The sequence below is a fragment of the Acidovorax sp. SRI_002 genome, assembly GCF_057586455.1.
Genome location: NZ_JBYCZW010000011.1, coordinates 1 through 56,805, shown reverse-complemented (window position 1 = coordinate 56,805; position 56,805 = coordinate 1). Strand labels below are relative to the sequence as shown.

The 56,805-nt window shown below is 66.0% G+C and carries 49 protein-coding genes; 24 read left to right on the top strand and 25 right to left on the bottom strand.

Annotation, left to right across the window (positions count from 1 at the left end; translation table 11 throughout):
- The first annotated feature begins 19 nt into the window (after positions 1-19).
- Complete coding sequence (locus AC2YJX_RS24985) at positions 20-841, top strand: TOBE domain-containing protein (RefSeq protein ID WP_487257600.1); 822 nt, start codon at positions 20-22, stop codon at positions 839-841.
- Positions 842-966: 125 nt separating this feature from the next.
- Here AC2YJX_RS24985 and AC2YJX_RS24980 read toward each other — a convergent pair whose 3' ends face one another.
- Positions 967-2,115 carry a helix-turn-helix domain-containing protein gene (locus AC2YJX_RS24980; RefSeq protein WP_487257599.1) on the bottom strand — a complete coding sequence of 383 codons (1,149 nt, stop codon included), beginning with the start codon at positions 2,113-2,115 and terminating at the stop codon, positions 967-969.
- Positions 2,116-2,559: 444 nt separating this feature from the next.
- Here AC2YJX_RS24980 and AC2YJX_RS24975 point away from each other — a divergent pair, with 444 nt between their 5' ends.
- The 7 genes from AC2YJX_RS24975 to AC2YJX_RS24945 all read left to right on the top strand — a co-directional run bounded on the left by AC2YJX_RS24975 (position 2,560) and on the right by AC2YJX_RS24945 (position 10,442).
- Entirely contained in the window at positions 2,560-3,030 is a 471-nt protein-coding gene (locus tag AC2YJX_RS24975) for a (2Fe-2S)-binding protein (protein WP_055396291.1), read from the top strand.
- A gap of 18 nt (positions 3,031-3,048) precedes the next feature.
- On the top strand, positions 3,049-5,436 hold the full coding sequence (locus AC2YJX_RS24970) for a xanthine dehydrogenase family protein molybdopterin-binding subunit (RefSeq protein ID WP_121419341.1): 2,388 nt from the start codon (positions 3,049-3,051) through the stop codon (positions 5,434-5,436).
- Positions 5,437-5,447: 11 nt separating this feature from the next.
- Positions 5,448-6,239, top strand: coding sequence for an FAD binding domain-containing protein (locus tag AC2YJX_RS24965; protein WP_121419342.1), 792 nt, complete (start codon positions 5,448-5,450; stop codon positions 6,237-6,239).
- 133 nt (positions 6,240-6,372) lie between these two features.
- Positions 6,373-7,287, top strand: a complete 915-nt coding sequence (locus tag AC2YJX_RS24960; RefSeq protein WP_487257664.1) for an AAA family ATPase — start codon at positions 6,373-6,375, stop codon at positions 7,285-7,287.
- On the top strand, positions 7,280-8,512 hold the full coding sequence (locus AC2YJX_RS24955) for a vWA domain-containing protein (protein ID WP_487257598.1): 1,233 nt from the start codon (positions 7,280-7,282) through the stop codon (positions 8,510-8,512). The genes AC2YJX_RS24960 and AC2YJX_RS24955 overlap by 8 nt, the downstream gene beginning before the upstream one ends.
- 49 nt (positions 8,513-8,561) lie before the next feature.
- Positions 8,562-9,188, top strand: a complete 627-nt coding sequence (locus AC2YJX_RS24950) for an SRPBCC family protein (protein ID WP_218299136.1) — start codon at positions 8,562-8,564, stop codon at positions 9,186-9,188.
- A 165-nt stretch (positions 9,189-9,353) separates the two neighbouring features.
- A complete protein-coding gene (locus tag AC2YJX_RS24945) occupies positions 9,354-10,442 on the top strand; it encodes an XdhC family protein (RefSeq protein WP_121507167.1) in 1,089 nt (362 codons plus the stop codon).
- Between the two features lie 2 nt (positions 10,443-10,444).
- Here AC2YJX_RS24945 and AC2YJX_RS24940 read toward each other — a convergent pair whose 3' ends face one another.
- From AC2YJX_RS24940 to AC2YJX_RS24905, 8 genes are all read right to left on the bottom strand, one after another.
- Positions 10,445-10,954 carry a low molecular weight protein-tyrosine-phosphatase gene (locus AC2YJX_RS24940; protein WP_121507166.1) on the bottom strand — a complete coding sequence of 170 codons (510 nt, stop codon included), beginning with the start codon at positions 10,952-10,954 and terminating at the stop codon, positions 10,445-10,447.
- A gap of 20 nt (positions 10,955-10,974) precedes the next feature.
- Positions 10,975-11,664, bottom strand: coding sequence for a glutathione S-transferase family protein (locus AC2YJX_RS24935; RefSeq protein ID WP_121507165.1), 690 nt, complete (start codon positions 11,662-11,664; stop codon positions 10,975-10,977).
- Positions 11,665-11,800: 136 nt separating this feature from the next.
- Positions 11,801-11,971 carry a hypothetical protein gene (locus AC2YJX_RS24930; protein ID WP_162995995.1) on the bottom strand — a complete coding sequence of 57 codons (171 nt, stop codon included), beginning with the start codon at positions 11,969-11,971 and terminating at the stop codon, positions 11,801-11,803.
- Between the two features lie 94 nt (positions 11,972-12,065).
- Positions 12,066-12,965: a transglutaminase-like domain-containing protein gene (locus AC2YJX_RS24925; RefSeq protein WP_228900084.1), complete on the bottom strand. Its 900-nt coding sequence runs from the start codon at positions 12,963-12,965 to the stop codon at positions 12,066-12,068.
- A 274-nt stretch (positions 12,966-13,239) separates the two neighbouring features.
- Positions 13,240-13,842 carry a histidine phosphatase family protein gene (locus AC2YJX_RS24920; RefSeq protein ID WP_487257597.1) on the bottom strand — a complete coding sequence of 201 codons (603 nt, stop codon included), beginning with the start codon at positions 13,840-13,842 and terminating at the stop codon, positions 13,240-13,242.
- A complete protein-coding gene (locus tag AC2YJX_RS24915) occupies positions 13,820-14,788 on the bottom strand; it encodes an MBL fold metallo-hydrolase (RefSeq protein ID WP_121507162.1) in 969 nt (322 codons plus the stop codon). The genes AC2YJX_RS24920 and AC2YJX_RS24915 overlap by 23 nt, the downstream gene beginning before the upstream one ends.
- 126 nt (positions 14,789-14,914) lie before the next feature.
- Complete coding sequence (locus tag AC2YJX_RS24910) at positions 14,915-15,283, bottom strand: hypothetical protein (RefSeq protein WP_487257596.1); 369 nt, start codon at positions 15,281-15,283, stop codon at positions 14,915-14,917.
- A gap of 19 nt (positions 15,284-15,302) precedes the next feature.
- Positions 15,303-16,055, bottom strand: coding sequence for an IclR family transcriptional regulator (locus tag AC2YJX_RS24905; RefSeq protein WP_055396268.1), 753 nt, complete (start codon positions 16,053-16,055; stop codon positions 15,303-15,305).
- 90 nt (positions 16,056-16,145) lie between these two features.
- Between AC2YJX_RS24905 and AC2YJX_RS24900 the strand changes: the two genes are divergently transcribed.
- The 7 genes from AC2YJX_RS24900 to AC2YJX_RS24870 all read left to right on the top strand — a co-directional run bounded on the left by AC2YJX_RS24900 (position 16,146) and on the right by AC2YJX_RS24870 (position 22,798).
- Positions 16,146-16,994, top strand: a complete 849-nt coding sequence (locus AC2YJX_RS24900) for an SDR family oxidoreductase (RefSeq protein WP_487257595.1) — start codon at positions 16,146-16,148, stop codon at positions 16,992-16,994.
- Positions 16,991-18,325: a flavin-containing monooxygenase gene (locus tag AC2YJX_RS24895; RefSeq protein ID WP_055396272.1), complete on the top strand. Its 1,335-nt coding sequence runs from the start codon at positions 16,991-16,993 to the stop codon at positions 18,323-18,325. Before AC2YJX_RS24900 ends, AC2YJX_RS24895 begins: the two co-directional genes overlap by 4 nt.
- A gap of 181 nt (positions 18,326-18,506) precedes the next feature.
- Positions 18,507-19,442 (top strand): bile acid:sodium symporter family protein, encoded by a 936-nt coding sequence (locus AC2YJX_RS24890; protein WP_082437355.1) that lies wholly within the window; start codon positions 18,507-18,509, stop codon positions 19,440-19,442.
- Positions 19,439-20,440: an NAD-dependent epimerase/dehydratase family protein gene (locus tag AC2YJX_RS24885; RefSeq protein WP_487257594.1), complete on the top strand. Its 1,002-nt coding sequence runs from the start codon at positions 19,439-19,441 to the stop codon at positions 20,438-20,440. The genes AC2YJX_RS24890 and AC2YJX_RS24885 overlap by 4 nt, the downstream gene beginning before the upstream one ends.
- The gene (locus AC2YJX_RS24880; protein WP_426306919.1) at positions 20,437-21,372 is read left to right on the top strand and encodes an EamA family transporter; all 936 of its coding nucleotides are present in this window, start codon (positions 20,437-20,439) and stop codon (positions 21,370-21,372) included. Before AC2YJX_RS24885 ends, AC2YJX_RS24880 begins: the two co-directional genes overlap by 4 nt.
- A 60-nt stretch (positions 21,373-21,432) precedes the next feature.
- A complete protein-coding gene (locus AC2YJX_RS24875; RefSeq protein WP_487257593.1) occupies positions 21,433-22,059 on the top strand; it encodes an ABC transporter ATP-binding protein in 627 nt (208 codons plus the stop codon).
- Positions 22,060-22,156: 97 nt separating this feature from the next.
- Positions 22,157-22,798 (top strand): LysE family translocator, encoded by a 642-nt coding sequence (locus AC2YJX_RS24870; RefSeq protein WP_055396280.1) that lies wholly within the window; start codon positions 22,157-22,159, stop codon positions 22,796-22,798.
- 8 nt (positions 22,799-22,806) lie between these two features.
- Here the strand turns inward: AC2YJX_RS24870 and AC2YJX_RS24865 are convergent, their stop codons facing one another.
- Genes AC2YJX_RS24865 through AC2YJX_RS24830 form a run of 8 tightly spaced genes read right to left on the bottom strand, consistent with a single transcriptional unit; the run spans position 22,807 to position 28,646 of the window.
- Complete coding sequence (locus tag AC2YJX_RS24865) at positions 22,807-23,634, bottom strand: LytR/AlgR family response regulator transcription factor (RefSeq protein ID WP_487257592.1); 828 nt, start codon at positions 23,632-23,634, stop codon at positions 22,807-22,809.
- Positions 23,631-24,719 (bottom strand): sensor histidine kinase, encoded by a 1,089-nt coding sequence (locus tag AC2YJX_RS24860; protein WP_487257591.1) that lies wholly within the window; start codon positions 24,717-24,719, stop codon positions 23,631-23,633. Before AC2YJX_RS24860 ends, AC2YJX_RS24865 begins: the two co-directional genes overlap by 4 nt.
- Entirely contained in the window at positions 24,716-25,033 is a 318-nt protein-coding gene (locus AC2YJX_RS24855) for a 2TM domain-containing protein (RefSeq protein WP_487257590.1), read from the bottom strand. Before AC2YJX_RS24855 ends, AC2YJX_RS24860 begins: the two co-directional genes overlap by 4 nt.
- A 55-nt stretch (positions 25,034-25,088) precedes the next feature.
- Positions 25,089-26,132, bottom strand: a complete 1,044-nt coding sequence (locus AC2YJX_RS24850) for an alpha/beta hydrolase (protein WP_487257589.1) — start codon at positions 26,130-26,132, stop codon at positions 25,089-25,091.
- Positions 26,133-26,159: 27 nt separating this feature from the next.
- Entirely contained in the window at positions 26,160-27,224 is a 1,065-nt protein-coding gene (locus AC2YJX_RS24845; RefSeq protein WP_487257663.1) for an alpha/beta hydrolase family protein, read from the bottom strand.
- Between the two features lie 43 nt (positions 27,225-27,267).
- A complete protein-coding gene (locus AC2YJX_RS24840) occupies positions 27,268-27,558 on the bottom strand; it encodes a 2TM domain-containing protein (RefSeq protein ID WP_436130608.1) in 291 nt (96 codons plus the stop codon).
- Between the two features lie 58 nt (positions 27,559-27,616).
- Entirely contained in the window at positions 27,617-28,189 is a 573-nt protein-coding gene (locus tag AC2YJX_RS24835; RefSeq protein WP_142144400.1) for a DUF6622 family protein, read from the bottom strand.
- A 46-nt stretch (positions 28,190-28,235) separates the two neighbouring features.
- Entirely contained in the window at positions 28,236-28,646 is a 411-nt protein-coding gene (locus AC2YJX_RS24830) for a DUF2306 domain-containing protein (protein ID WP_121419366.1), read from the bottom strand.
- 308 nt (positions 28,647-28,954) lie between these two features.
- Between AC2YJX_RS24830 and AC2YJX_RS24825 the strand changes: the two genes are divergently transcribed.
- The 7 genes from AC2YJX_RS24825 to AC2YJX_RS24795 all read left to right on the top strand — a co-directional run bounded on the left by AC2YJX_RS24825 (position 28,955) and on the right by AC2YJX_RS24795 (position 41,612).
- Complete coding sequence (locus AC2YJX_RS24825) at positions 28,955-30,256, top strand: efflux RND transporter periplasmic adaptor subunit (RefSeq protein ID WP_174240365.1); 1,302 nt, start codon at positions 28,955-28,957, stop codon at positions 30,254-30,256.
- Between the two features lie 15 nt (positions 30,257-30,271).
- A complete protein-coding gene (locus tag AC2YJX_RS24820; protein WP_487257588.1) occupies positions 30,272-33,475 on the top strand; it encodes an efflux RND transporter permease subunit in 3,204 nt (1,067 codons plus the stop codon).
- Positions 33,472-36,654: an efflux RND transporter permease subunit gene (locus AC2YJX_RS24815; RefSeq protein ID WP_487257587.1), complete on the top strand. Its 3,183-nt coding sequence runs from the start codon at positions 33,472-33,474 to the stop codon at positions 36,652-36,654. Before AC2YJX_RS24820 ends, AC2YJX_RS24815 begins: the two co-directional genes overlap by 4 nt.
- A gap of 9 nt (positions 36,655-36,663) precedes the next feature.
- A complete protein-coding gene (locus AC2YJX_RS24810; protein WP_487257586.1) occupies positions 36,664-38,100 on the top strand; it encodes an efflux transporter outer membrane subunit in 1,437 nt (478 codons plus the stop codon).
- A 106-nt stretch (positions 38,101-38,206) separates the two neighbouring features.
- A complete protein-coding gene (locus AC2YJX_RS24805; RefSeq protein ID WP_121422620.1) occupies positions 38,207-39,031 on the top strand; it encodes an undecaprenyl-diphosphate phosphatase in 825 nt (274 codons plus the stop codon).
- Positions 39,032-39,041: 10 nt separating this feature from the next.
- A complete protein-coding gene (locus AC2YJX_RS24800) occupies positions 39,042-39,887 on the top strand; it encodes a MipA/OmpV family protein (RefSeq protein ID WP_233573352.1) in 846 nt (281 codons plus the stop codon).
- 393 nt (positions 39,888-40,280) lie between these two features.
- A complete protein-coding gene (locus tag AC2YJX_RS24795; RefSeq protein WP_487257585.1) occupies positions 40,281-41,612 on the top strand; it encodes a diguanylate cyclase domain-containing protein in 1,332 nt (443 codons plus the stop codon).
- A gap of 47 nt (positions 41,613-41,659) precedes the next feature.
- Here the strand turns inward: AC2YJX_RS24795 and AC2YJX_RS24790 are convergent, their stop codons facing one another.
- The 7 genes from AC2YJX_RS24790 to AC2YJX_RS24760 all read right to left on the bottom strand — a co-directional run bounded on the left by AC2YJX_RS24790 (position 41,660) and on the right by AC2YJX_RS24760 (position 51,057).
- A complete protein-coding gene (locus tag AC2YJX_RS24790; RefSeq protein ID WP_487257584.1) occupies positions 41,660-43,144 on the bottom strand; it encodes an FAD-binding oxidoreductase in 1,485 nt (494 codons plus the stop codon).
- Between the two features lie 118 nt (positions 43,145-43,262).
- Positions 43,263-45,041: a diguanylate cyclase domain-containing protein gene (locus AC2YJX_RS24785; RefSeq protein WP_487257583.1), complete on the bottom strand. Its 1,779-nt coding sequence runs from the start codon at positions 45,039-45,041 to the stop codon at positions 43,263-43,265.
- 50 nt (positions 45,042-45,091) lie between these two features.
- Complete coding sequence (locus tag AC2YJX_RS24780) at positions 45,092-46,873, bottom strand: diguanylate cyclase domain-containing protein (RefSeq protein ID WP_487257582.1); 1,782 nt, start codon at positions 46,871-46,873, stop codon at positions 45,092-45,094.
- A gap of 17 nt (positions 46,874-46,890) precedes the next feature.
- Positions 46,891-48,363 carry an oxygenase MpaB family protein gene (locus AC2YJX_RS24775; RefSeq protein WP_487257581.1) on the bottom strand — a complete coding sequence of 491 codons (1,473 nt, stop codon included), beginning with the start codon at positions 48,361-48,363 and terminating at the stop codon, positions 46,891-46,893.
- A complete protein-coding gene (locus AC2YJX_RS24770; RefSeq protein WP_055397363.1) occupies positions 48,360-49,181 on the bottom strand; it encodes a carotenoid biosynthesis protein in 822 nt (273 codons plus the stop codon). Before AC2YJX_RS24770 ends, AC2YJX_RS24775 begins: the two co-directional genes overlap by 4 nt.
- A gap of 184 nt (positions 49,182-49,365) precedes the next feature.
- Positions 49,366-50,187, bottom strand: a complete 822-nt coding sequence (locus AC2YJX_RS24765; protein ID WP_176888823.1) for an alpha/beta fold hydrolase — start codon at positions 50,185-50,187, stop codon at positions 49,366-49,368.
- A 42-nt stretch (positions 50,188-50,229) separates the two neighbouring features.
- Positions 50,230-51,057: a proteasome-type protease gene (locus tag AC2YJX_RS24760; RefSeq protein WP_010459683.1), complete on the bottom strand. Its 828-nt coding sequence runs from the start codon at positions 51,055-51,057 to the stop codon at positions 50,230-50,232.
- Positions 51,058-51,376: 319 nt separating this feature from the next.
- On the opposite strand from AC2YJX_RS24760, the gene AC2YJX_RS24755 reads away from it, so the two are divergent.
- Positions 51,377-52,585, top strand: coding sequence for an alpha/beta hydrolase family protein (locus AC2YJX_RS24755; protein ID WP_487257580.1), 1,209 nt, complete (start codon positions 51,377-51,379; stop codon positions 52,583-52,585).
- A 62-nt stretch (positions 52,586-52,647) separates the two neighbouring features.
- On the opposite strand, the gene mutS is transcribed toward AC2YJX_RS24755, so the two are convergent.
- The gene (mutS, locus tag AC2YJX_RS24750; protein WP_487257662.1) at positions 52,648-55,266 is read right to left on the bottom strand and encodes a DNA mismatch repair protein MutS; all 2,619 of its coding nucleotides are present in this window, start codon (positions 55,264-55,266) and stop codon (positions 52,648-52,650) included.
- A 282-nt stretch (positions 55,267-55,548) separates the two neighbouring features.
- Between mutS and AC2YJX_RS24745 the strand changes: the two genes are divergently transcribed.
- A partial coding sequence (locus AC2YJX_RS24745) for a PAS domain-containing protein (protein ID WP_487257579.1) occupies positions 55,549-56,805 on the top strand: 1,257 nt, incomplete at its 3' end.

The window sequence follows — 56,805 nt, the reverse complement described above, 5'->3', positions numbered from 1 at the left end:
GCTCAGGCATCATCCGCGCATGCCTGTTTCTCTTTCTCTCACGGATGCGCTGGGCCATGCCCTGGCCGACAAACGCATCGACATCCTGCGCCAGATTGGCACCTGCGGCTCCATCTCGCAGGCCGCGCGTGCCGTGGGCGTGAGCTACAAGGCCGCGTGGCAGGCGGTGGACACGCTGACCAATCTGGCGGGCACGCCGCTGGTGGCACGCGCGGTGGGTGGGGCAGGGGGCGGCGGTGCGCAGCTGACCGAGGCGGGGCACCAGCTGCTGGCTGCGGCCGACGCGATGGCGCAGGCGCGGGGCGCTGTGCTGTCGCGCTGGCAGGCCACGCCCCATGCGGGCCCTGCGCTGGCGCGGCTGGCGGTGCGCACCAGCATGCGCAACCAGTTGCCATGTGTGGTGGAGCGGCTGGTGGTGCAGGGGCAGATCGTGGCGGTGCACCTGCGGTTGGGTAATGCGGGCGATGGCGACGGTGCCGCAATGGGCGTGCCTGCAGCACTGGCCGCGCGCATCACCCGCGAGAGTGCGGAGCTGCTGGGCCTGCAGCCAGGGCTTGCCGTGCAGACGCTGTGCAAGGCCACGGCCGTGCGCGTGGAGCGGGGTGGTCGTTTGGCATCAGCGTCCGGGTCTGCGGTGGCCGATGCACCCGGCATCCACCGCCTGCCCGCAAAAGCCACGCGCGTGGTGCGGGGCGAGTCGGGCGATGAGGTGTCTGCCGAGCTGTCGGGTGGCTTGCAGATGGTGGGTTTTGCGGCGCCCGGCAGTGGCCTGCGCGCGGGCAGCCCGGTCGTGCTGGTGGTGGAAGACAACGCCGTGGTCCTGGCCTTGGCCGAGGTCTGAGACTGGGCCCGTTGTGGGAATTGGGCTATACATTTTATAGCTATTGGCGCTTGCTGGGTAAGCGCTAGCGGCCAATTTAATGCAAATATCTGCTACGCCTTGTTGGCAGGTGCCGCAGCCGCCGATCACAGCCCCTTGGGATGGCCCAGTTTGCGGTACACCGTGGCGCGGCTGATGCCGAGCACCCGGGCCGCTTCTGCCACATTGCCACGGGCGTCTTGCACGGCTTGGCGAATCAGGGCGGTTTCAGCCTCGCGCAGCGGTGCGGCCGTGGGCGGGGCGCCCGCCAGCGCCTGGGACAGGGTGGCAACAGGCTGGCTGGCGCCACGGGTGTTTTCTGGCCGTTGCGCTAGCGCCTGCAGGCGCAGGCCCGACCACAGGGGCAAATCGATCGGCTGCGCCGGGTGCCGCCGCGCAGCATCGAACAACATGGCCCACGGCATGGCCAGCAGGTCGCTGGCGTGGGTGGGCGCACCCGGGGTGCGCAGTGGCTGGGGCACCAGTTGGCGGGCCATGCTGTTGCAGCCCACCACAAATCCATCGCCGTCCAGTGCCAGCAGGCCGTCGCCCTCGCTGCCCAGCGGGCCGCCGGGCCAGTTCACGCGCAGCAGCAGGGCATGGGGCAATTGCAGCAGCAAGGCGTCTTCCATGGCGCGGGCCGATCGGGCCACCAGGTGGCGCAGCTCGGGCCGCTCGGGCACATCCACGCCGGTCAGGTCCAGCATGCCCACACACTGGCCCTGCGGGTCGAACAGCGGTGCGCCTGCACAGCTGTAGCTGGCGTTGTCATCAAAGAAGTGTTCGCCCCGGTGCAGCCACACCGGCTGTAGTTCGGCCAGCGCAGCGCCGATGGCTGTGGTGCCCACTGCCGCTTCCGACAGGTCGATGCCCACGCGGCCAATGGCGCTGGCGCGCGGGTCGCCCGGGTCGCAATGGCCTTGCACGTCCACCACGATGCCGCGTGCGTCCGTCAGCATGGCGAAGTAGTGCATGCCCGCAATCGCGCGGGTGAGCTGTTGCAGCACGGGCCGTGCCGCGCGCAGCAGGTGGTGGTTTTGCTCCTGGCTACGGCGCAACGCCGTGGCGCTGACGGCGTCAAATGCCACACGGTGGGTGGGGTTGAGCCCCTGGGCCAGGCAGCGTTGCCACGACCGTGCAATCCATGGCTCCACCTCGGCCCGCAGGGGCGCTGCGCCATCCGCCAGCAAGCTTTGGCGCGCCTGTGCAATCAGTGCGTGGCGGTGGGCGGGGGAGGTGGGCGCGGAGGACAGCATGGTGAACCGAATCCTTGAGCTGCGCATGATGCGCTGGTGTGCGCTGCAACATGTTTCATTTTGAGAATATCCGGCCGGGGCTGCCGGAAATCTAGGGTTGTCCCTAGGGATGGGTGGTGGGGCGCGGCAGAAGATGCGCGAAGAACGTGTTGACGATCTCCCAGGGGTCGCGCAGCGGTCTTGGCGGGATGGGATGCTAGGCGCGGTGCGCAGTGGATAGCTCGGCTATCCACAAGCGCCGCAACGCAGCAGACCGCCCGCCAAGACCAATGCCCGAAGGGTTGGAGCGAAATCGGGCGATTGGACGCTCCGGCTGCTTGGATGGGCATGAGCCCATGCGGCGCACCCGAAGCATCCACTCATCCCGATTGCGCTCCAACGCGATCCCCTGCGAGATCGTCAACACGTTCTTGTCCAGCCAAAACCTATTCAGGAGACAGCCAGATGCAAGTCCAGTTCACGGTCAACGGGCGCGCTGCCAGTGTTGACGTCCCCCCCAATACCCTGCTTGTCCATGCGTTGCGAGAGCACCTGTTGCTCACCGGCACCCATGTGGGTTGTGACACCAGCCAGTGCGGGGCGTGTACGGTGCATGTGAATGGCAGGGCCGTCAAATCCTGCGCCATGCTGGCGGTGCAGGCCCAGGGGGCCGAGGTGACCACCATCGAAGGCATGGCCACCCCCGACGGCACCATGCACCCCATGCAGGCCGCGTTCAAGGAATGCCACGGCCTGCAATGCGGCTTCTGCACCCCGGGCATGGTGATGAGTGCGGTGGACCTGTGCAAGAACCACCCCAACGCCAGCGAAGGCGAGATCCGCGAGCTGCTCGAAGGGAACATCTGCCGCTGCACGGGCTACCAGAACATCGTGCGCGCAGTGCAGGTTGGCCAAAAGGCCATGGCTTCAGCGTAAACACAAAGGAGAAGAACCATGGGTGCATCCGACTTTTCCAAGCTGCCGCACATCGGCGAATCGCTCAAGCGCAAGGAAGACTACCGCTTCCTGACCGGCGCGGGCCAGTACACCGACGACGTGGTGCTGGCGGCGCAAAGCCATGCGGTGTTTGTGCGCTCGCCGCACGCACACGCCAAGATCAACAGCATCAATGTGGAAGCGGCCAAGGCCGCGCCGGGCGTGCTGGGCGTGTTCACCGGTGCCGATGTGGCGGCCGACAACATCAACGGCCTGCCTTGCGGCTGGCTCATCACCAGCACCGACGGTCAGCCCATGAAGGAGCCGCCGCACCCCATCCTGGCGCAGGGCAAGGTGCGCTATGTGGGCGACCACGTGGCCATCGTCGTGGCGCTGACGCAGCAGCAGGCGCGTGATGCGGCCGAGCTGGTGGAGGTGGATTACGACGTGTTGCCCGCTGTGGTCAGTGTGGCCGATGCCGCAGCAGGCACCGTGGCGGGCGCAGGGCTGCATGACGCCGCGCCGGACAACCATTGCTACAAATGGGCCATTGGTGACAAGGGCGCGGTGGACGCCGCATTTGCCAACGCCGCGCACGTGACGAAGCTGGATCTGGTCAACAACCGCCTCATCCCCAACGCGATGGAGCCCCGCGCCGCCATTGGCTCGTACAGCCGCGCCAACGACGAATACACGCTGTACGTCAGCAACCAGAACCCGCACGTCGAGCGGCTGCTGATGACCGCCTTTGTGATGGGCCTGCCCGAGCACAAGGTGCGCGTGATTGCGCCCGATGTGGGGGGCGGCTTTGGCTCCAAGATCTTCTTGTATGCCGAGGACGTGTGCCTGACCTGGGCGGCCAAGAAGCTCAACCGCAACATCAAGTGGGTGGCCGATCGCAGTGAGTCTTTTGTGTCGGACGCGCATGGCCGCGACCATGTGAGCCATGCCGAAATGGCGATGGACAAAGACGGCAAGTTCCTGGCCATGCGCGTGCACACCGACGCCAACATGGGCGCCTACCTCAGCACCTTTGCCAGCGCAGTGCCCACCATCCTGTATGCCACCTTGCTGGCAGGCCAGTACACAACGCCGCAGATCTATGTGGAGGTGGATGCCTGGTTCACCAACACCGCGCCGGTCGATGCCTACCGGGGCGCGGGCCGGCCCGAGGCCACCTACCTGCTGGAACGGCTGGTGTCGCGCTGTGGCTGGGAGATGGGCCTGGGCCAGGACGAAATCCGCAAACGTAACTTCATCACCAGCTGGCCCTACCAGACGCCCGTGGCACTGCAGTACGACGTGGGCGATTACCACGCGTGCATGACGCAGGCGCAGGAGCTGGCCGACGTGGCGGGCTTTGCGGCGCGCAAGGCGGCCAGCGAGGCCAAGGGCTTGAAGCGTGGCATCGGCTACAGCAGCTACATCGAAGCGTGTGGGATTGCGCCGTCCAACATCGCGGGCGCCCTGGGCGCGCGCGCAGGTCTGTTTGAATGCGGCGAAGTGCGTGTACATCCCACGGGCAGCGTGACGGTGTTCACCGGCTCGCACAGCCACGGCCAGGGGCACGAGACCACCTTTGCGCAGGTGGTGGCCGCGCGCCTGGGCATCCCGGTGGAAAACGTGGACATCGTGCACGGCGACACGGGGCGCGTGCCCTTTGGCATGGGCACCTATGGTTCGCGCTCCATCAGCGTGGGCGGCGCGGCCATCATGAAGGCGCTGGACAAGATCGAGGCCAAGGCCAAGAAGATTGCGGCGCATTTGATGGAGGCCAGCGACGCCGACATCGACTTCAGCGGCGGCGAGTTCACCGTGCGCGGCACGGACAAGAAGATCCCGTTCGGCCAGGTGGCACTCACGGCCTATGTGCCGCACAACTACCCGCTCGACAAGCTCGAACCGGGGCTCAACGAAACCGCGTTCTACGACCCGACCAACTTCACCTTCCCTGCAGGAACCTACATCTGCGAAGTGGAGGTGGACCCGGCAACAGGCAGCACCCGCGTAGACAAGTTCACGGCCGTGGACGACTTCGGCACCATCATCAACCCCATGATCGTGGAGGGCCAGGTGCACGGAGGCCTGGTGCAGGGCATCGGCCAGGCGCTGATGGAAAACTGCGTGTACGACCGCGAGACGGGCCAGCTGCTGACCGGCAGCTTCATGGACTACGCCATGCCGCGCGCCGACGACTTCCCCGAGTTCAAGCTGGGCCATGTGTGCACCCCCTGCACGCACAACCCGCTGGGGACCAAAGGCTGCGGCGAGGCGGGGGCGATTGGCTCGCCACCGGCGGTGATCAATGCGGTGCTGGATGCACTGCGCCCGCTGGGGGTTAAAGAGTTCGACATGCCCGCATCGCCACACCGTGTGTGGGAAGCGATTCAGAGTGCCAAAGCCTGAGGAGAACCAGCATGTACGCATTCACCTTTGAAAATCCCTCCTCCACCGCCGCCGCTGCACAGCTCATCGCCCAGGGCGGCAAGCTGCTGGCCGGTGGCCAAAGCCTGCTGCCATCGATGCGGCTGCGCCTGGCCAACCCCGAGAAGATCGTTGACCTCAACAACATCCCCGAGCTGGCGGGCATCCGCCGCGAGGGCAACGCGCTGGTCATCGGCGCCATGACGCGCCACATGGACGTGGCCAACAGCGCCGATGTCAAGGCCGCCATCCCCGCGCTGGCCGACTTGGCCGCGCACATCGGCGACCGGCAGGTGCGCGCACGCGGCACGCTGGGTGGTTCGGTGGCCAACAACGACCCAGCGGCGTGCTACCCCAGCGCCGTGCTGGGCCTGGGCGCCACAGTCATCACCAACCAGCGCGAGATTGCGGCCGACGACTTTTTTGTGGGCATGTACACCACGGCGCTGGAAGAGGGCGAGATCATCACCGCCATCCGCTTTCCGATTCCGAAGCGCGCTGCGTACCTCAAGTTCAAGCAGGCGGCCTCGCGCTTCTCGCTGGTGGGCGTGTTTGTGGCGCAGACCGATGCCGGCGTGCGCGTGGCCATCACCGGCGCGGCCAGCAGTGTGTTCCGCCACGCGGGGCTGGAAGCAGCGCTGAACCAGAGTTTTACGCCAGCATCGGCGGCGGCGGTGAAGATCGATGCAAGCGATCTCAACGCTGACATCCACGCCAGTGCGGCCTATCGCGCCAACCTCATCAGCGTGCAGACCCAAAGAGCAGTAGCGCAAATCCTGGGCTGATGGGGGATAGCACCCGCGCCCTGCATACTGCATCCAGGGGCGGGTGTTTGAATGAAATTGGCCTCTAGCGCTTTTCTATCAAGCACTATTAGCTATAGAAACTATAGTAATGAACGTTTCCCCTCCCGTGCCCATGACCGCGCCTGCGCTGTCCTCCATCGACGCCCTGGTGTCGGCCTTGCAGGGCGTGGGCTATTTTGCCGACCGGCGGCTGGCCACGGCCGTGTTCCTGGCGCTCAAGCTGCAGCGCCCGCTGCTGCTGGAGGGCGAGCCCGGCGTGGGAAAGACGGCGCTGGCCCAGGCGCTTGCCAAGGTGCTGGAACGCAGCCTGATCCGCCTGCAGTGCTACGACGGGCTGGAGCAGCGCGAGGCGCTGTATGAATGGAACTACGCGGCCCAGCTCTTGCACATGCGCGCAGCGGAAGGCAAAGGCAGCGCCGACATGGCGCAGGTGGAGCGCGAGGTCTACCAGGACCGCTACCTCATCCGACGCCCTTTGCTGCAGGCGCTGCAGGCGCCAGAACCCGGCGCCGTGCTACTGATCGACGAGGTGGACCGTGCCGACGAGCCCTTTGAGGCGTTTTTGCTCGAATACCTGGGCGAGTACCAGGTCAGCATCCCCGAGATCGGCACCGTGCGCGCCACGGCCACGCCGGTCACCATCCTCACCAGCAACCGCACGCGGGATCTGCACGACGCCGTCAAACGCCGCTGCCTGTACCACTGGCTGGACTACCCCGAGCGCGAGCGCGAACTGGCCATCGTGCGTGCGCAGGTGCCGGATGCCAGCGCCGCCTTGGCCATCCAGGTGGCGGATTTTGTGGGCCGCCTGCGCAGCCAGCCATTTGCCAATGCCTTCCAGCGCGCGCCGGGCATCGCAGAGAGCGTGGAGTGGGCAAAGGCGCTGGTCGCGCTCGACACCATCGTAGTGGACCCCGAAGTGGTGTCCGACACCGCAGGCATCTTGTTCAAGCAGCGCGAGGACGTGGCGGCGCTCACGCGCGACATGGCGGTGCAGCTGCTGCAACCCGCTGAGGCCGATGCCTGAGGGCTCAACCGTGGCAGAGGTCAAAACGATCTCCCAGCTGGGCGATGCCCGCACGGGCAAGCTCGCCGACAACCTGAGCGGTTTTGGCCGCACCCTGCGCCGCGCCGGCGTGCGCGTGGACGCCTCCCGCATGGCGCTGGCCCAGCAGGCGGTGATGCTGGTGGGCCTGCGGCGTGAGGATTTCAGTGCCGCACTGGAGGCCGTGCTGGTCAGTCGCGAGCAGGACCGTTTGGTCTTCCGCGAGTTGTTCGACGCGTACTTTCGCAATCCGAACGTGGCGCAGAAGCTGCTGGCGCAGATGCTGCCCAGCGCTGAGTCCAAGGCCGAGCCCGCCAAACGCCGCCCGCGCGTGAGCGAGGCGCTCGCCCCCGTGCGCGCCGCCCGCAATACCCCCCCGCCGCGCGAGGACGAGAAAATCGATTTCGACGCCGCCATGACGGCCAGTGACCTGCAGCGCCTGCGGCAGGCCGACTTCAACCAGCTCTCGGCCAGCGAATACCTGCTGGTGGAGCGCATGGCGCGCGAGGTGCCCTTGTCCCTGCCGCGCTACGCCGCCCGCCGCACCCGCCCCGGTGTGCGCGGCAGCCGCCCGCACTGGCCCGGCGCCATGCACCACGCGGCCCGCAACGGGGGCGAGGTGCTGCGCATCCCGCTGCTGCAGCGGCGCCAGCAACCGCTGCCGCTGCTGGTGCTGGTGGATGTGTCGGGCTCCATGGAGCGTTACGCGCGGCTGCTGCTGGCGTTTTTGCATGCCGCCACGGCACCGCGCCACACCGGCGATGCGGTGCGCCGCGATGTGTTTGCGTTTGGCACCGGGCTGACCGACCTCACGCCCGCCTTTCGCTTGGCCGATACCGACGCGATGCTGCAGGTGGCCAGCCATTCCATCAATGATTTTGCGGGGGGCACCCGCATGGGCGACAGCCTGGCCCAGCTGCGTTTGCAGCATGCCCGGAGGCTGGTGGGGCGGCGCACCCTGGTGCTGCTGATCAGCGACGGGCTGGACACCGGCACGCCCGAGGTGCTGGCGCAGGAACTGGGCTGGCTGCGCCGCCATTGCGGACGCCTGCTGTGGCTCAACCCCTTGCTGCGTTTTGAAGGCTATGCACCCACGGCACGCGGCGCCTCCGAACTGCACCGCCAGGCCCACGGCATGGTGGCCGTGCACAACCTGAGCCGCTTGCAGGATCTGGCGGCCAGCCTGGCGGCCGTGCTGCGGCAGTGACCGATTTCAGAGATAACCAGACAACACCAGACAACACAAGGAACCCACCATGGAAATGCAAGCCAGCCGCACCCTCGCCGTGAGCCAGCAGCAGGCTTGGGAAGCGCTCAACGATCCTGAGGTGCTCAAGCTGTGCATCCCCGGCTGCGACAAGGTCGAGGCGACCGGTGACAACCAATACGCGGTCGCCATGGCGCTCAAGATCGGCCCCGTGTCGGCCAAGTTTGCGGGCAAGATCACGCTGTCGGACATCGTGCCGCCGGAGAGCTACACCATAGCCTTCGACGGATCGGGTGGTGTGGCGGGTTTTGGCAAGGGCAATGCGCAGGTCAAACTGGTGCCTTTGCCCGCGGATGCCGCTGGGCAGGAAAGCTGCGAGCTGCACTACACCGTGCATGCCACGGTGGGCGGCAAGATCGCTCAGCTGGGACAGCGGCTCATCGACGGCGCGGCCAAGAGCATGGCAGAGGATTTTTTCAAGCGCTTTGACAACGAAATGCAAAGCCGCCATCCGCGCGCGCCGGCAGACGATGGTGCGGCATCCTCCGAAGCGCCCACCGAGCCTGGGGCACTGGCGGCGTCGGCGGGGGAGGATATTCCCCCCAGCGGCATTCCGGTTTGGGTGTGGGTGGTGGGCGCGGCGGCGCTGGTGCTGATAGCCTGGGCAATCAATTGACTCCCCCTGAGCCGCTTCGCGTCTTCCCCCTGAGGGGGACGCCTCCGGTGGACCGGCAAAGCCGGATCCACAGTGGCGCTGGCCTGGGCGCCGCGCGGTTTCAGACGCAGCGGGCGTAGATGGGAATATCTGAATAAGCGGTAGAAATGAATTGGTGACGGAACGATGGAAAACCTGGATGTGATGGTGTTGCGCACGCTGCAGGGCTGGCGGGCCGCCGGGCGGCGGGCGTTGCTGGCGACGGTGGTGCGCACGTGGGGCTCTTCACCCCGGCCGGTGGGCTCCATCATGGCGCTGTGCGAAGACGGTTCGGTGGTGGGGTCTGTGTCGGGCGGGTGCATTGAGGACGATCTGATTGACCGCCACACCCGGGCCTATGCGCAGGGCGCGCCCACGGCGAATGCGGTCGGAGACAAGGATCACCGTATTCCCAGCGGCCCGCCGACGTTTGTGAAATACGGCGTCACCGCAGACGAGGCGCACCGCTTCGGCTTGCCCTGTGGCGGAACGCTGGAGCTGCTGCTGGAGTACGACCCGGCCCCGGACAGCCTGGCAACACTGATCACCGCGCTGGAGGCTGGGCGCCTGATGCAGCGCAGCGTGCGCTTGGTCGACGGCGCGGTCACGCTAACGCCTGCGGCAGCGCCCACCGAGCTGGTGGTGGATGCTGAGCGGCTTACCAACACCTTTGGCCCCGAGTACCGCATGCTGCTGATCGGCGCGGGCCAGCTGGCGGAATACCTGGCCACCATGGCGCTGTTCAACGGGTTTGCGGTCACGGTGTGCGACCCGCGCGAGGAATATCGGGGCAGCTGGAACGTGCCTGCCGCCACGGTGGTGAGTGACATGCCCGACGACGTGGTGCTGGCCTTCAAGCCCGACCGGCGCAGTTGCGTGGTGGCCCTCACGCACGACCCCAAGCTCGACGACCTGGCGCTGCTGGAGGCGCTGAATACCGACGCGTTTTATGTGGGCGGCATCGGCTCGCGCCGCAACAACGAGGCGCGCCGCGCCCGCATGATCGAACACTTCGACCAGACCGAGGAGAGCCTGGCCCGCCTGCGCGGACCGATCGGCATCTACATCGGCAGCAAGACACCACCCGAGATTGCGGTGAGCGTGATGGCCGAAATTTTGGCCGTCAAAAACGGTGTCACCCTGCCGCGCGACATGGAAGTGGCCCAGGCCAAGAATGACCGGGAGCTGGCGCACAACGACCCCGGCGCGCTGGTGTGTGGGGTGCGCGCCGCGTAGTGCTAAAGCGGCCTGGACCGCCGCTGCAACTGCTGCCGCACATGGTGCAGCAGGCCATCACAGGCGTCTTCCACCAGGTCCAGCACCTCCTCAAAACCAGCGGCCCCGCCGTAGTACGGATCGGGCACCACGGGGCTGTCGAACCGTTGGCAGAACTCTGTCATACGGCGCAACTTGCGGGCGTGTTCGGGTGGGCAAAGGTCTTGCGCAAGGGCCAGGTTGTCCCAGTCCATCGCCAGAACCAGATCGTGGCGTTCAAAGTCGTTGGCCAGCATCTGCCGAGCGCGCAGATCCGACAGGTCGTAGCCCCGTTGCGCTGCGTGGCGTTGCGTCCGCTCGTCCGGTGCCTTGCCGGGGTGGTAGTTGTGGGTGCCTGCCGAGTCCACACGCACCTGGCTGGCCAAACCACTGTGAACCACCTTGTGCCGGAACACGCCGTGGGCCGTGGGGCTGCGGCAGATGTTGCCCATGCACACAAAAAGCACCGAGTAGGTAGCGACGCGGTCAGGCATCTCTGTGATCCCGACGATGTTCAGGCGGACATCACCACCGGGCCACCCTTGGCAATGCCGCGCTGGTACGCGGGGCGGGCCTCCATGCGCTGCTTGTAGGCCAGAAGGTTGGGGCACGCACCGGCCTTGCTGGCACGTGAGAGGGCTGCCTCCACCGCAAAGCTCATCTGAAAATCGGCCATGGTGAGGTGCTCGCCCGCAAACCAGCGGTGCGTGCCCAGGTGCTGCTCCATGAAGTCGAGCGCGGTGTTCACATTGGGGTCGATCAATTTCTCCTGCACCGTGCCGCACAGTGCCTTGGCGATGGGCTTGACGAAGAAGGGCATCGGCTGCGTGGGGATTGTCATGAACACCAGCTTCATCACCAGCCAGTTCATCAGCGAGCCTTCGGCGTAGTGCATCCAGAAGCGGCACTGGCGGTACTCTGGCGTGCGCGGCGCCGGTTGCAGGTGGGCCAGGTCGCCGCCCGCCTGGGCACCGTAGGTTTCCACCAGGTATTCGATGATCGCGCCCGACTCGGCGATGACCTCTTTGCCGTCTGTGATCACCGGTGATTTGCCCAGCGGGTGGATCTTCTTGAGTTCGGGCGGGGCCAGCTTGGTGGCCTTGTCGCGCTGGTAGATTTTCAGCTCGTAGGGAACACCCAGTTCTTCGAGCAGCCAGAGAACGCGCTGCGAGCGCGAGGTTTCGAGGTGGTGGACGGTGATCATGGGTGAATATTGGCACAGGTTGCCGGAGCAAGGCGCCACCAGCTGGGGGTGTGAAAGCCCCAGAAAGCAAGAAAGCCCTCTGGCGAGGGCTTTCTTGCAAGGAACCAACCGCAGTCGGCCCGTGGCGATCTGGCGATCAGCCGCCCTTCTTGGAGCGCTTGCCAGGGTTCTTCTTGCTGCGGGTTGCCACACCGCGTTCCAGGCTCACGCGCTGGCCACGGCCGGGAGTGGCCAGGGTGTAGCCGGGCACGGGCGTAGGGCGGGGGGTGCGCTTGCGGTCTGCTTCGGTGACGATCTTGTTGCCCATGGTAGGTCTCTGAGTTGGTGGAAAAAGGAGAGATTTTAGGCCACAGCCGGGTTGCCGGGCTTTCAAAGGTGTTTGGCAGGTGTTTTGTGGGTGCTCAGGCCGCCACAAAACCTGCGGCCACACCCGCCGCCACACCTGCGCCGTGGTCGGTGGACAGCGCTTGTGTGCAATGGCGGGGCAACTCAAAACCCCGCGCGGCATCCTGAATGGCCATCGTACGGATCACGGGGGGCTTGGCCCACACGCCACCGAAGATGGTGGCAAAGGCCACATCGGCCGCATCCCTCCCCACACCAAACCGCAGCAGGCCCATGGGGATCGCCGTGCCAGACGGGTCAAAGATGTACCAGCGGTCGCCCAGGTACACCTCCACATAGGCATGAAAGTCGGGGGGGCCCAGGGCCGGGTCAGCGCCGTAGTCGGTTCCGGTGGTGAAGCGGGCCGGGATGTTGATGGCGCGGCACAAGGCAATCATGAGGTGGGCGAAGTCACGGCACACGCCCACCTGCTCCACCAGCGTGTCCACCGCAGAGGTGTTGGAGTTGGAAGTGTTGGAGGTGAACGCCACGTGCCGCTGCACCCAGTCGCAGATCGCCTGCACGCGGCTGTGCCCTTGCCACAGCGCACCAAACTCGTTCGTCGCCAGGCGCAGCAGCCGGTCGGACTGGCAATACCGGCTGGGGTAGATGTAGCCCATTACCTCTTGCGGCAGGCGCCGCACCGGTACTTCTGCCAATTGGGAGGGGTCGATGCGGTAGTGGTTGATATCGACCGTGGCTGAATACGACAGCTCCAGCGTGCCGGGCTCGCCATGCAGCCGTAGATAGCGGTTTCCAGTGGCTGGGTCGGTATGAATGTGGTGGGCAATGGGCTGGTTGATGACCAAGCGCTCTGCGCTTACCGACTGGTTGGGTGTCTGCGCCGCGTGAATGTTGAAGACAAAATCGGCACCATACTGGTCCACCTCGTAGCTCAGATCAATCTGCAGCTCCATGCGTACGCGGTCATGGCTTGGCTGGTCTGCAGGGACTGTGCCGACTTGCTGGGCGGGGTGGGGGGCAGGCCAGGTGGCAGCGTTGCGGGTATTTGACTGCGGGGGAGGGCTTTGGGTGTTTGCCATGGGCATGTCCTTCGTGCGCCGCGTTCCGGGGCATCCGGCACAGCAGCGTGGCTTGAGGATAGTCCTTTCCCCCGCGCCCGATGTAGGCGAACGACCCGCCGCCGTGCCCGCCCGCTACCCATTCGCGGGAAGCCGCCAGGTCACCCCGTCAGGCGGGTATGGAAAGACGCGCCAGGGCCTCGACGTTGCCACTGCGATCTGCCCGGAGAATCAGTCCTTCGCCCGAGCTGGTGTTGGTATTTGCCAGGTCGGACAGCACAAACATGTGGGTGAACCACACTTCGAAACGACCGGGCTGGGACGACGCTGTGGCCAGCGCTGTACGCAGTTCACGCAGGTGGGCCGCGCCGGTGGTCTCCGGGCTACCCCGGGGCGACCCGAGTGCCGCCCAGACCTGCGGCGTACCAAAGGCGAGGGTGGCACTGTCCACGCAGCGACACCAGGGGCTTGATAAAACCTTGCCAGGTTGGAGTTGGCGCTGCTGAAACCACGCCCCCACGCTGCGTGCCTGTGCGCGGCCTTCTTCGCTCAGATTGCGCTGGGTGCTGCAGTCACCCAGGCGGAATCCTGGGGGGTCAAACGTGCCGGGGGCCAGCGAGTGGCGGATGGCTGCCACCACCCCGCCCTTGCGCAACAAGGCTTCGGCATCCGCGTCTTGCGCCGCCCAGCCGCGCAGGCTGGCCAAGGCCAGCCCGGCGCCCAGCACCGCACGGCGGGCAATGCGGGGCTCAGGCGGCAGGCTGGAAGGCATAGCCATTGCCAGAAGCCGCCATGCGGCCAAACGCCGGGAACGGGAAGTGGAAGCCGCCCAGCATGGCATTGCTGGCGGTGATGCGCTGGAACACATCGCGCCGCACCTTGCGCGCAGCCTCGGCGTCCATGTCAAAGGTCACAGCCCAGTCGGGATTGCGTGCGAACAGTGCAGGCACATTGGTCAGGTCTGCCACGTAGAAGAACTTCTGGCCCGACGAGGTCAGCTCGAACAGCGTATGGCCCGGCGTGTGGCCATAGGCCGCCACAGACTTGATGCCCGGCGCCACTTCCGCATCGGCCGCAAACTGCACCAGCGTGTCTGCGGGCATGGTGGCAAAGGTGCGGCGCACGTTATCGAATGCACCCTTCATGCCAGCGGGCGCAGCGGCCATGCGGGCGTCGTCCATCCAGAACGCGTGTTCGGCGGCGGGCACCATCACCTTGGCCTTGGGGAAAACCAACTCACCGGCCTTGTTGCGGATGCCGTTGATGTGGTCGCCGTGGTAGTGGCTGATCAGCACGGTGTCGATGTCGGCTGCCTGCATCCCCGCCGCGCGCAGGCTGTCGAGCAGCTTGCCGGTGGTGGCGCCACCAAACTCGCCCAAGCCGGTGTCGATGAGGATCTTGCGCGCGCCTGCCACCACCAGAAAGGGTGTGTAGGGCACGTCGATGTAGTCGGTGGGCAGTCCTTGCGATGCCAGCAGCGCACGCACCTCGGTCAGCGGCGCGTTCTTCACAAATTCCTCTCCCAGCGGGCGGCGCGTGATGCCATCGTTCAGCGCAATCACCTCCACATCGCCCACCTTCATGCGGCGAAAGCCGGGGCTGGGCAAGGTGGGGGTTCCGAAGTTGGGCGCGTTCTGGGCCCACACGGGGACAAACGAGCCCGCTGCGTAAACGGTGGTGGCCAGGCTTGCACCCAGGAAGTGGCGGCGTGACAGCATGAAACTCTCCGGTCTTGAGTTGAACTGAGGAGTCGCAACTGTAGCGATGCCCGAGAGATTGCCGCTTGCCGACGCGCTAACCTGTTCGCAATGTGGGGCTTTTGCTGGTAATTGGGGCTATGGAGGCTATTCGATCGCGAAGGCGTCGCGCAACGCACCGCAAAAGTCAGCATTTCCGCTGATTGTCAAGGTGATCGTGGTCCGGGGTGGGGCGGGGTTGCCTGGCACCGCACGCAGTTGCCCGGCGGTGTCATCAAACGTCAGCACCAGCGGTGTGCTGACCTCCTGCACGCCCTGCAGGTCGCAGTGCCATATGCCCCCATCTTCCGACGGGCCACAGGCATCGGGCCAATGCTGGTGCGCCCAGACGAGCACGGCGCTGATCTCGGTCTGCAATGCGGGAATCTGCGCGGGCTGCACGCTCGCCATGGCGTCAAACGTACCTACGCCGTCCGCGTCTTCGCTGTAGTCAAAATCCAGGTAGTTCAGGTTCATGGTGTCCGTTAAAGAGATGTCATGTCCAGGTACGGCCCAGCGCCTGGGCGGCTTCGCCCAGGCGGGTCACCTGCTGTAGCGCCTGCGCCAGCGGCATGCGTGCCGCCGGTGCTTGCAGGGCCACGGCGCAGCGTACCTGCCGCCGCCCGCTGCCCAGCACAGGCACAGCCACACAAACGAGACCGTCCACAAACTCTTCGGCATCTGTGGCGTAACCCTGCCGCAGGATCTGCTCCAGCTCGGCCTCCAGGGCGGTGCGGTCGGTCAAAGTGGTGGCCGTGTGGCGGGTCAGCGGCAGTCCGTCCAGGATCGCCGCCCGGCGCGCGGCTGACAGGTGGGCCAGAAACAGCTTGCCGCTGGCCGAGCAGTGGATGGGCACGCGCGTGCCGGGCCGCAGCTCCATGCGCAGCGGAAAGGCCGACTCCACGCGGTCCAGGTAGATCACCTCGGCGCCGCTGAGCGCCGTGAGGTTGCAGCTCTCGCCAATATCGGCCACCAGCTGGCGCAGCACCGCATGGCGCACGCCATGCTGGGTGCCCGCGCTGAGCGTGCTTTCGGCCAGGCGCAGCAGGCGGGGTGCGGGGGTGTAGCGGCGCCCATCGGGCTCGCGCGCCAGCAGGCCACCGCTTTCGAGCTGGCCCAGCATGCGGTGCACGCTGGGTTTGGGCCAGCCTGTGGCCTCGATGGCGTCCGCCAGGCTGAACGGGCGACCATGGGCGCACATGATTTCCAGCAGTTCAAACAGACGCAGGCTGGGGGATGAGTTGGTCATAAATCCCGGAATTCGAGACGAATCCATAAAACATTTCGGGATTATTGAGCATTGTGGCTAAGCTGCAAACCAACATTTCACGGGGTGCTCATGGCGGCGACTTTTCGGAACGCGGTACTCACAGGCGCTTGTGGTGGCCTGGGCCAGGCCCTGGCGCGGGAGCTGATCGGCCAGGGCGCCGCCGTGGCGCTGGTGGGGCTTCACTTGCCCACGTTGCAGGCACTGGCTGCGCTGGCGCCTGGGCGCTGCGCGGTGTACACGCCCGATGTGTCCGACAGCACGGCGATGCAGGCCATGGCGGCCGACTGGATGGCGCGCTCGGGCGCGGTGCCCGACCTCGTCATTGCCAACGCGGGCGTGGCAGGCGGCTTTGACACTGCCGAAGCCGACGACCTCGCGGTGCTGCGCCGTATGCTGGAGATCAACCTGCTGGGCGCGGCCACCACCTTTCAGCCGTTTGTGAAAGCCATGCGCGCTCAGCGGCGCGGCGCCCTGGTGGGTGTGGCCAGCATTGCGGGCTGGCGCGGCATGCCGGGCAACGGTGCCTATTGCGCGAGCAAGGGCGGGCTCATCCGCTACCTGGAGAGCCTGCGTGCCGAGCTGCGCGGCGAATCCATTGTGGTCAGCACGGTGAGCCCTGGCTACCTTCGCACCGCGCTCACGGCGGGCAATCGTTTTGCCATGCCGGGCCTGATGGAGCCCGAAGCCGCTGCCCGGGCTCTGCTGGCGGGCGTCGCGCAAGGTCGTACCCACATCGTGCTGCCCGCGCGCATCGGCTGGTTGGCCCGCTTGCTGAACCTGTTGCCCGACGCCCTGCACGACCGACTTCTGCTGGGCCAGCCGCGCAAGCCGCGCGTGGGCGAGGCGGGGGCCACGGCCATTCCGGGCCTGCCGTTGCCTACAGAGACGCCGATACACAACGAAAGCAAAAACGCATGACAACGGAGACAACACCCACTGTGGCAGATACCCGCACCCAGATCGCTCTGATAGGCGCAGGCCCCAGTGGCCTGGCGGCTGCGCGCAACCTGCAAAAGCTGGGCGTGCCCTTCCAGGGCTTTGAGGCACACACCGACGTGGGCGGCCTGTGGAACATCGAGAACCCGCGCAGCACGGTGTATGAGTCCGCGCACCTCATCTCCAGCAAACACACCACGGAGTTCACCGAATTCCCCATGCGACCCGAGGTGGCCGACTACCCCAGCCAACGCGAGATGCGGCAGTACTTCATGGACTTTGCCGCGCACTTTAGTTTGCGCCCGCACTACTGGTTTGGTACCCGCGTGCTGAAGGTCGAGCCCGTGGGCGAGGGCGCAGCGCCGCTGTGGCGCGTCACCTGGAGCCAGCACGGCGGACCCGCGCAGACCGCAGAGTTCAAGGGCGTGGTGATTGCCAATGGCACGCTGGCCGAGCCCAACATGCCGCGCTTTGAAGGCCAGTTTGATGGCGAACTGCTGCACACCAGCGCCTACAAAAGCGCCGAGCTGTTCAAGGGCAAACGCGTGTTGGTGGTGGGCGCGGGCAACTCGGGCTGCGACATAGCCGTGGATGCGGTGCATTACGCGCGCAGCGTGGATCTGTCGGTGCGGCGCGGCTACTACTTCGTCCCCAAATACGTGTTCGGCCAGCCCGCCGACACGCTGGGGGGAAAGTTCAAGATGCCGCCCTGGCTCAAGCAGAAGATCGACAGCGTGGTGCTGCAGTGGTTCACCGGCGACCCGGCGCGGTTTGGCCTGCCCAAGCCCGATTACAAGATGTACGAATCGCACCCCGTGGTCAACTCGCTGGTGCTGCACCACCTGGGTCACGGCGACATTCATGTGAAGCCCGATATTGCGCGCCTGCAGGGCCACACCGTGTTTTTCAAGGACGGTAGCGCGCAAGACTACGACCTCGTGCTCTGCGCCACCGGCTACAAGCTGCACTACCCTTTTATCGACCACAGCCTGCTCAACTGGAACGGCATGGCGCCGCAGCTGTACCTCAACATCCTGTCGCCGCGCTTCGACAATCTGGCGGTGATGGGGATGATCGAGGCCAGCGGCATCGGCTGGCAGGGCCGTTACGAGCAAGCGGAGCTGGTAGCGCGCTTTTTCAAGGCGCAGTCAGAAGGATCACCGCGCGCCGAGGCCCTGCGCCAGGCCAAGGCCGGGCCTCCACCCGATCTGTCGGGTGGCTTCAAGTACCTGAAGCTCGAACGCATGGCGTACTACGTGCACAAGGACACCTACCGCAACGCGGTGCGGGCAGCGGCCGCTGCCCTGGCATGAAAGCCCCCCTGAGGCGCTGCGCGCCTTCCCCCCGCTCTCGCAGCGCTGCGCACTGCGGGCAAGGGGACGACGCCCTCGCTGCGGGGCGGCCCTTGCTCGGCGTCCCGCGCTGTCGCTGCGACAGTCTCGTGCGTTGCGCGTTGCGCAATACGCGGTGAAGAACTGAACTCAAAGGTTATCTATGCTGCCCGTCGACGAAATACGCCTCAACTTCAACCCTGCATCGCTCGTGGCGCTCAATGTAGTGCTGGGTTTTCTCATGTTCGGCATTGCGCTCGATACGCGCGTGGCCGACTTCAAGCGCGTGCTGCGCATGCCCGGAGCCATGGCAGTGGGCATTGCGGCGCAGTTCATCGTGCTGCCTGCCGTGACCTTTGCGCTCACGCTGCTGCTCCAGCCCGGCCCCAGCATTGCGCTGGGCATGATCCTGGTGGCCTGCTGCCCGCCGGGCAATGTGAGCAACATCCTCACGCACCGCGCCGGGGGCAATGTGGCGCTGTCGGTGTCGATGACGGCGATCTCCAACGCGCTCGCGATTGTGCTTATGCCGCTCAACTTCGCGTTCTGGGGCGGTTTGCACCCCACGGCGGCACCGTTGTTGCGCAGCATTGCGCTCGACCCGCTGGAGATGGCGGGGCACATCGTCGCCATCATCGGGCTGCCGTTTGCACTGGGCATTCTGTGTGCGGAGAAGCTGCCGCGTTTCACGCAGCGGGTGAACAAGCCCGTGCGCATCCTCAGCTTTGTCTGCCTGATCGGTTTCATCGTCGGGGCCGTGGCGGGCAACTGGCGCTACTTCCTCGACTACGTGGGGCTGGTGCTGCTGGCCGTGGTATTGCATGACGCGCTGGCCTTTGGCACCGGCTACGCCTGCGCGCGGCTCAGCGGCTTGTCGGACTACGACCGGCGCGCGGTGAGCATTGAGGTGGGCATCCGCAACGCGGGCCTGGGCCTGGTGCTGATCTTCAGTTTTTTTGGAGGACTGGGGGGCATGGCCGTGGTGGCGGGTGTCTGGGGCTTTTGGGACATCATTGCCGGCCTGGCGCTGGCGGGATGGTGGGGCCGCAGACCTGCGGTGGTGCCGCTGGGGGCTTCGGCCAAGGAGCACGGCGCATGACGGCTTCTTCATTGGCAACGCGCCACATCCTGGTGACCGGGGCCGACGGTTTTCTGGGCCAGGGTGTAGTGGCCGCCCTTGCGCGCGAGGGTGTGCACACGCTGGTGGCGGCCGATGTGCGCGAGGTGCCTGCCGAGCGCCGCCTGCCTGACGTGATCTATCTGGTGCAGGACGTGCGTGACCCCGCGCTGGCGCAGACGCTCGCCGACCATGCCATCGACAGCGTGGTGCACCTGGCCTCCATCGTCACGCCGGGCAAAGGATCCAACCGCGAATTCGAATACTCCGTGGATGTGCTGGGCAGCCAGAATGTGCTCAACGCTTGCGTGGCCACGGGGGTGAAACATATTGTGGTCAGCTCCAGCGGCGCGGCCTATGGTTACCACGTCGACAACCCGGCCTGGCTGCGGGAGACCGATGCGCTGCGCGGCAATGAGGTTTTTGCCTATGCCCACCACAAGCGGCTGGTGGAAGAGATGCTCGCGCAGTACCGCGCGGACCACCCCGCGCTGGCGCAGACGGTGCTGCGCATCGGCACCATCCTGGGCGAGCGGGTGGACAACCAGATCACCGCGCTGTTCGACAAACGCCGCCTGCTGGCCATCCGTGGCAGCGAGAGCCCGTTTGTTTTCATCTGGGACGAGGACGTGACCGGCGCCATCCTGCATGCGTTGCGCACGCAGCGCGCTGGCTGTTTCAACCTGGCGGGCGATGGTGCGCTGCCACTGCGCGAGATCGCCCGGCGCCTGGGTAAACCGGTGCTGGAGTTGCCTGCGGGCCTGCTGCGTGCAGCTCTGGCGGTGGGCACCGCGCTGGGCCTGAGCCGCTACGGGCCCGAGCAGCTGGATTTTCTGCGTTACCGCCCCGTGCTGCTCAATGCCGCGCTCAAGGAGGTGCTGGGCTACGTGCCCGGCAAGACCAGCGCAGAGGCGTTCGAAGCCTTTGTGGCTGCCCGGGCGCGCCAAGGGCGGCCGGTGGCTGCGGCGGTGGCTGCATGACGGCGCTGGCACTGAGCCGTGGCGACTTGCTGCGCGCGCTGGCCGTGGTGGTCATCTGGGGGCTGAACTTTGTGGTGATGAAGCTGGGCTTGCAGGGGCTCAGCCCCATGCTGCTGGGTGCCCTGCGTTTCACTGCGGCATCCTTGCCGTTTCTGCTGTTCGTGCCCCGCCCATCGATGCCCTGGCGCTTTGTGGTGGGCTACGGGCTGGCGCAGGGGCTGGGGCAGTTCGGCTTTCTGTTCCTGGGTCTGCAGCTGGGCATGACGGCGGGCATGGCCTCGGTGGTCATGCAGACGCAGGCGTTTTTTACGCTGCTGCTGGCTGCACCGCTGCTGGGTGAGCGCGCCCAACCCTGGCAGTGGTGGGGTCTGCTGCTGGCGTTTGGCGGGCTCATGACCATTGGTCTTGCCCATGGAGAAGGGCCCGGGCAGATGACGCTGGCCGGTTTTGTGCTCACCCTCGGCGCGGCCTTCATGTGGGCGGTGTCCAACCTGGTGGCACGCCGCGCTGCGCAGGCAGGGGCTTACGCGCCGTTTCCGTTCATCGTGTGGAGCAGCGTGGTGCCCATCGTTCCGTTCTTTGCGCTGGCGGTGTGGACCGAAGGCGCCAGCGGTGTCGTGGCGCAATTGCAGGCGGTGGACGGCAGGGCTTTGCTCGCAGTGCTTTACCTCGCATTGCTGGCCACCTTGCTGGCCTACACGCTGTGGACGCAGCTGCTGCAACGCCACGCGGCCGGGCGGGTGACGCCGTTTTCGCTGCTGGTGCCAGTGGTAGGGCTGTGGGCTGCGTATGCGTTTTTGGGCGAAACGCCCTTGCCGCTGCAGTGGGCGGGCGCAGCGGCTGTGTTGTGTGGCCTGGTGGTCAACCAGACCGGTGGCTGGCTGTGGGCACGGTGGCGGCGCAAAGCCGAGACCCACTCGACCGCTCTCTAGAATCCTGGACCGGCGCAGGCTTGTACGGAATGTCCTGCGCAACAAACCCAAGGAAGCAGGATGTCTGAGAACGTGGTGTTGCAGGTGGAGGGGCTGTGTTTTGCCTATCCCGAATGTGGGGTGCTCAACCAGTGGTCGGTGGCGCTGCCTGCAGGCCTGGCGCTGGTGCGTGGCGACGAAAGCAGTGGCAAGACCACGCTGCTGCGCCTGCTTGCGGGTGAACTCACGGCACAGGCCGGGCGCATCACGCTGCAGGGTGTGAGCCTGGGCGACGCGCCCAAGGCCTTTGCGCGCATGGTGTTCTGGGTTGATCCCCGTGCTGGCGACCTTGACAAACTCACCGCCCGTGGCTGGCTGGACAGCCTGCCCGCGCACTACCCGCTGTGGGATGCGGCAGCGCTGGCCACGCACATTGAAGGCTTCACGCTGCACGAGCATCTGGACAAGCCGTTCTACGCGCTGTCCACCGGCAGCAAGCGCAAGGTGCTCATGGCCGGGGCGCTGGCCTCGGGCGCGCCGCTGACCTTGATCGACGAGCCTGTGGGCGGGCTGGACAAGCCGTCGGCCACCTACCTGGGCCGCGCCCTGGCGCAGGTGGTGGGCCAGCCCGGGCGCGTGGTGGTCGTGGCGCACTACGAGGCTTTGCCAGGCGTGCCCTGGGGCACGGTGGTGGAACTGAACAGTTGAGTGGTGTCCGGGGCACCGAGCGCCTGCGCCTTCCGCCCCCGCTTGTTTTAGACTGGGCCGCTATCGGGTGTTTTCCCGTTCTCTGAAGGACTGTTCCATGGACGCGCTTCTTTTTGCCCCGGTGGCGGTTGCCATTGCGCTCACGCCCGGCCCCAACAATTTCTGTGGCCTCAACAACGGCATTCGCGCGGGGATTGGTGCGGCCATGGTGGCGACGCTGGGGCGGGTGGCTGCGTTCGCGATTTTCCTGACGGTGTCTGCGGTGGGCTTGGGGGCCATGCTGCTGGCGTCCGAGGCGGCCTTCACGGCCGTGAAGTGGGTAGGGGCCTGCTACCTGTTCTGGCTGGGCTGGCGCGCGTGGCGCAGCCGCGAGTTCAGCGGGCTGGATGTGGTGGATGGCGCAGACGGAGGTGCGGTCAAAGCGGGCGGTGCACCGGTGCGCCTGCAGTCGCTCATCGCGCAGGAGTTCTTGCTGGGCATCACCAATCCCAAGGCCATCATCCTGTTTGCAGCGGTCTTTCCGCAGTTCATCGACCCCGGCCAGCCGGCCCTGCGCCAGTTTGTGGTGCTGGGGGCGGTGTACCTGGGGGCTGAGTTTGTCTCCACGGCGGTGTATGCGGCGGGGGGCCGGCAGATCCGCCGGTTTATCCGCACCTCACGGGGTGTGGTGCGTCTCAACAAGGCCACCGGCGGGTTCTTCATGGGGGCGGGTGGCCTGCTGCTGGCCACCAATCGGTAACTCGGGGACTACATCGCCTTGAAAAGGTGCGCGTAAAGGCGGCTCACGGGCAGCTTCTCGGTCCGGCCCGCCAGCTCCAGATGCAGCTTGCCCGCCTCGTCGCGCGTCACCGTGGTGATGGCGCTGGCGCGCACCAGGGTGCTGCGATGGATCTGCCAGAACACCTGCGTATCAAGCTGGCTCGTCAGCTCCTTGAGCGGCGTGCGGATCAGGTACTCGCGCGCCGCAGTCAGCACCCGCACGTATTTGTCGGCCGCTTCAAAGTACAGCACGTCGGCCACCGGCACCATGTGGATCTGGCTGCCGCTGCTGGCCTGGATGAGGGTGAGGGGGGCGGTGCTGCTTGGTGCCGCTGCAGCGGATGGCGAGGCAATGCCGGGCGCTGCCAGCAGGTGGCGCAGCTGCTCCATGGTTGCTTCTAAATTGATAGCTGGTTGCGCTTTATTCATAAGCGCTATCTGCAGTTTTTGCACTGTTTTTTGCAGCCGGGCCGCCTGCACGGGCTTGAGCAGGTAGTCCACAGCCTGGGCTTCAAACGCTTGCACGGCGTACTGGTCGTAGGCCGTCACGAATACGAGTGCGGGAAACGGTTTGTCGTCGGGCCAGGCGTCGGCCAGTTCCACGGCGGCATCCAGCCCGCTCTGGCCCGGCATGCGGATGTCAAAGAAGAGCACGTCGGGGAGCAGTGCCAGCGCCTGCCTGACGGCCGACAGGCCGTCGCCCACGGTCGCGGCGATCTGCAGCGCGGGCCAGGCGCGGGCCAGCTCCTGCTGCAGTGCGGCAGCCAGCAGGTGTTCATCCTCGGCAATCAGGGCGCGGGGGGCGGGCTGGTTCATGGGCTTGGAGCGGATTTCAAAGGAAAAACGACGCTAGCGCTTGTCCCACCTGCGCTAGCAGCTATCAAATCAAGAGTGCCTGATGCGCCGTGCAAGGTGGCCAGGCGTTCGCGCACCTGGGTCAGACCAAAGCTTTGACCGGGGCCCGGCGTGGGCAGGGTGCCGGGCAGGCCCACGCCGGTGTCGTTGACCTCGATCACCAGCAGCGGGCCATTGGCGCCCGGGCGCGTGCTGGCACGCACGGTGATGTGGCCGCCTTCCACCTGGGGCTCCAGGCCGTGGCGTATGGCGTTTTCCACCAGGGGCTGCAGCAGCAGTGGCGGCACGGGCACTTCCCGCAGTGCCTCGGGCAGGTCCAGCGTGTAGGCCATGCGCGGGCCCATGCGCACCGCCATCAGCTCCAGGTAGTCGCGCAGGCGGTCAAACTCGTTGGACAGCGGGTGCTGGGTGCTGCGCGACGCGGTGAGCGTGGCGCGCAGGTAGGCAATCATGCGGTCCAGCATCTCTTGCGCACGCGCGGGGTCTGTGCCGATCAGCACGCGCAGGTTGGCCAGCGTGTTGAACAGCATGTGCGGTTCGAGCTGGGTTTCCAGCAGCTTCAGGCGGGCCTCGCTCGCGTGCATGCGCGCCTCGGCCATCTTGTCCTCCAGATACGCCGATTTGTGGATGGCGTAGAAGTAGTAGCTGCCCACCAGCCCGGCAATGGCCGTGATGAGAATGGATGTGCGCTGGTCAGACCCGGTAGTGGACGTGCCCGGTGGGTAGAAGTGAAAGTAGTACACGCACAAGGCGTTGGCCAGCGCCGTGCCTGCCACGTACCCCACAACGATGCCCCCCGCCACCAGCGCCATGCCTTGCCACCCATGCGGCCAGCCCGTTTCGGCGGCAGACGGTATCAATTCGCGCCCCAGGTCGATCACGGCCCAGGTGAAGGTGCCGATCAGTATCGAATACACCACCGGCGGCCCGTAGGGCTTGTCGGGCATGAACGCATATTGGATAGTCGCAACGACCAGGGTGAAGGCGAGCACCTGAAGGAAGTGCCGCAGCTTGCTGATGCCGTTGAAGGGGCGTCGCAGCATCATGGCCGGTGCTGATCTTGCTGCTTTTGGGCTTGTTCGCGCTGCAGGGCTTCGCGCTCGCGCTGCACCATGCGTTCGCGCAGGCCGTCGCCACTGCCCAGCAGGAACACCGACACCCCATGCAGCATCAGCCCCAGGCCCCAGCCCAGCAGTGGATAGATCGACCAGGGGCGCGTACCGAATGCGTAGCGCGACATGGCAAAGAGCAGCGCGTTCACCAGCACGAACGCTGCAGCGTGCACGTACCAACCCAGCTTGGCGCTGGCGCGCCGGCGGGCCAGCGTTTCGATTTCTTCGGGGCTAAGAGGGGCGGTCATGGCGGGGCGGTCGGGGGTGAAAAGCTCGGGGCGCTGCAGGGATTCTAGGGGCGGGCTACGCCGGGCAGGTGTGGCGCGCCACCGTGGCCACAGCCTGGGCGTCCAGCGTCAGCCCCATGTGGTTCACGCCGGGCACCAGGGTCACGGGCACAGGCTTGCCCGACTGGGCAAACAGATCGGCAAAGCGGTCGGCGTAAAAAAGCTCATCGTCCTGCCCGGCCACGATGCAGACCGTGCCCCGGGCATTGCGGATGTCGGCCTGGTAGTCGTCGTGGGGGCGAAAGTTGGTGGCCACCGTGTACGAATAGCGGGGCGTGAGCAGCTCGCGGGCTACGTCGTTGAGGGCAAAGCTCAGCACGGGCAGGTGGTTCCACCGGGTGATGCCGATCTGATTGAGCAGCGTGATGGCAACCATGCGGGGCAGGCCCACCGACACCCAGCCGCCGCTGTCAGGCCGCGATGTGGGGGCGTTGTGGTGCAAAAAAGGCGAAAGCAGCACATAGCGGTCGAACAGGTCCTGCCGCGCGCTGCCCGCAAAACGCAGCGCAAACCCGCCGCCTGCCGAAAACCCCATCAGCGTTTGCGGGCCAGCGTGCGGCACGGCGCGCAGAAAGTCCTCGATGTCGTCTTCCATCTGGCCGATGTACGCGGCATGGCCCCTGGGGCCGGACGCGCCGTGCCCCCGCATGTCCAGGGATGCCACGGCATAGCCCTCAGCCGCCAGCGCCTGTGCCAGCACGTGGTTGGACTGCCCGCGTGCGGAAGACCCATGCACCAATACCACCCGGCGCTGTGGTGTGGCTGCTGTTGCCGGACTGGGGCTGTAGCCATGCCACGCCAGTGAAGTGCCGTCGCGCGCTGTGTAGCGCTGGACTGGTGGAACACCGCTGTAGTCCACACCCTTGAACGGATTGTTGATGCTGGACAGCGGCGGGATGTCGTGGGGGCCGCCCCAGGCGATGGCGGCAGCAAGTCCGGCAAGCCCCAGGGTCAGCAAGGCGGCAGCGATGAACAAGGGGTACCGGCTGCGGGGCCGCAATCTGGAGGTTTGCGTCATGGTGGCGAGCAGGCCGAGGGTGGCGGCAGAGATGAGGAGCATGGGGGCGTGTGACGCAGGATGGCCGCGTTAGGGCACTGGTTGAAAGGGGTGCAAGGGTTGCAGGTGCTGGGCGAAGAACGCCACGATGCGTGCATCCACCTCGGGCAGCACCTTGCGGTCAAAGCCGGGCGGGTCGCCCAGCAGCGCGGTCTGCACGTCGCTCAGCAGGTGCAGCGGTGGCATGGGCGACAGCATGGCGCCGTGGCTGGCGTCCGGCAGGTGGGCTACGTGGGTGCAGCAGTCCTGGCAGGCCGTGAGCACGGCGTCACTGTGAAAGCGCGGTACCTGGTTCACATCCATGCCCGCAGTCACCAGCCCCAGCGCGATGCTTGGGGTGGCAAGGGTGGCCATGTCAAAGTCGGCTGCAAAGGGCACGCTGGCCACGGCGGCTTGTATGCGGGGGTCCTGGTGTGTGTAGGCGGTGTCATCGCCAAAGCGGTGCCGTATCACGGTCAGTGCAAACCACTTCTTCAGGCCATCCAGCAGGTTGCCGTGCAAACGGGTGATGAACCCGACACAGGAGGAAAAATCATCGGCAATGTGGGCCTCGCAGTGCTGACGAAAGCGAGCGGGCGACCACGCGCCGCCCGCCAGCGTCAACGCCGTGTGGCCACCGGCGGAACCACCGAAGACCCCCACCTTGTCCAGGGTGAGCAACGGGGCCAGGCGGTTGTCTTGGGCCACGGCGTCGATGGCGCGGGAGACCTCGGCGGGGCGGCGCTTCCAGCTCTCGGGGCCGGGAGTGGATGGGTCTTTGGAGTTGTCTCCCGCATGTTCGGGCAATGCCACGACAAAACCTGCGGCCACCATTGCACGCGCAAGGTCGGTGTGGACCCACGGATTGCCGCCCGAACCGTGTGTGATGACGATCAGGCGGCCGTTGCCCCGCACGGGGCTGCCTTGCCAGGCCAGCTGCAGCTGGAAGGGGCCGCGCTGCACGGGTTCGTCGGCACTGCTGCTGGGGTAGAACACCGTGATGGGGCCATCCCCCAGCAAGCCGGGCAATTCCATCAGCCCCGTGCCCGCCTGGGAGTCGGTGACCGCACCCCATGTCGCCAGTGTCAGCAGGGTCAGGGTCAGTCGTCGGAGCATCTTCATGGGATTTCTTTCGTGCGGAAGGAGGGTGTAGACGGGTTCAAGGACGTTGCCCCTGCTGCGCCAGACGGTCGCGTTCGGCCTGCACCATGCGCTCATGCAGCCCGCCGCCAGCGATCAGGAACACCACCGCCCCATGCACCACCAGGCCGATGCCCCATCCCAGGGCGGGGTACACCGCCCAGTGCCGCCCGCTGGCGGCCGACAAGGTGATCAGCAGCAGGTTGACCAGCAGATAGACGCCGGCGTGCATGTACCAGCCGAGTTTGGCCCCGGCGCGCTTGCGGGCCAGGCGTTCCATGGGGTCTTGGGTGGGGTGGATGTAGTGCATGGTGATGTCTCCAGACAAGGTGAGTCAGTTCGATGGGAGGGCAGGGTTCTGGCGGGGCTCAGGCGCCCACGGGGGATGCGCCGTAGACCACGCTTTGCTGCGCCAGGCGCCACATCCGCAGGGCCCGGGCGGCGAACAGGCCGTTGAACACCCCATAAAGGGCCGAGATCTGCAGCGCGAAGGTGCCGTCCCGTGCCAGGGTGGGTTGCATGGCCAGCTCCACCCCTACGAAATACTTGGTCAGGAAGATGCCAACGATCAGCGCGAGCGGCATGGCGCTGCCCGGAATGTAAAAACTGCGCGAAGAGGCGCTGTAGAGCGTGCCGGTGGGCGCCGTGGGCTGGAACCACAGGGCCAGCGCCGTGGTCGCCGTGGCGGCTGCCAGCCAGAGACCCACCGCCTGAACGCCGGAGGAGGCCGAACCGCCGAATGCCGACAGCAGGCCTGCCACCGAAAAGGCGGCCATGCCCAGCGGCATGAGCTGGGTTCGCAGCAGGCTGGCGCTGCGGTCGCGCAGCTGGCTGGCGCCCAGCCCCACCAGGCCGGCCAGCATGCCCCAAACCCAGTAGGGGGTGTGACTGATGACCTGGAGCATTGCTTGGGGTTGGTGAACAATCAAATTGAGCAGCATGGGGATCTCCTGAGTGGAAAGGGCAGATGGAGAGGGAACGGCAGGGTCAGATCACGCCCAGTGCCGACCAGAGCGAATGGCCGAGAAAGCGATCAGGCAGCAGAGTGAAGCCACCGGCCACCACGCAGGCGCCGATGTAGACGCGCTGCATCGTCTTGCGATGCCCGTCGATGTTGCGCCGGGCCAGGAAGACAAAAGACAGCACCAGCATCCCCAGCGTGACCGGTATCAGCAGGTGGATCAGCCCGAAGCTGCCCCAGCGCGGGCCCGGACCCCCACTGATGAAAATGGCCGACACGGCTGTGGCCACCATCAGGGTTACCCAGGCATACCCGGCGGCGCGGTGCAGGCGCGGGCGTTGGGTGGCACCCTTGCGGGCCCACAGGGCGATGGGGCCGATGGCGGTCGCGGCGAGCGCTGCGGCGAGGTGGATGGCGATGACGGGGGTGAGTTGCATGGTGTGGCTCCGGGCTCGTTCTTCAATGGAGCGGACTGTGCCGACACCGCCCCGTCGCTGCCAGCGGCTTGCGACGAAATGCGCCAGGGCCGCCGCGAAATGCAGGAGCGCGGCGTGACTTGCAGGGCATTTTTGGTGGTCGGCCCGTTGGTGGATGCGTCTTCCCTACGAATTGCTTTGACCCCAAGGTTTACTTTTCTTCGCACAGCGTTCAAAGCAACGCGTGAACTGAGCCTCTACGATCCGGTACGGTTGACAGTGCTGACACCCGCCCAGCACGCACCCCGAGAACACGAATCAAGACCGCCATGAACCCTCAAGAAGTCAACGCGCCCCCGCCATCGGCCATTCCTCCCGCTCCCCCCGGCAAACCGCCACGCCGATCCCGATGGGTAGGAAGCCTGCTGGCGCTGGTGTTGGTGGGGCTGGTAGGAGGGGCGGCGTGGTATCTCATCCAGCGGGCCAATGGTGAATCCAGCGGCGGTCCGGGCTTTCCGGGGGGCGGGCGCCCCATGGTCACGGTGGGAGATGCCGTGGTGCGCAAGGCTGAACTGCCGGTGATCATCGATGCGCTGGGCACCGTGATCCCCGCCACCACGGTCACGCTGCGGCCCCAGGTGTCGGGCATGCTGACCCAGGTGCTGTTCACCGAGGGGCAGATGGTCAAAAAAGGGCAGTTGCTGGCGCAGATCGACCCCCGCCCCTTCGAGCAGGCGCTGATGCAGGCCCAGGGCACCCGCCAGCGCGACGAGGCGCAGCTGGAGAACGCGCGCCTCACGCTGGAGCGCTACCGCACATTGCTGTCGCAAGACTCCATCGCCCGCCAGGACGTGGACACGCAGGCCGCGCTGGTCAAACAGCTCGAAGGCACGGTGATGACCGACAAGGCCCAGGAGGGCACGGCGCGCCTGAACCTGGACTACACACGCATCACCGCGCCCGCGTCGGGGCGCATCGGTCTTCGCACCGTGGATGCGGGCAACTACGTGACCTCGGGCGACACGGCGGGCCTGGCCACCATCACGCAGGTGGCACCCATCGACGTGCAGTTCTCCGTGCCGCAGGACCGCGTGGCTGACATCCAGGCAGCGCAGGGCGCAGCGGACGCCCTGGCCGTGACGGCGCTGGACCGCACGCGCAAGGCCGAACTCGACAAGGGCCGGTTTTCGACGCTGGACAATCAGGTGGACACCACCACCGGCACCGTCAAGGCCAAGGCGCGGTTCGAGAACGCGGCGGGTGCCCTGTTTCCCAACCAGTTTGTGAACGTGCAACTGCTGCTGCGCAACGTGCCTGCGCTGGTGGTGCCGGTGACTGCCGTGCGCACTGGCGCCAATGGCGACTACGTCTATGTCATCAACGAAGACCGCACGGTGTCGCTGCGCAAGGTCAAGCGCGGTCAGGCCACGGTGGGGCTGATGGCGATCACCGAAGGCCTGAAGGAAGGCGAACGTGTGGTGACCGAGGGCGGGGACCGCTTGCAGGATGGCATGGCCGTGCAGCTGCCGGGTGCGCAGGCCGCCCGTGCACCGCGTGCGGGGGCCAGCGGGCCGCGAGGGGAGCGTGGAGAAGGTGGCCAGCGCCGCCAGCGTCCTCCTCAGAATCCCTGAGCGCGACACGACAACATGAGTCCTTCACGTCCATTCATTGAAAGGCCCGTGGCCACTGCGCTGCTGATGATTGCCATCGTGCTGGCAGGGCTGGTGGGTTTCCGCTTTCTGCCGCTGTCGGCCTTGCCCGAGGTGGATTACCCCACCATCCAGGTGCAGACCCTGTACCCGGGTGCCAGCCCCGAGGTCATGAGCCGCACGGTGAGTGCGCCGCTGGAGCGCCAGTTTGGCCAGATGCCTGGGCTCACGCGCATGGCGTCCACCAGCGCCTCGGGGGTGTCCATCATCACGCTGCAGTTTGGCCTGGGGCTGGCGCTGGATGTGGCCGAGCAGGAGGTGCAGGCGGCCATCAACGCGGGCAATTCGCTGCTGCCTGCAGACCTGCCCGCACCGCCGGTCTACGCCAAGGTGAACCCTGCCGACGCGCCGGTGCTCACGCTGGCCATCAGCTCTGACACGCTGCCGCTCACCGAAGTGCAGAATCTGGTGAACACGCGCCTGGCGCAGAAGATCAGCCAGGTTTCCGGTGTGGGGCTGGTGTCGCTGGCGGGTGGGCAGCGGCCTGCCGTGCGCATCCAGGCCGACACCAAGGCGCTGGCGTCGTACGGCATTGGCCTCGATACCCTGCGCACGGCCATCACGTCGGCCAACGCCAACAGTGCCAAGGGCAGTTTTGACGGCCCGCAGCGCTCGTACACCATCAATGCCAACGACCAGTTGCTGACGGTGGACGACTACAAGAACCTCATCGTGTCGTGGCGCAACGGCGCGCCGGTGCGCATGCTGGAGGTGGCGCGTGTGGTGGAGAGTGCGGAGAACAACCGGCTGGGCGCGTGGGCGGGGGTCAACGACCCCCTCCGCGCCGCGCCGGGCCGCCCCAAGCAAGCGGACGTCCCCCCGGGGGGCAGCGAACCACACGAAGTGGGGAGCGTGGGGGCTTCCATCACTCCAGCGATCATCCTCAACGTGCAGCGCCAGCCGGGCGCCAACGTGATCGCCACGGTGGACAACATCAAGAAGCTGCTGCCCGAGCTGCAGGCGGGCCTGCCCGCATCGCTCAAGGTGCAGGTGCTGTCGGACCGCACCACGGGCATCCGGGGCTCGGTCCACCATGTGGAGCTGGAACTGGTGCTGGCCGTGCTCATGGTGGTGCTGGTGATCTTCTTCTTTCTGCACAGCCTGCGCGCCACGGTGATTGCCAGCCTGGCCGTGCCCATTTCGCTCATTGGCACCTGCGGCGTGATGTACCTGCTGGGCTACAGCCTCAACAACCTGAGCCTGATGGCGCTGACGATTGCCACCGGCTTTGTGGTGGACGATGCCATCGTGATGATCGAGAACATCGCGCGCTATCTGGAGGAGGGCGAGCCGCCGTTCCAGGCGGCGCTCAAGGGCGCGACGCAGATTGGCTTCACCATCATCTCGCTCACGGTGTCGCTGATCGCGGTGCTGATCCCGCTGCTCTTCATGAGCGATGTGGTCGGCCGGCTCTTTCGCGAGTTCGCGGTCACGCTGGCCATCACCATTCTCATCTCGGGCGTGGTGTCGCTCACCCTCGTGCCCATGATGGCTGCGCGCTGGCTGCGCGCCGAGCCCGCTGGGGGCCCGAAGGGCGTGGCGGGCCGTATCAACAGGGGTTTCGAGCGGGTGATTGGCGGCTATGACCGCTGGCTGCAGTGGGTGTTGCGCCACCAGGGCGCCACGCTGGTGGTGGCGGTGATGACGCTGGCCCTCACGGCGCTCTTGTATGTGGTCATCCCGAAGGGGCTTTTTCCCACGCAGGACACCGGGCAACTGCAGGCGCGCGTCGAGGCGTCGCAGGATGTCTCGTACGCCCGCATGAGTGAACTCCAGCAAGCCGCCGTACGCGCCATCTTGCAAGACCCCGACGTGTTGTCGCTCAGCTCGTTTGTGGGTGTGGATGCGGCCAACAACACCATGCTCAACGCCGGGCGCATGCTGATCAATCTCAAGCCTGACCGCGACGGGCAGGAAGCCATCATGCAGCGGCTGCGTGAGCGTGTGCGGTCGGTGGCGGGTGTCACGCTGTACCTGCAGCCCACGCAGGATCTGACGATCGATGCGGAAACCGGCCCCACCGAGTACCGCGTGTCGATTGGCGGTGTGGATGCCGCGCAGGTCAACGACTGGACCCGCAAGCTCGCCGAGCGACTGCAGCGCGAGCCCAAGGTGCGCAACGCCACGACCGATGCGGGCGCGCAGGGCCTGTCGGCCTTTGTGGACATTGACCGCAACACGGCATCCCGCCTGTCGGTCACGGCCAGCAGCGTGGACGACACGCTCTACAGCGCGTTTGGCCAGCGCATCGTGTCCACCATCTTCACCGAGACCAACCAGTACCGCGTGATCCTGGAAGCCCAGCAGGAAGGCATGAACACGCCTGAGGCTCTGGGCACCTTGCAGCTGCGCACAGGCTCCGGCACGCCCACGCCGCTGGCGGCTGTGGCCACCATCCGCGAGCAACTGGCGCCGCTGCAGATCACGCGCGTGGCCCAGTACCCGGCGGCAACGCTGGGGTTTGACAAGGCCGAGGGCGTGTCCTTGGGCAGTGCGGTGGACGCCATCCGCGCTGCCGCGAAGGAAATCGGGATGCCGCAGGGCTTGTCGATGGAGTTCCTGGGGGCTGCCGGGGCTTACGAAAAATCGCTATCCAGCCAGCTGTGGCTCATCCTGGCGGCCATGGTGTGCGTGTACATCGTGCTCGGCGTGCTGTACGAGAGCTATATCCACCCGGTCACGATCCTCTCCACCCTGCCTTCCGCCGGGGTGGGGGCGCTGCTGGCGCTCATGGTGTCGGGCAACGACCTGGGGGTGATCGGCATCATCGGCATCATCCTGCTGATCGGCATCGTCAAGAAGAACGCGATCATGATGATCGACTTCGCCATCGACGCCGAGCGCCACCAGGGCATGGGGCCGCAGCAGGCCATCCACCAGGCCGCGCTGCTGCGCTTTCGCCCCATCCTCATGACCACGCTGGCAGCGCTGTTTGCCGCGCTGCCGCTGATGCTGGGCTGGGGCGAGGGCGCGGAACTGCGCCGGCCCCTGGGGCTGGCGATTTTTGGCGGCCTGATCCTGAGCCAGATGCTCACCCTTTTCACCACGCCGGTGATCTATCTGGCGTTTGACCGGCTGGGCCGCCGCTGGACGGGCCGGGGCACGGCGGCGGCGCCGGTCCAGGCCGGGGAGGTGTCGTGAATCTCTCGCGCCCCTTCGTCGAGCGGCCGGTCGCCACCGTGCTGCTGACCATTGGCGTGGCCCTGGCGGGGATCGCCGCATTTTTTGTGCTGCCCGTATCGCCTTTGCCGCAGGTGGACTATCCGGCCATTTCGGTCTCGGCCAGCCTGGCGGGCGCCAGCCCCGAAACCATGGCCACCAGCGTGGCCACCCCTCTGGAGCGGCGGCTGGGGGTGATTGCCGGGGTCAACGAAATGACCTCGACCAGCTCCAACGGATCGGCGCGTGTGAGCCTGCAGTTCGACCTGAACCGCAACATCGACGCGGCCGCGCGCGAGGTGCAGGCCGCCATCAACGCGGCGCGGGCCGACCTGCCCGCCACGCTGCGCAGCAACCCCACGTACCGAAAGCGCAACTCGGCGGCATCACCCGTCATCATTCTGGCGCTGACATCCAAGACGCGCACGCCGGGTGAGATCTACGATGCCGTCTCCAACGTGGTGAGCCAGCGCCTGTCGCAGGTGGACGGTGTGGGCGAGGTGGAGATTGGCGGCGGCTCGCTGCCCGCCGTGCGGGTGGAGCTGCTGCCCTTTGCGCTCAACCGCTACGGCATCAGCACCGAAGACGTGCGCGCTGCCATCCAGGCCTCCAACGCCAACCGGCCCAAGGGCGCCATCGAGGGCGACGGGCGCCGCCTGCAGATCTACACGCCATCGCCAGCGCGCAAGGCGGCAGAGTACGAATCGCTCATCGTCGCCTGGCGCAACAATGCCGCCGTGCGGCTGGGGGATGTGGCGCGCGTGGTGGACGGGGTGGAAAACCGCCGCACCGTGGGGCTGTTCAACGGCGACCCCGCCATCATCGTGCTGGTCACGCGCCAGCCGGGTGCCAACATCATCGAAACGGTGGATGCCGTGCGCGCGCTGTTGCCCGACCTGCAGGCCCAGCTGCCGCAGGACATCCAGGTGGCCGTGGCGTCGGACAGCACCAACTCCATCCGCTCCTCCCTGCATGAAATCGAGCTGACCCTGATGGTCTCCATCGCCCTCGTGGTGCTGGTGGTGGGCCTCTTCCTGCGCAAGGCGCGGGCCACGGTGATCCCGGCGGTGGCCACTGTGGTGTCGCTGCTGGGAACCTTCGGCGTGATGTACTTCCTGGGCTTCAGCCTCAACAACCTGAGCCTGATGGCGCTGACCGTGGCCACAGGTTTTGTGGTGGACGATGCCATCGTGGTGCTGGAAAACACCATGCGCCACATCGAGGCCGGCATGGACCGCATGCAGGCCGCGCTGCAGGGTGCGCGGGAGGTGGGCTTCACCGTGCTGTCCATCAGCCTGTCGCTGGTGGCGGTGTTCATTCCGCTGCTGTTCATGGACGGCCAGGTGGGGCGGCTGTTCCGCGAATTCGCCATCACGTTGTCAGCGGCGGTGATGATTTCGCTGGTGATCTCGCTCACCACCACGCCCATGATGTGTGCGTGGCTGCTGCGGGCGCACGACCCGGCCAGCGACAAGCCCCCGTCGCGCCTGGCGCGGTGGGCAGAGCGCGGCTACCAGGGCGTGCTGCGCGGGTATGGACACAGCCTGGACTGGGCCCTGGCCAGCAAAGGCCTGGTGGTGCTCATCCTGCTGGCGGTGATCGGGCTCAACGTGTACTTGTTCGCGAAGATCCCTAAAGGGTACTTCCCCGAGCAGGACAACGGCCAGCTCAACGCGGGCCTCAGGGCCGACCAGAGCATTTCGTCCGAAGCCCTGGCGCGCAAGCTGCGCCAGGCCGTGGAGATCATCCGCAAGGACCCAGCGGTGGACACCGTCGTCGGCTTCTCGGGTGGCAGCCGGGCCGGGGGTGGGTTCATGTTTGTGAACCTCAAACCGTTGAAGCAGCGCACGGACAGCACACCGGCCGTCATTGCGCGGCTGCGGCCGCAGCTCAACCAGATCACCGGCCTCAGGGTGTTTCTGAACCCCGTGCAGGACCTGCGCATGGGCGGGCGCTCCAGCAACTCCACCTACCAGTACACGCTCAAGAGCGACACCATGGCGGACCTCAAGCAATGGGCGGGCAAGCTGGCCGACCGGCTCAAGGACGAAAGCCTGCTCAAGGACGTGGACACCGACCAGGCGGAGAACGGCGTGGAGACCTATGTGGAGGTGGACCGCGACAGCGCTTCGCGCCTGGGCGTGAGCGCCTCGGCCATCGACAACGCGCTGTACAACGCCTTCGGCCAGCGTTCGGTGGCCACCATCTATGGCGAACTCAACCAGTACGCCGTCATCATGGAGTGGGCGCCGGAGTACACCCGGGGCCCGCCGGCCCTGAAAGATATCTACGTGGCCAGCAACCCGACCGGTGCCACGGGGACGGCCGCCAACCCGGGCCAGCGCGGTGCGTCCACGGGCAATGTCATCAGCACTGCGGCATCGACCATGGTGCCGCTGAGCGCCGTGGCGCGCGTGGTGGAGCGGGCGTCACCCACGTCCATCAGCCACCAGGATGGCGAGCTGGCCACTACCATCTCGTTCAACATCGACCCCGGAACCTCGCTCGCGCAGGCGCGCCAGGTCATCGAGCAGGCCGAGGCCGACATTGCCATGCCCACCAACGTGCGCGGCAGCTTCCAGGGCACGGCGCTCAGCGCCCAGCAGTCGCAGGGGCAACAGCTGTTCCTGATCCTCACCGCCATCGTGGTGATCTACATCGTGCTGGGTGTTCTGTATGAAAGCCTGATCCACCCGATTACGGTGCTCACCACGCTGCCGTCGGCGGGGGTGGGCGCCGTGCTGGCGCTGCTGCTGTTCAACATGCAGTTCACCATCATTGCGCTCATCGGCGTGTTCCTGCTGATCGGCATCGTCAAGAAGAACGCGATCATGATCATCGACTTTGCGCTGGACGCCGAGCGCGCGCGCGGGCTCACGGCCCTGGAGGCCGTGCGCGAAGCCTGCCTGCTGCGGTTTCGCCCCATCCTGATGACCACGATGGCTGCTGCGCTGGGTGCACTGCCGCTGGCCATCGGCTTCGGCCAGGGCTCGGAGCTGCGCCAGCCGCTGGGCGTGGCGATCATCGGCGGGCTCATCGCGAGCCAGTTGCTCACCTTGCTGACGACGCCGGTGGTGTATGTGCTGCTCGACAAGCTGCGCAAGCCCGCACCCAACGAACAACAACTCAGCCGCGCCGGATCCCCCGGTGCCGCTGTCTGATTACGCACCATGACCCGTCCCTTCATCCCCCTCGTACCGGGTGCACGCGCCGCACGCTGGGCCAGCCTCGGGCTCGCGCTGACGCTGCTGTCTGCCTGCTCCGTCACTCCGCCGTACCAGCGCCCCGAGATGCCTGTGCCGGCCACGTTCAAGGAGGCGGGCGCCACCTGGGCGCCAGCCGCGCCTGCCGACGCGCTGGACCGTGGACCCTGGTGGGAGCTGTTCGGAGACGCCGAGCTGAACCGGCTGGCGGAGCAGGTGCAGCTATCCAACCAGAACATTGCCGCCGCAGTGGCTGCCTATGCCCAGGCGCAGGCCGTGGTGCGGCAGCAGCGCGCGGGGCTGCTGCCTTCCGTCAGCCTGTCGGGCGGTGCCACGCGTTCGGGTGGCGAGGGCGCCAGCCGGTCCGGCACCACGACCCAAGCCTCGTTGGGGGTGGACTGGGCCCCGGACCTCTGGGGGCGGCTCGAAAGCGGCGTCAACAATGCCCAGGCCAGTGCGCAAGCCAGCGAGGCCGACCTTGCGTCGGCCCGCCTGTCCGCCGTGGGCAGCCTGGCCTCTGCCTATTTCCAGTTGCGCGAGGCCGATGCGGAAATCGGGCTGCTGCAGGCCACGGTGGAGGGTTACGAGCGCAGCCTGCAGATCGCCAGGAATCGTTATTCCGCCGGAGTGGTGGCCCAGACCGATGTGCTGCAGGCGCAGACCCAACTGGCAAACGCGCGGGCCGACCTGGCCACCGCGCGCCAGAACCGGGCGCGGTTCGAGCACGCGCTGGCGGTGCTGACGGGGCAGGCGCCCTCCGACTTTGTCGTGCCCAGTGCGCCGTGGGTGGCCCAAGTGCCCGAGGTGCCACCAGGCGTCCCCTCAACCCTGCTGCAGCGCCGCCCCGACATCGCGTCGGCAGAGCGGGCCGTGGCCGCTGCCAACGCGCAGATCGGCATCCAGCGCGCGGCGTACTTTCCCAGCCTGAGCCTGGGCGCCACCCTCGGCAGCGGTGGCAGCAGCGTGGCGGATCTGTTCAAGGCGTCGGGCACTGTGTGGTCGCTGGGGCTGTCCATTGCACAGACTGTGTTTGATGCAGGTGCCACCGCCGCCCGCGTGGAGGAGGCGCAGGCTGCACGCGATGCCCGTGTGGCCGTCTACCGCCAGACCGTGCTGACGGCCTTCCAGAGCGTGGAAGACCAGCTCACCGTGCTGCGCACCCTGCGAGAACAGGAGCCCTTGCGGCGCGAGGCCGTATCGGCCGCCGAGCGCACGGCGCAGCAACTGCTCAACCGCTATCGCGAAGGGCAGGTGGGCTACACCGAGGTGGTGACCGCGCAAGTGTCAGCGCTGTCTGCCCAGCGCGCCCTGCTGCAGCTGCAGGTCAACCGCCAGCTGGCCGTGGTGGCGCTGGTGCAGGCGCTGGGGGGCGGGTGGCAGGCGCGGTGGCAGCCCCCCGCCTGAAGGCTGCGCGGGGCTGCTCGGCATATACTCCTGTTTTGATAGCTGCTAGCGCTTGATAGATAAGCGGTAGAGCCTTGTTTGATTCAAATTTTCTCAAGGAGTGTGCGTGGACGTTGTATTGCTGGTCAAGGCTGCCATCATGGGCGTGGTCGAAGGCCTGACGGAGTTCCTGCCCATTTCTTCCACGGGGCACCTGATCCTGGCGGGCTCTCTGCTGGGATTTGATGATGCCAAGGCCAAGGTGTTTGACATTGCCATCCAGACCGGTGCCATCTTTGCGGTGATCCTGGTGTATTGGCAGAAGATCCGCGCCACGCTGGTGGCCTTGCCCACGCAGCGGCAGGCGCAGCGGTTTGTACTCAATGTGCTCATCGGGTTTTTGCCCGCAGTGGTGCTGGGCCTGTTGTTTGGCAAAGCCATCAAGGCCCATCTGTTTACCCCTGTGGTGGTGGCCAGCACCTTCATCATTGGGGGCTTCATCATTTTGTGGGCAGAGCGCCGATCTCCTGCGGCCACCCGCATCCAGTCGGTGGATGACATGACGCCGCTGGACGCCCTCAAGGTGGGCCTGGTGCAGTGTCTCGCCATGGTGCCGGGCACCAGCCGCAGCGGCTCCACCATCATCGGGGGCATGCTGCTGGGCCTGTCGCGCAAGGCAGCCACCGATTTTTCGTTCTTTCTGGCCATTCCCACGCTCATTGGCGCGGGGGTGTACAGCCTGTACAAGGAGCGCGCGCTGCTGTCGGTGGCCGATCTGCCCATGTTCATCACCGGGCTGGTCTTTTCTTTCCTGAGCGCCTGGCTGTGTGTGCGCTGGTTGTTGCGCTACATCAGTACCCATAGCTTTGTACCGTTTGCGTACTACCGCATCGTGTTTGGCATCGTTGTTCTGGTGACAGCATGGACTGGATGGGTGCAGTGGGCGGACTGATAATCCACCCATGAGCCGTTTTGCCCCCATTGCACCCCTGGTTTCTTGTGCTTCGTTGCTGGCCTGCCTGTGCTCCTGGCCGGCGGCGCACGCAGCGGATGCGCCTGCGGCCGAAGAGCCGCCCAAACCGTTGTTCAACTACGCGCTGGGCGCCATCGTGGGCTCCAGCCCGGACTACGCGGGCGGTGATGGGCGCAAGAACAGCTTGCGGCCCGCATGGGCCATCGAATATGGACGTTTCAGGCTCAGTACCTCGCGTGGCAGCGCCTTCATGGGACATGGGCTGGGTCCGCGCGAATCGGGTGCCAGCGCCACGCTGGCGCAGGGAGATCAATTCAACCTGAGCGCCTCGCTGCGCATCGACAAAGGCCGTGACGGCTCGGACGCACCGATCCTGGTGGGGTTGCCCTCGGTCCGGTCCACGCTGCGCGCGCGGGTGAGCGCTGGGTATGCGCTGACGCCACGGTGGTCTGTGGGCGCCGGGCTTTCGCAGGACATTCTGGGGCGCGACGGCGGCGCGCAGTTGTCCACCAGCGTGGGCTATACCTGGCCCGTGACCGAGCAGACCAAAGTCACTTTCGGCGCAGGCGCGAGCTTTGGGGATCGCACCTATCTGCGCGGTCATTTTGGCGTGCCTGCGGGTGGTTCCGGGGCCTTGCCTGCCTTTGATCCGGGCGCAGGCCTGTACAGCGTGGATGCCGGTGTGGAGGTCATGTCGGCCATCAATCGCCACTGGGTGATTCTGGGTGCGGCGCGTGTATCGCAGCTCAAGGGCGACGCCCGCCGCAGCCCGCTCACCGTCGAGCCCACAGGGTATTCCGTGTCCGTCGGCCTGGCATATCGTTGCTGCCGCTAGTCCACTGAAACCGAGAAATCGGCTGTGCGTGAGGGCGGCCCTGCCAGGCCCTCACCTTTCGGGCCGGGGTGGCAGCAGGCAGCATCGCTGCGTTGCGGGCCTTGCCAAGGCGGCCAGCCTTGGCAAGGCCCGCGCCTTGCGCTGCACCCGCTGCCACCTCGGCGCACAGCCGATTACTCGGTTTCAGTGGACTAGCGTGCAACACCGTGCGGGAGCTGGCCTTTTGCGAAAGGCCCGTGGGGCCTGCGGGGGCACCATGGGCCGAAAGTGATAAGCTGGTGCTGACACACTGTTACCTGTAGCAGGGCGATGCAAAGCGGCCACCGTGAAGAAGGTGCAGCGTTGGATCGCCCCCTCTGTCGATGACCATCTCCCCGCCGGGGCTATCGCCGCATGATGCAAGACGAGCCTGAGTTGTCGCAGCCCCCCACAGCCTTCCATCAGGATTCCTGGTCCAAGGCTGAATTGCTGGATCTGATCACACGCAGCGCGGGTGCCACCATGGCCGTGATCGACCGCAGTCTGACCATGATCTATGTCAACGAGGAATACGCCCGCTGGTTCGGCGCCGTGCCCCAGCAGTTGGTGGGGAAAACCCTGGTCGAGGTGTATGGCGAGAGCGACTGCGCCCGATTCATGCCCTTCGTCGAGCGTGTGCTGCGGGGCGAGCGGGTGCAGTACCAGCGCCTTCTGCGCACACCGTATGGCATTGATGAATGGCGCACCATCTGCCTGACCCCCTGGCACAACCGGCAGGGGCTGGTGGACGGCTTCATCACCACGGCGCTCGACGTTCATGAACTGCAGGTCACCATGAATGCGCTGCGCGCTGCCAACCAGCGGCTTTCCTCGCACATGGAAAACAGCCCGCTTGCGGTGCTGGAGATGGACCATAACCTTAGGCTCCTGCACTGTTCGCAGCGCGCTGTGCAGCTCATGGGCTGGCTGCAGGTGGCGGGGCTGGAGGGGCGGTTGCTGACGGAACTTGTGGATCCTTCACTTCAGGACGATGGGCTTCAGAGTGCGCTACAGCGCCTGCAGTCGGGGCAGGAGTCCCAGAACCGCGCGGAGACCTGCTTTGTGCGGGAGGACGGTAGCGAAGTGCATTGCGAGTGGTTCAACTCCGCACTGACCGACGCCCAGGGGCAGGTCACATCGATCATGGCGCTGGTCCAGGATGTCTCGGCCAAGATCCAGATCGCCCGCCAGCAGCACTATTTGGCCAACCACGATTCACTCACGGGCCTGCTCAATCGTGCAGCTTTTCAGAGCCGTCTGGAGCAGTCCCTGACGCAGGCGCGATGCAATGCCGGGTCTGTGGCCTTGCTGTTCATCGACCTCGATGGGTTCAAGGGGGTGAACGACGCCGAAGGCCATCGCGCAGGTGATGAAGTGCTGCGCATTGTGGCCCAGCGCATTGCCAGCACGGTGCGTGCGGGCGACACCATGGCACGCCTGGGTGGCGACGAATTCCTGGTCATGCTCGACCGCGATGTCACCCGCGATGTGACCGACACCATCGGCCACCGCATCATCGAGGCATTGCACCAGCCCATGGCTGTGGAAGGGCGCGATCTTTTCATCGGCGCCAGCATTGGCGTGGCCGTGTATCCCCCGCTGGAGGGGGATATCGACGCCCTGATGAACCGCGCCGACCAGGCGATGTACTCGGCCAAACGCGCGGGCAAAGGCCGGCTCCATTACGCTGAAGCGGCCTCTTCCTGAGCGCTGGAGCTCTTGTCCGTGAGGGCTTCTCTCAGGATCTGCATTCCTTATTTCTGTGGCAGCCGGACGCTCTGCTGAAAGTGGAAGAAGTTCCCGGGGTCGTACTGGGCCTTGACCTGCTGAAGCTGCGGGTATGCAGGGCCCCAATAGGCCTGGGCAAAGTCCTGCAGGCTTGCGTCGGGATAGTTCTGGTACACGTGGCCGTTCAGGAAGGGTTTGACCAGGTTCATGAACCCATCGAGCCAGGCTTCCATCTGGGCCCGCTCGGTGTCATTGGTCCAGAACACGTCCACCACGAGGTCCGCATCCACGTGGCGGTGGATGAAAGCGCTGTCGGCCACCGGATAGCGGTTGATGGCGCCGCCATAGGGTTCCAGATAAGCCAGCGACCAGGGGTTGGGCGAGGTCTTGAAGTAATCGATGATGCGTTGCCAGTCGGCTGTTGACAGCGGAGTGCTGATGTAGCCGCAGGCCTTGGTCTCCGCCACGCCGTCGGGCAGGTTGTCTGGCAAGGTGTAGGGGTGGTCTTCCAGCCAGATGTTCATGTCGGGGTAGGTGCCCGTCTTGTCCACCAGCAGCTGTGCGCTTGGTACTGCCATGAGGCGTGCAATGGCCTTCATGCCCTCATCGCGCGTGCCGCAGAACATGCCTTGCACCATGTAGACCGGCGTACTGTTCTGGTAGCCCAGATTCATCATGTAGCCCAGGGCATCGGGTGCGCCGGTTTTCATGTAGTGGGCTTGCATCGTCGTCAGGACTTCGGCGGCATGCGCGGCGTCCCAGCTGATGGCCCAGGCCCAGACCTGGTCCAGCCGGTGCATGCGGTAGGTGACCTGCAACAGCACACCAAAGTTGCCGCCCGTGCCACCCCGCATGGCCCAGTAGAGGCCTGGATTTTCCTGCGCGCTGGCAGTGACGATGGTGCCGTTGGCCAGCGCCACCCGGAACGATTCCACCAGATCGCTCTGGATGCCGAAGGCCCGCGACGTATAGCCGTAGCCGCCACCCTGCACGAAACCCCCTACGCACACACTGCCACACGCTCCCGTGGGTACATGCCAGCCGGTATGGTTCATGGCGCCGTTGAAATGGTCGAAATCGGTGCCCGGCAGCACATGCACGCGTTCGCGGGGTGGGTCCAGCACCACGCCTTTCAGGTCGCTCAGGTCCACCACCATGCCGCTGTTGACGGAGTAGCCTGCCGTGCTGTGCCCGCCGCAGCGCACGGCCACCCACACGTTGTAGGTGCGGGCCACGGCAAGGCATTCGAGCACGTCGTGTTCGCACGCGCAGTAGACGATGATCTCCGGATAAGCCTGAAACGCGGGGTTGGACTCTTGCCGTGCAGCGTTGTAGTCGGGGCTGGATGGCAGCACGATGCGGCCCACCAGCTTGGCCTCCAGCGCAGCCACGGCGTCCCAGGTCAGGGTTGCGCCCGGTGCGTTTGGTGCGGCCTGGCGTGTAGCCAGCGACTGAAAATGCGCAATGCGGGCGTCCTTGGCAATGCGGGCGGGACTTTTGCGATGGGCCATGGTGAACAATCCTTGGGTGGTAACGCGAAGCCCCGTGTTTAACGGAAGCCAGGCCGTTTGACCAGTTCGGAATGGCCCTTGGGGCTCAGCCGCAGGGTGCGGTGTGCACTGGTAGCGCTCAGGCCGACGACAGCGCCAGGTCCCCGGTGTTGCGGCGAAGGCAGAATTTCCCCCCTTGCTTGCCGCTGTACATTGCCGCATCCGCCAGCTTCAGCAGGCCCAGTGCGTCGTTGCTGTCATCCGGTGCAATCGCGTAGCCGATGGTCAAGCCCACTTCCACCTGTAGATCGCCCAGCGAGAAAGGGGTGCGAAAAGCTTCCAGCAGTTTGAGCCCCAGCTCCTGGGCTTGCTGGCTGCTGCCAAGGTGGCCTGCCATCACCACAAATTCATCGCCGCCCAGGCGCGCTACCACGTCACTCTGGCGCACATGGCCTTGCAGCCGACGGGTCACGGCGATCAGCAGTTCATCGCCCACATCGTGGCCGTGCCGGTCGTTGACGGGCTTGAAACCATCGAGGTCCATCACGTACACGGCCAGCAGGCTGTTGGGGCCACTATGGGGCAGGGCGGAGGCCAGGGCAATGCTCAGGCCACGCCGATTGGGCAAGCCGGTCAAGGGGTCGGTATGGGCCAGCGAGTGCATCGCGTCGCGCTCGCGGTTGGCATCCAGCGCCTCCAGCCGCAATGCCTTGGTGCGCAGGCCCAGCACGCGCATGAAGAGCAGCATGTCCAGCGTTGCACCAAACTGGAAGGAATGTAAGGTCCAGAAATTCACCGGCACCCAGCCGTTGATGACGCCGATGACGATTGCGGTCGCAATGAAGTAGACCAACCAGGCCAGCAGCAGGCTGGTGCCAACCCCATCACCCCGGATCGCACGGCGTGCCGCACCCGGGATGCCCATCAGGGCGGGTACCAGGCCCAGGATGCTCACAATGGCTGCAATGGCGCGGGTGGAGATGGCATCCAGTCCGTATGCCAGTGCAAGGAGCACACACAGTGCCGCTCCACAGCGCATGAAGCGCAGAAAGCGTTTGTTGGAGTCGGGCTCCGACAGGGCCTGTCCGATGAAGAGGAACGAACCACAGGTGGCGAGCAAGGCAGAGAGCCCTCCCATGTGGACTTCATGCCAGAGGCTGTCGCTCCAGAGGAACTGTCGGCCCACGCCGAACAGGTGCATCGAAAACAGCAGGCTGCCGGATGTGAGCAATGCGTAGTAGATGAACAGGGGCTCGCGCAGGCTCAGCCACTGGCCCACGCTGTACACAAGCAGGCACAGGGCCAACCCGGTCAATACGCCCTGCAGCATTTGCTCGTTGACCGCCTTGCTGAGCATGGCCGCAGGCTTGTAGAACGAGATTGGCAGGATCATCGCTCCCCGGGTCTGGATGCGCACCAGCAGTTCGTACTGCAACCCGGGCCTCAGATTCAGCGTGAGCGCGTGGGATCGGCTTTGCAATGGACGGTGCGCGTAAGGGTGCAGGCTGCCCAGGGTTGCTTGCTGGACCACATAGCCGCTGGTCGTGAGGTAGACGCCGATGTGGTTCAGGTCGGAGTGGTTGATATCCAGGATCCACTGGGCGTCAGACGTCGAGGCCACTTCGAACGGGATGCGCAGCCAGACTGCATCGGGCCTCACCCCCAACGTGGCGCCCACGCTGGGGGGCGGGGTGAACTTATCGGACTGCGCCAGTACATCTTCCACTGAAAGCTGAAGGCTGGGATCGCTCAGTAGCGTGACGGCTGGCCACGCATCGATGGCTCCCTGCTCGTCGTTCAGCAGCAAGGGGGAGCTACCTGCCCACGCCCAGGGGCAGACCATCAACGCCCAGAGCAGAGCCAGCCAAGGGAGGTGGTGGGGCCGGGGCCAGTTCGGCGTGGGGTGACGGCGGGGCATAGTCGGGCTGGTTCAGTATAGGCAAGGCGCCTCGGTGCAGGAGGCCTGTGTCATGGTGCAAGCGCCAGTTCGCCACTGTTGCGCAGGATGGAGCTTTTGCCCCCTTGCTTGCCGGCATACATGGCTGCATCGGCACGACGGATCAACCCATGGGGGTCGTCGCTGTCCAGGGGGGCCAGGGCATAGCCGATGGTCAGCCCCACCTTCAGGTTCAGGTCGCCCAGGGAGAACGGCGCATCGAAAGCGTGCAGCAGGGATCGGCCCAGCTCTTCGGCATGGTGCGGACTTTCGAGATGGCAGGCCATGACGATGAATTCATCCCCGCCCAGCCTTGCTACCAGGTCGGTCTGCTGGCGGACACTGGCTTGCAGCCGCTTGCCCACAGCCACCAGCAGGTCGTCGCCCACATCGTGGCCATGTGAGTCATTGATGGGCTTGAACCCGTCCAGATCGATCAGGTACACCGCGACCAGATGGCTTGGTGAGCTGGAAGACAGCGCAAGTTGCAGCGCATGCTGCAGCCCACGCCGGTTGCTCAGACCTGTCAGTGGGTCGCTGTGCGCCAGCGAATGCATGATGTCGCGCTCGCGCAGCGCCTCCTGTGCTTTCATCCGCATGGCTCTGGCGCGCAGCCCCATGACGCGCAAGAACAGCAGCATGTCCAGCGTGGCGCCGAACTGGAATGAGTGCAGCGTCCAGAAGTTCGCGGGCACCCAGCCCTGCACCAGGCACACCATGAGTGCGGCAGCCACACCGTAGGCAATCCAGGCCGCCAGCAGGGTGGTGCCGATGGGGTCTTTTTGCCGCACCCGCGTGATGGCAGCAGGCACGCTGATGAGAGAAGGCAGGGGGCCTACCAGACTCATGAAGGCGATGGCGATGGCGATGCTCAGCCAGCCCAGCGTGACGGCAACGCAGACCACTGCTGTGATCGCTGCACCTGCGCGCATGGCGCGTGCGTACCGGCTTTGCGGGTTGTCTGCCAGTGCGGCACTCAGGAACAGGAACGAGCCCGCCAGGGCAATCAACCCAGCGGCCAGTCCTGCATACCGGCTCATCCACAGATTGCCCGGCCATAAAAACTGGTCGCCAATGCCGAAGAACTGCAGCGAAAAACCCGCGCTGCCCAGCACCACCAGTGCATAAAAGCCGAACAAGTGCTCGCGCTGCGTGAACCACTGGATCAGGCTGTACGCCAGCAGGCACAACGCCAGCCCGTTGAGCAGACCCTGCAACATCTGCTCGCGCAGGGCCTGGTGCATCTGGTAGGGCATTTCGCCGACCGTGATGGGCAGGATCAGTGGTCCGGTGGCTTGCACCCGTATCAGCAGGTCGTAAGCCTGTCCGGCCTGCAGGTCGAATGCCATCGCTGGCGTGCGGCTGGATAGCTGCATCTGATCACGCTGGCTGGTGCGAACCTGCTGGAGCACCCGGCCGCCACGGACCAGGTAAATCTCGGCCTGCAGCGAGCTGTAGCCGATATCCACCATCCAGGGGGCGCGCGGTGTCTTGGGCGCGACGATGGGAATGTGCAGCCACATGGCTGCCTTGTGCACACCCAGCGAGCCACCGCGCCGGGCAGGCGCCTTGAACTCATCCAGGCGGCCCAGCATGTCCTGCACCGAAAGCTGGTACGTGGGATCGGCCTTGAGCGTGATGGCTTCCCAGGCATTCATCTGCGGCCGATCCTGCGTCAGCACCAGAGGCGCGTTCGCCTGCACGCCCGCAGGCAGAGCCATGAGGACGAGCAGCCAAAGCAGGCTGGACGCCACGCCGCAGCGCGCACGACCAAGCCGGGTGATCTTCAGGAGGGCGCAGACCAGCGGGGACATTGGCGTGGGAACAACGGCTATGTGGGTTGCTGCGCCTGGGCGGGGTGTGCGGCAGGGGCCTGGGCGGCCAGGCCCGCGCTCCAGCTGCCGCGCGTCGTCAGCCGGTCTTCGATCCGGTTGATCCAACCCGGCGCGTGGGGGTCATCGCTCCAGCTGTGCACCACCTCGTCCACCTGGTTGAGCAACTCGGTGGGCAGTTGGAGGGGGCGGGTCTGGCTCATCAGCACGCGGCTCATGAAGTGGTAGCCCAGGATGCGCGTGAGTGTCCTCACGATCGAGAACCGGGGCAGCACCAGGCGCAGCACGGTGTCGATGGCACGGGCGAGCAGCAACATCCCCCAGAACAGCAGCGCCGATGGCCACGGCACAGGCTGGGTCAGGCCCAGGTCGCTGGCTGTGTCGCGCCCGCACAGGTAGCGGGTCATGAGTTCGGGAAAGGGTTTCACAATGTTCCAGGGCAGCGAGTTCTCCATGGTCTGCATCAACGCCCGGCCCAGGGCAGGGCGGGGGTCCGGTGTGACTGGTTCGGCGCGGCCCCGGGCCTGCATGCGCGCCATCAGGGCCTGGCCCTGGTCCATGGTGTCCACCATCAAGGCCCGGTCGATGCCCAGGATGTGGCCCACCACGTTCCAGGCGTGCAGGTAGGCCTCTTCGTCGGCCGTGCGCAACCTCAGCCCCAAGCGGCGCAAGCTGCGCAAAAACACATAGCCAAACGTTAGCAAGGTGTAGGCCAGCTCTTCCTGGTTGCAGGGCAGTCCATCGCCTTTCAGGTTCCAGCCGCGGGCGTACAGCGTCTGGAACATGGCCTGACGCCCGCCCCCGCTGGGCAGGGCTTGTGCCGCCACCTGCCCGCTGCCCCCGGCCAGCAGCTGTTTGACGGCACTTTGCGGGCTGCCGTGCAGGATCAGGTTGCGGATAGTGGCGTGGATCAGCCGCACCTTGAGCACCTGCGCCACGCCCGCGCCGCGCTGGCTGAGGCCACCGCGCAGCATCACGGGGAAGATCATCGCCGCCGTTGAGCGTATGCGGTACTCGGCGTTCTGCTCCAGCTGGCCCGAGGTGTGCAGCACGCTGGAGAGGTCGGGGATCACATAACACTCGGGCAGGCTGGCGCAAAACAGCAGGATGCACGACAGCGCCCCATGTTCCATGAACAGCTTCTCGGCACGCTCGATCTTTTTCGCATCGGCCCACGACGGCAGCACTTGCGCGGTCTGCACGTAGTGGTTCAGCGCCCGGGCCATGGCTGCATCCACCCCGTCACCTTGGGCAGTCCAGCCCACCAGGCTCTTGTTGTCCGTCCATTGGCCGAACAGGCGGTTCACGGTGTCGATGCGCGCCCATTGCGGCGCATCCACCGCGACGTCCCCTTCAGGCCAGTCGCCCAGGATGTCGGCGATGGTCTGGTCGGCCAGGGGGTCGGCGTGGTGCTGCATGCTCGCCAGTTCGGCGTCCGAGATGGCGTTGGAGTGTGACGTGTTCTGGTTCATACGCTGGCCTTTGCGGGGGCTGCCCAGCGCTGGTACCCGGCCAGCGCGCACAACAAGGGGATGCCCATCGCAAACGGCGCAATGGAGCGGATTTCCACCGGATTGCCCAGGATCATCTGAAACACCATATTGCTCCCATACAGTGCCAGCGGAACCAGGGCATGGTGGCGCAAGAACGGGCTGGATGGCTGCAGGGCCTGTTTGCGAACCGACATGCGGAAACCGAAGATGATGACGAAGGACACGAACACCCAGCCAAAAAACCCCTGCACCGTCTCCCCAAACCATGCGCCATCGGTCTTGGTCATGATCCAGGCCTTGAGGGTGTACACCATGTAAGGGTCGGCGCCCAGATCAAACGCCGTGACGATCATCGCTGCCAGAAATGACAGCATGGCGGCATTGCCCAGGCCCCGCGCGCCGTCCACCGCGCTTTGCCAGACGATGAGGTTGCAGATCACATACCCCGCATAGGTCAGCGAAAACCACATCAGCGGGATGACCAGGGGCACGTCCCCCAGACGGGGACCCAGCACGTCGGTGTAGGTGTACTGGCCAAAGAACCAGCCGCGCGAGGAGCCCATCTGCTCGGCAAACCAGCCAAAACTCACGGCAATCAGCACAAACTGCAGCGCTGGCCGCGCGCCCAGCAAATGGGTGGCACTGGCCCAGCAGCAGGCAAACATCACGACCGAGGCAATCACCAGGGCAATGGTGGTGTCGTTGTGGGTGCGGACTGCGAGGATGACCAGATAGACGGCCAGCAGCACATAGCTGAGCACAGGCAATCGCGAGGCAAAGTGAGGCAGGGTGGGCATGGGGGTGTATCACACTGTAACAACTCCCCCAGTGTAGGGGATTGCTCCACTCCGGGCGAACCTTGTTTGCCCTGATCGAAGGCCGTCTTGGCGGGGCTTTTCGGCGCTATTCGGGGCATTGCAGGAGGTATTGGGTGCTATGCCGCCCCAAACCCCGCAGCCCCCCAACACTGCGGGTGGGTCGTCAGTGCTTGACCGGGTTCAGCGCCGCCAGATTGAGCAGCGCCGCCTCAATGGCCGCCGCCGTGGCCATGGGTTGCTCCATCGGAAACAGGTGGCTGCCGTCCAGCATCATGGTGCGGCCCTGGGTGATGCGCAGCGTCATCGCCATGCCCACCTGCCGCATCTCGTCCGAATCGCGCCCGCCGATGAAGGCGGCCGGGCACTGCAGGGGGTGGGTGCTGAGCAGCCGTCCCAGGTTGTGCGGCAGCGTGTTGTAGATGGCGGTTTCCACCGCGCGGTCAAAGCCCAGCACGCGCTTGCCGTCGTGGTCCACCAGGCCGTGGGTGATGTAGTCGCCCAGCACTTCGGGGTCCCAGTGCGCAAAGGCCTTCTTCTTGCGAAAGTGTTCCAGCGCCTCTTCGTTGCTGGCCCAGCTGAAGCGCCGCTGCCGACTGACCTTGCCCGGCGAGATGGAACCCACGACCTGCGTGCGCTTGGCCACATCGACCGCGTTGGCCTTCCATCCGCCCAGCAGGGGCGAATCGATCAACAGCACACCGCGCACCAGGTGGGGGTGGCGGGCGGCGGCCATCACGCTCAAAAAGCCGCCCAGCGAATGCCCCACCAGAAATACAGGCTGGCCCAGGCGCTCCACCTGCGGCGTGGCGAAGTCTGCCAGCTGCTGCACCAGATGGGGCCAGTTGTTGGTCACCGGGTACTTGGGGTCGTGGCCGTAGCGTTCCACCGCGCTGACCTCAATCCCCCGGGCCTTGAGGTGCTGGAAGAGCACGCGGTACGTGCTGGCCGGGAAGCTGTTGGCGTGCGAGAAAACGATGGGGAGCATGGGGATACCGGCGGGGCAGGGCGAACCCCGCCGTCAGAGAAATCAGATGAGCTTGTCGGTGTGGTTGGTGATCTTCTTGAGCGGCTTGCTGCGGGCTGGGTTCACCATGATGGGCACGGTCGTGGCGCCACCCCCCCAGGCCGGGTCTTCGATGCTGTCGAACACCTGGCGCAGCTTCTGGCCCCAGCTGTCGTGCAGCATGCGGAAGTAGGGGTTGTTCTCGTCGATGCAGACCACCTTGGAGGTCGAGAAGCTGTCGGCCTCGTACACCACCAGGTCCAGCGGCAGGCCCACCGACAGGTTGGACTTGAGCGTGCTGTCCATGGACACCAGCGCGCACTTGGCGGCTTCGTCCAGCGGGGTTTCGGGGGTGAGCACCCGGTCGAGCACGGGCTTGCCGTATTTGGATTCGCCGACCTGGAAGTACGGTGTCTCGGACGTGGCCTCGATGAAGTTGCCAGCCGAATACACCTGGAACAGGCGCATGCCCTCACCCTTGATCTGGCCGCCGAACACCATGGACACATTGAAGTCCACGCCCGAGCGCTTGAGTGCTGCGCCGTCGCGTTCGTGCACATGGCGCACCGCAGCACCGAGCACGCGGGCCGCGTCGAACATGCTCTTGGCGTTCCAGATCGAGATCGTCTCGCCCGAGTCACCGTCCTTGAGCTGCTCGGTCTGCAGGATCTCGCGCACCGACTGTGAAATGGACAGGTTGCCTGCCGATAACAGCACCATGAAGCGGTCGCCCGCCTTCTCATAGACCATCATCTTGCGGAAAGAGCTGATCTGGTCCAGGCCGGCATTGGTGCGCGAATCGGACAGGAAAACCAGCCCGGCGTTGAGTTTGATGGCGACGCAATACGTCATGGAAGAAGTGGGGTCGTTGTAAGAGGGGAACCCGCGAGTTTAGTCCGGCGTGGGAAGGCACCCCTGGGCAGAGTGCGGGCCAGTCATCGCGTGTGCCGTAGCCGGTATCCTGTATTGATAGCAACCAACGCTTGGTGGACAAGCGCTGGAGGCCATTTTTACTCAAGAATTGGCAGATCCCAACCTTTTGCATTCACCCGAAGTTCCGGCGGCAGCCAAGGCAACTGCCGCCCCGGGGGTAAAGGGCTATTGCTTGCGGGCCAGGCGGTGTGTGCCCGTCGCTCCTATCATCCGCCGCTTCACCTGGAGGGGCCTTGCCGTGTTGAACCCACTGATCTTGTCTGGAACCCGCCGCGCCTGCGCGCTGGCCTTGGCGGCATTGCTGGCGGCCTGTGGCGGGGGCAGCGCGCAAGACCCCGGCGATGGCGGCAACACTCCGGAGCCACCTCCCGCACCGGCGCGTTCCGGCCAGCTTGAATCCGCCGCCTTGCTTGGCACCGTGCCGGCCGCTGATATCGCTGCAGCGCTGGCCGCCAAGGAGTCGCTGGCCCAGGACGTGGTGCCGCGCTACAGCGTCACTTCTTACCGGATCGAGTACCTCACCACCGATGCCGACGGCAAAGAGGTGCGCGCCTCGGGGCTGGTCAGCGTTCCGCAAAAGCCAGCGGGCGCCAAAAGCCCGGTGCTCAGTTACCAGCATGGCACCCTCTTTCGCGATGCCGAGGCGCCCAGCAACAACGCGGTTGCGTCCGAGGTGGCGGTGGTGCTCGCGTCACTGGGCTATATCGTGCTGGCGCCCGACTACGTGGGCTTTGGCGCTTCCAAGGGCACGCCCCACCCCTACCTGCTGGCGGCGCCGTCCGCAGCCGCCACGGTGGATTTTCTGACCGCCACCCGCACCTGGCGCGGCCAGGCCAACGTGGCGGACAACGGGCAGCTCTTTCTGACCGGCTACTCCGAAGGCGGCTACGTCACCATGGCCACACACCGCGCGCTGCAAGCAAGCGCTTCGCCCCACCTGCAACAGCTGCGCATGGTGGTGCCGGGCGCGGGGCCTTACAACGTGCAGACCACCATGGATGGCCTGGTGGACCTGGTGCGGCAAGAACAGCCGGTGATCGGCGCGCTCATCAACCCGGGCTTCCTGCGTTACCTGGGCGGCAGCGTGCAGCGTGAGGTGCGCCGCCTGCTGCTGCGCGCGCTGATCCCGGGCGATGCCGATGTGGCCTACGACACACGTTTCATCGACCACTTCCTGGCCGACGACGTGTTGGCCCTGGCCAGCGCCAGCAACGTCTACGACTGGAAACCCAATGTGCCAATGCGCCTGTACCACGGCCGCGATGACCGCACCGTGCCCTACGCCAGCTCGGTCAGCACCGTGCGCGCGATGCAAAGTCGCGGCGCGGGCGATCTGGTCAGCCTGACTGAATGCCGCGCACAACCGGTGGCCGGGCACCTGCCCTGTGTGCCGCCGTTCATCACCTTCATGCTGGGGCAGCTGGCGCCGGTGGCGCAGGATCTTTAAGCCGGGCAGGTGGCGGGGCTCGCCTTGGTGGGGAGTGCTACCCGCTGGGTTGCGTGGCTGCGTCAGCCCGCCATCTTCTTGAGCTGGTACAGCGCATCCAGCGCCTCGCGCGGGCTCAACGCGTCGGGGTTGATGCCTGCCAGCGCAGCTTCCAGCGGGCTGGCGCCCGCACTCTCAGGCACCTCGGGCGCAGCGAACAGGTCCACCTGCAATTCATCTTCGCCCGCCCGCTCTTCCAGCGCCGCCAGCGCATGCCTTGCATGGTGCAGCACGGGCGAGGGCATGCCCGCCAGCTTGGCCACCTGAATCCCGTAGCTGCGACTGGCCGGGCCGGGCTGGATCTCGTGCAGGAAGACGATGTCGGTGCCGCTCTCGGTGGCGCTCACATGCATGTTGATCGCGTGGCGCGCCTTGGCGGGCAGCTCCGTCAGCTCGAAATAGTGCGTGGCAAACAGCGTGAAGGCGCGGGTCTTGTCGTGCAGGTGCGTGGCAATCCCGCTGGCCAGCGCCAGGCCGTCGAACGTGCTGGTGCCCCGGCCGATCTCGTCCATCAGCACCAGGCTGTGGGGCGTGGCGGCGTGCAATATCTGCGCGGCCTCGGTCATCTCCAGCATGAAGGTCGATTGCGCATTGGCCAGGTCGTCCGCCGCGCCGATGCGGGTGTGGATGGCGTCGATGGGCCCCAGGCGGCAGCTCGCGGCGGGCACATGGCTGCCCATGCTGGCCAGCAGCACGATCAGCGCGACCTGGCGCATGTAGGTTGATTTACCGCCCATGTTGGGGCCGGTGATGACCTGCATGCGCGTGTTGGCGTTCAGGCGCGTATGGTTGGCGATGAAGCTGCCGCTGGATGTCTCAGCCAGACGGGCTTCGACCACGGGGTGGCGGCCGCCCTCGATCTCGATGCACGGCTCGGGCACGAACTGCGGCGCGCACCAGTTCAGCGTGAGCGAGCGTTCGGCCAGTGTGCACAGCACATCCAGCGTGGCCAGCGCCTGGGCCAGGCGGGTGAGGGCGGGCACGTGGGGTTGGAGCTGGTCGAGGATCTGTTCGTACAGCCACTTCTCGCGGGCCAGGGCACGCTCGTTGGCGGACAGGGCCTTGTCCTCGAAGGTTTTCAGCTCGGGTGTGATGAAGCGCTCGGCGTTCTTCAGCGTCTGGCGGCGGCGGTAGTCGTCGGGTACGCGGTCGAGGTGGCTGCCGGTCACTTCAATATAGAAGCCGTGCACCTTGTTGAATTGCACGCGCAGGTTGGGGATGCCGGTGCGCGCCTTCTCGCGGGTTTCCAGATCCAGCAGGAAGGCGTCGCAGTTGGTCTGGATGGCGCGCAACTCGTCCAGCTCGGTGTCGAAGCCGTTGGCGATCACACCGCCGTCGCGCACCAGGGCGGCGGGCTCTTCGGCAATGGCGGCCTGTAGCAGACCGGTGCAGCCCTCTGGCGGCTGCAGGTAGCCGAAAATTTGAATCAAATAGGGCTCTAGCGCTTGTCCATTCAGCGCTAGTAGCTCTGCTTTTTGTAGCGTTTTGCCCAGGCCCACAAGTTCACGTGGGCGCACCTGGCGCAGCGCGATGCGGGCAGTGATGCGCTCCACATCGCTCACCCCTTTGAGTTCGCCGCGCAGCAAGGCCCACGGGCCACTGCCGCCCCCAGCGCCGCCCGCACCGCGCAGGGCGGTGGTGGCCGACAGGCGTTGGCGTGCCTCGGTGCGGTCGCGGCGTGGCTCCAGCAGCCAGGTCTTGAGCAGGCGGCTGCCCATGCCGGTCATGCAGGTGTCGAGCAGCGAAAACAGCGTGGGAGTATCGTCGCCACGCAAAGTCTTCACCAGTTCCAGGTTGCGCCGCGTGGTGGCGGGCAGGTCGATGAGGTCGTCGTTGCGCTGCACCTGCACGCTGTGCACGTGGGTGAGCGTGCGGCCCTGCGTGTGCTCGGCATAGGTCAGCAGCCCGGCGGCGGCGGCGTGCGATTCGCCCAGGTCTTGCGCGCCCCAGGCCTGCAGGCTGGCGGCGCCCAGGTTTTCAAGCAGCTTGCGTTCGCCCAAGGCGCTGTCAAATTGCCAGTCGGGCCGGGGGCTCATGGGGCAGGTGAAGGCGCCACCCTGGCGCAGCACCTGCAGTTGTTGCTCAAAGCGCTCTGTCACGCCCGCGCTGTAGATCAGCTCGCTGGGCGCCACGCGCGCCAGCCAGGCGCCCAGTTCGTCCTGCGCACATTCGGCCAGGAAGACGCGGCCCTGCGTCACGCTCAGCCAGGCCAGTCCACAGCGCGCACGCGGCGCCTGGTGCACGGCCATCAGCAGCGATTCGGATTTGTCGGACAGCAGCTCCGTGTCGGTCAGCGTGCCGGGCGTGACCACGCGCACCACCTTGCGCTCCACGGGGCCCTTGCTGGCGCCCACCTCGCCCACCTGCTCGGCAATGGCCACCGACTCGCCCATCTTGATGAGGCGCGCCAGGTAGTTCTCCAGTGCATGGAAGGGCACACCCGCCATCACCACCGGCTGGCCGCCCGACTGGCCGCGCTGCGTGAGCGTGATGTCGAGCAGCCGCGCGGCCTTCTCGGCGTCTTGCCAGAAGACCTCGTAGAAGTCGCCCATGCGGTAGAACAGGAGCGTTTCAGGGTACCCGGCCTTGAGGGCGAGGTACTGCTGCATCATGGGGGTGTGGTGTTCGAGCGTGTCGGACATGCTGGGGGCCGAGAAATGAGGCGTGGACTGTAGCAGTTCGCTCCACGGGCCTGCACTGCATGCGGCAGGGGGCGGAGCCCGTTGGCCCAGGCGGATACGGTGATCGCCGTGCTGCACGGAGGGCTCCGGGTTTTCCCTTGGGCAAATGCCACAGGTTTTTATTGTTCGTTACGTTTTGACATACTCTTGCCTGTATGCTGGCACATTGGCTGTGACCCTCGGCCCCGCCTTGCGCAGGCGGGATTCCTATCCACCGCAGGCTTCAAAGGTTTCAGAGCGACCGTGATCTCGTCCGAACTGTTGACCGATCTCCTTGCCCCCGTTGGCGAGGGCCACATAGAGCCGATGGCGCAGGCGCGTCTGCAGGCGCTGGTCGATGCCGTTCCGGTGGCCTTGATGGAGTTCCGGCTGCAGCACGGCCGTCTGCTGCTGCTGGCCGCCAACGCTGCCGCACGCCGCATGCCCGGCCTGGGGGCGGTGCGCAACCCCGGAGCGGATGCCTGCGAGGTGTTTGACCTGCTGGCGGGCACCCCCCTCATGGACCAACTGCAAGGCGTGGCCCGCGTGGGTGCGCCGCTCGAATGCCGCCAGGTGGTGCGCGAGCCGGGTCGGCTGCTGCTGGCCTGGGATCTGTCAGCGCGCCGTGTGACCAGCGACTGCATCGTGGTCACCGTGCGCGATGCCACCGAGGCCGAAACCCTGCGTGCCGCGCTGGCAGCGTCCGAACGCGCCCTGGAAGAAGTGCGCCGCGAACTGCGCGAACAGACCGAGGTCTTCAACACCATGGAGAGCCTGGCCCGCACGGGCCATTGGCGCCGCATCGAAGACCCGGGCGAAACGGTGCTGCTGTGGTCGCCCGGCCTGTGCGACATCGCTGGCTTCGAACAGCAGGAATGGGTGGACCCCGAGCGCGCCGTGAGCGGCATCCTGCCCGAGGACCGCCATGTGTTCGACAAGGCCCGCATGCCAGGTGCCGGCCTGGATGTGGAATACCGCTGGCGCCGGCCCGATGGCGAAGTGCGGTGGATGCGGTCGCGCGTGCAGCGCACGTTGCCGCGCGACGGGGTGCAGGTGGTGATGGGCGTGGTGCAGGACGTGACGGACGAGCACCGCGCGGCCGAACAGTTGCGCGAGCAGCTGCTGTTCATCCAGCGCATTGCCAGCCGCATCCCGGGCTTCATCTACGAGTACCGACTGCATGCGGATGGCGGCACCAGCGTGCAGTACATCAGCGATGCGGTGCGTGACTTCATGGGGGTGGAGCCGAGCCAGGTGACCGCCGACCACGGCGTGCTCATGCACCGCGTGTTGCCCGAAGACCTGCCTCAGGTGCAGCGCTCGGCGATCACGTCGGTGCGCAGGCTGGTGCCCTGGCAGTGTGAGTACCGTGTGCGCATGCCCGACGGCAGCGTGCGCTGGCACATGACCAATGCCATTCCGCACCGCGAGCCCGATGGCTCGGTGGTGTCCCATGGCTTCACCATGGACATCACAGACCGCAAGCGCGCAGAACAAGAAATCGAGCGCCTGGCCTTCTTC

Excerpts from the sequence above, each read along its gene's own strand:
- AC2YJX_RS24985 (WP_487257600.1), top strand. The coding sequence starts at position 20 with ATGCCTGTTTCTCTTTCTCTCACGGATGCGCTGGGCCATGCCCTGGCC.
- AC2YJX_RS24980 (WP_487257599.1), bottom strand. The coding sequence starts at position 2,115 with ATGCTGTCCTCCGCGCCCACCTCCCCCGCCCACCGCCACGCACTGATT.
- AC2YJX_RS24975 (WP_055396291.1), top strand. The coding sequence starts at position 2,560 with ATGCAAGTCCAGTTCACGGTCAACGGGCGCGCTGCCAGTGTTGACGTC.
- AC2YJX_RS24970 (WP_121419341.1), top strand. The coding sequence starts at position 3,049 with ATGGGTGCATCCGACTTTTCCAAGCTGCCGCACATCGGCGAATCGCTC.
- AC2YJX_RS24965 (WP_121419342.1), top strand. The coding sequence starts at position 5,448 with ATGTACGCATTCACCTTTGAAAATCCCTCCTCCACCGCCGCCGCTGCA.
- AC2YJX_RS24960 (WP_487257664.1), top strand. The coding sequence starts at position 6,373 with ATGACCGCGCCTGCGCTGTCCTCCATCGACGCCCTGGTGTCGGCCTTG.
- AC2YJX_RS24955 (WP_487257598.1), top strand. The coding sequence starts at position 7,280 with ATGCCTGAGGGCTCAACCGTGGCAGAGGTCAAAACGATCTCCCAGCTG.
- AC2YJX_RS24950 (WP_218299136.1), top strand. The coding sequence starts at position 8,562 with ATGGAAATGCAAGCCAGCCGCACCCTCGCCGTGAGCCAGCAGCAGGCT.
- AC2YJX_RS24945 (WP_121507167.1), top strand. The coding sequence starts at position 9,354 with ATGGAAAACCTGGATGTGATGGTGTTGCGCACGCTGCAGGGCTGGCGG.
- AC2YJX_RS24940 (WP_121507166.1), bottom strand. The coding sequence starts at position 10,954 with ATGCCTGACCGCGTCGCTACCTACTCGGTGCTTTTTGTGTGCATGGGC.
- AC2YJX_RS24935 (WP_121507165.1), bottom strand. The coding sequence starts at position 11,664 with ATGATCACCGTCCACCACCTCGAAACCTCGCGCTCGCAGCGCGTTCTC.
- AC2YJX_RS24930 (WP_162995995.1), bottom strand. The coding sequence starts at position 11,971 with ATGGGCAACAAGATCGTCACCGAAGCAGACCGCAAGCGCACCCCCCGC.
- AC2YJX_RS24925 (WP_228900084.1), bottom strand. The coding sequence starts at position 12,965 with ATGGAGCTGCAGATTGATCTGAGCTACGAGGTGGACCAGTATGGTGCC.
- AC2YJX_RS24920 (WP_487257597.1), bottom strand. The coding sequence starts at position 13,842 with ATGCCTTCCAGCCTGCCGCCTGAGCCCCGCATTGCCCGCCGTGCGGTG.
- AC2YJX_RS24915 (WP_121507162.1), bottom strand. The coding sequence starts at position 14,788 with ATGCTGTCACGCCGCCACTTCCTGGGTGCAAGCCTGGCCACCACCGTT.
- AC2YJX_RS24910 (WP_487257596.1), bottom strand. The coding sequence starts at position 15,283 with ATGAACCTGAACTACCTGGATTTTGACTACAGCGAAGACGCGGACGGC.
- AC2YJX_RS24905 (WP_055396268.1), bottom strand. The coding sequence starts at position 16,055 with ATGACCAACTCATCCCCCAGCCTGCGTCTGTTTGAACTGCTGGAAATC.
- AC2YJX_RS24900 (WP_487257595.1), top strand. The coding sequence starts at position 16,146 with ATGGCGGCGACTTTTCGGAACGCGGTACTCACAGGCGCTTGTGGTGGC.
- AC2YJX_RS24895 (WP_055396272.1), top strand. The coding sequence starts at position 16,991 with ATGACAACGGAGACAACACCCACTGTGGCAGATACCCGCACCCAGATC.
- AC2YJX_RS24890 (WP_082437355.1), top strand. The coding sequence starts at position 18,507 with ATGCTGCCCGTCGACGAAATACGCCTCAACTTCAACCCTGCATCGCTC.
- AC2YJX_RS24885 (WP_487257594.1), top strand. The coding sequence starts at position 19,439 with ATGACGGCTTCTTCATTGGCAACGCGCCACATCCTGGTGACCGGGGCC.
- AC2YJX_RS24880 (WP_426306919.1), top strand. The coding sequence starts at position 20,437 with ATGACGGCGCTGGCACTGAGCCGTGGCGACTTGCTGCGCGCGCTGGCC.
- AC2YJX_RS24875 (WP_487257593.1), top strand. The coding sequence starts at position 21,433 with ATGTCTGAGAACGTGGTGTTGCAGGTGGAGGGGCTGTGTTTTGCCTAT.
- AC2YJX_RS24870 (WP_055396280.1), top strand. The coding sequence starts at position 22,157 with ATGGACGCGCTTCTTTTTGCCCCGGTGGCGGTTGCCATTGCGCTCACG.
- AC2YJX_RS24865 (WP_487257592.1), bottom strand. The coding sequence starts at position 23,634 with ATGAACCAGCCCGCCCCCCGCGCCCTGATTGCCGAGGATGAACACCTG.
- AC2YJX_RS24860 (WP_487257591.1), bottom strand. The coding sequence starts at position 24,719 with ATGATGCTGCGACGCCCCTTCAACGGCATCAGCAAGCTGCGGCACTTC.
- AC2YJX_RS24855 (WP_487257590.1), bottom strand. The coding sequence starts at position 25,033 with ATGACCGCCCCTCTTAGCCCCGAAGAAATCGAAACGCTGGCCCGCCGG.
- AC2YJX_RS24850 (WP_487257589.1), bottom strand. The coding sequence starts at position 26,132 with ATGCTCCTCATCTCTGCCGCCACCCTCGGCCTGCTCGCCACCATGACG.
- AC2YJX_RS24845 (WP_487257663.1), bottom strand. The coding sequence starts at position 27,224 with ATGCTCCGACGACTGACCCTGACCCTGCTGACACTGGCGACATGGGGT.
- AC2YJX_RS24840 (WP_436130608.1), bottom strand. The coding sequence starts at position 27,558 with ATGCACTACATCCACCCCACCCAAGACCCCATGGAACGCCTGGCCCGC.
- AC2YJX_RS24835 (WP_142144400.1), bottom strand. The coding sequence starts at position 28,189 with ATGCTGCTCAATTTGATTGTTCACCAACCCCAAGCAATGCTCCAGGTC.
- AC2YJX_RS24830 (WP_121419366.1), bottom strand. The coding sequence starts at position 28,646 with ATGCAACTCACCCCCGTCATCGCCATCCACCTCGCCGCAGCGCTCGCC.
- AC2YJX_RS24825 (WP_174240365.1), top strand. The coding sequence starts at position 28,955 with ATGAACCCTCAAGAAGTCAACGCGCCCCCGCCATCGGCCATTCCTCCC.
- AC2YJX_RS24820 (WP_487257588.1), top strand. The coding sequence starts at position 30,272 with ATGAGTCCTTCACGTCCATTCATTGAAAGGCCCGTGGCCACTGCGCTG.
- AC2YJX_RS24810 (WP_487257586.1), top strand. The coding sequence starts at position 36,664 with ATGACCCGTCCCTTCATCCCCCTCGTACCGGGTGCACGCGCCGCACGC.
- AC2YJX_RS24800 (WP_233573352.1), top strand. The coding sequence starts at position 39,042 with ATGAGCCGTTTTGCCCCCATTGCACCCCTGGTTTCTTGTGCTTCGTTG.
- AC2YJX_RS24795 (WP_487257585.1), top strand. The coding sequence starts at position 40,281 with ATGATGCAAGACGAGCCTGAGTTGTCGCAGCCCCCCACAGCCTTCCAT.
- AC2YJX_RS24790 (WP_487257584.1), bottom strand. The coding sequence starts at position 43,144 with ATGGCCCATCGCAAAAGTCCCGCCCGCATTGCCAAGGACGCCCGCATT.
- AC2YJX_RS24785 (WP_487257583.1), bottom strand. The coding sequence starts at position 45,041 with ATGCCCCGCCGTCACCCCACGCCGAACTGGCCCCGGCCCCACCACCTC.
- AC2YJX_RS24780 (WP_487257582.1), bottom strand. The coding sequence starts at position 46,873 with ATGTCCCCGCTGGTCTGCGCCCTCCTGAAGATCACCCGGCTTGGTCGT.
- AC2YJX_RS24775 (WP_487257581.1), bottom strand. The coding sequence starts at position 48,363 with ATGAACCAGAACACGTCACACTCCAACGCCATCTCGGACGCCGAACTG.
- AC2YJX_RS24770 (WP_055397363.1), bottom strand. The coding sequence starts at position 49,181 with ATGCCCACCCTGCCTCACTTTGCCTCGCGATTGCCTGTGCTCAGCTAT.
- AC2YJX_RS24765 (WP_176888823.1), bottom strand. The coding sequence starts at position 50,187 with ATGCTCCCCATCGTTTTCTCGCACGCCAACAGCTTCCCGGCCAGCACG.
- AC2YJX_RS24760 (WP_010459683.1), bottom strand. The coding sequence starts at position 51,057 with ATGACGTATTGCGTCGCCATCAAACTCAACGCCGGGCTGGTTTTCCTG.
- mutS (WP_487257662.1), bottom strand. The coding sequence starts at position 55,266 with ATGTCCGACACGCTCGAACACCACACCCCCATGATGCAGCAGTACCTC.